Origin of the sequence: Cryobacterium sp. Y11, from assembly GCF_002929535.1 — a bacterium.
In the GTDB taxonomy this organism is placed as follows: domain Bacteria; phylum Actinomycetota; class Actinomycetes; order Actinomycetales; family Microbacteriaceae; genus Cryobacterium.
Window position 1 is genome coordinate 1 of the sequence record NZ_PJJO01000051.1, and the last position, 56,865, is coordinate 56,865.

Annotated in this window: 56 protein-coding genes, 2 tRNA genes and 3 pseudogenes (1 of these 61 only partly in view); 28 read left to right on the plus strand and 33 right to left on the minus strand. The window is 63.4% G+C overall.

Translation table 11 applies throughout. The features are described from left to right. Positions 1-129 precede the first annotated feature (129 nt). Positions 130-300, plus strand: a pseudogene (locus CXY75_RS20715) (GNAT family N-acetyltransferase); the annotation flags it as partial. 6 nt (positions 301-306) lie between these two features. Continuing rightward, entirely contained in the window at positions 307-603 is a 297-nt protein-coding gene (locus CXY75_RS05065; protein ID WP_104081872.1) for a putative quinol monooxygenase, read from the plus strand. Between the two features lie 76 nt (positions 604-679). On the opposite strand, the gene CXY75_RS05070 is transcribed toward CXY75_RS05065, so the two are convergent. After that, positions 680-1,150: an N-acetyltransferase gene (locus tag CXY75_RS05070; RefSeq protein WP_104081755.1), complete on the minus strand. Its 471-nt coding sequence runs from the start codon at positions 1,148-1,150 to the stop codon at positions 680-682. A gap of 537 nt (positions 1,151-1,687) precedes the next feature. Here CXY75_RS05070 and CXY75_RS20965 point away from each other — a divergent pair. Further along, entirely contained in the window at positions 1,688-1,879 is a 192-nt protein-coding gene (locus tag CXY75_RS20965) for a GNAT family N-acetyltransferase (protein WP_369826681.1), read from the plus strand. Positions 1,880-1,918: 39 nt separating this feature from the next. Here the strand turns inward: CXY75_RS20965 and CXY75_RS20970 are convergent. The 5 genes and pseudogenes from CXY75_RS20970 to CXY75_RS20420 all read right to left on the minus strand — a co-directional run. Continuing rightward, a pseudogene (locus CXY75_RS20970) lies at positions 1,919-2,377 on the minus strand (nucleotidyl transferase AbiEii/AbiGii toxin family protein); the annotation flags it as partial. Positions 2,378-2,592: 215 nt separating this feature from the next. Further along, positions 2,593-2,766: a type IV toxin-antitoxin system AbiEi family antitoxin domain-containing protein gene (locus CXY75_RS20975; protein WP_104081756.1), complete on the minus strand. Its 174-nt coding sequence runs from the start codon at positions 2,764-2,766 to the stop codon at positions 2,593-2,595. 261 nt (positions 2,767-3,027) lie between these two features. Next, the gene (locus CXY75_RS05090; RefSeq protein ID WP_104081757.1) at positions 3,028-3,348 is read right to left on the minus strand and encodes a PadR family transcriptional regulator; all 321 of its coding nucleotides are present in this window, start codon (positions 3,346-3,348) and stop codon (positions 3,028-3,030) included. Further along, positions 3,345-3,665 carry a hypothetical protein gene (locus CXY75_RS20415; protein WP_233201740.1) on the minus strand — a complete coding sequence of 107 codons (321 nt, stop codon included), beginning with the start codon at positions 3,663-3,665 and terminating at the stop codon, positions 3,345-3,347. The genes CXY75_RS05090 and CXY75_RS20415 overlap by 4 nt, the downstream gene beginning before the upstream one ends. 72 nt (positions 3,666-3,737) lie before the next feature. Next, the gene (locus CXY75_RS20420; RefSeq protein ID WP_233201741.1) at positions 3,738-4,280 is read right to left on the minus strand and encodes a hypothetical protein; all 543 of its coding nucleotides are present in this window, start codon (positions 4,278-4,280) and stop codon (positions 3,738-3,740) included. Positions 4,281-4,307: 27 nt separating this feature from the next. On the opposite strand from CXY75_RS20420, the gene CXY75_RS05100 reads away from it, so the two are divergent. The 4 genes from CXY75_RS05100 to CXY75_RS05115 all read left to right on the plus strand — a co-directional run bounded on the left by CXY75_RS05100 (position 4,308) and on the right by CXY75_RS05115 (position 8,125). Beyond that, a complete protein-coding gene (locus CXY75_RS05100) occupies positions 4,308-5,216 on the plus strand; it encodes a S66 peptidase family protein (protein WP_369826675.1) in 909 nt (302 codons plus the stop codon). Between the two features lie 457 nt (positions 5,217-5,673). Next, the gene (locus tag CXY75_RS05105; RefSeq protein WP_104081759.1) at positions 5,674-6,711 is read left to right on the plus strand and encodes a hypothetical protein; all 1,038 of its coding nucleotides are present in this window, start codon (positions 5,674-5,676) and stop codon (positions 6,709-6,711) included. Then, on the plus strand, positions 6,708-7,070 hold the full coding sequence (locus CXY75_RS05110; RefSeq protein WP_104081760.1) for a GntR family transcriptional regulator: 363 nt from the start codon (positions 6,708-6,710) through the stop codon (positions 7,068-7,070). Before CXY75_RS05105 ends, CXY75_RS05110 begins: the two co-directional genes overlap by 4 nt. A gap of 413 nt (positions 7,071-7,483) precedes the next feature. After that, complete coding sequence (locus tag CXY75_RS05115) at positions 7,484-8,125, plus strand: DNA-3-methyladenine glycosylase (RefSeq protein WP_104081761.1); 642 nt, start codon at positions 7,484-7,486, stop codon at positions 8,123-8,125. Between the two features lie 311 nt (positions 8,126-8,436). Here CXY75_RS05115 and CXY75_RS05120 read toward each other — a convergent pair. The 9 genes and pseudogenes from CXY75_RS05120 to CXY75_RS05165 form a co-directional block, all read right to left on the minus strand. Further along, positions 8,437-8,694 (minus strand): annotated as a pseudogene (locus CXY75_RS05120) (Txe/YoeB family addiction module toxin). Next, a complete protein-coding gene (locus CXY75_RS05125; RefSeq protein ID WP_104081762.1) occupies positions 8,694-8,951 on the minus strand; it encodes a type II toxin-antitoxin system Phd/YefM family antitoxin in 258 nt (85 codons plus the stop codon). Before CXY75_RS05125 ends, CXY75_RS05120 begins: the two are co-directional and overlap by 1 nt. Positions 8,952-9,102: 151 nt before the next feature. Beyond that, positions 9,103-12,036 carry an FtsX-like permease family protein gene (locus CXY75_RS05130; RefSeq protein ID WP_146069377.1) on the minus strand — a complete coding sequence of 978 codons (2,934 nt, stop codon included), beginning with the start codon at positions 12,034-12,036 and terminating at the stop codon, positions 9,103-9,105. Beyond that, complete coding sequence (locus tag CXY75_RS05135; RefSeq protein WP_104081764.1) at positions 12,033-12,797, minus strand: ABC transporter ATP-binding protein; 765 nt, start codon at positions 12,795-12,797, stop codon at positions 12,033-12,035. Before CXY75_RS05135 ends, CXY75_RS05130 begins: the two co-directional genes overlap by 4 nt. Then, the gene (locus CXY75_RS05140) at positions 12,794-13,423 is read right to left on the minus strand and encodes a PadR family transcriptional regulator (RefSeq protein ID WP_104081765.1); all 630 of its coding nucleotides are present in this window, start codon (positions 13,421-13,423) and stop codon (positions 12,794-12,796) included. The genes CXY75_RS05135 and CXY75_RS05140 overlap by 4 nt, the downstream gene beginning before the upstream one ends. A 251-nt stretch (positions 13,424-13,674) precedes the next feature. Then, positions 13,675-14,220: a hypothetical protein gene (locus CXY75_RS05145; protein WP_104081766.1), complete on the minus strand. Its 546-nt coding sequence runs from the start codon at positions 14,218-14,220 to the stop codon at positions 13,675-13,677. 550 nt (positions 14,221-14,770) lie between these two features. Then, on the minus strand, positions 14,771-14,962 hold the full coding sequence (locus tag CXY75_RS05155) for a hypothetical protein (RefSeq protein ID WP_104081767.1): 192 nt from the start codon (positions 14,960-14,962) through the stop codon (positions 14,771-14,773). Between the two features lie 210 nt (positions 14,963-15,172). Then, positions 15,173-16,216, minus strand: coding sequence for an LLM class flavin-dependent oxidoreductase (locus tag CXY75_RS05160; RefSeq protein ID WP_104081768.1), 1,044 nt, complete (start codon positions 16,214-16,216; stop codon positions 15,173-15,175). 25 nt (positions 16,217-16,241) lie between these two features. Further along, on the minus strand, positions 16,242-16,904 hold the full coding sequence (locus tag CXY75_RS05165; RefSeq protein WP_233201742.1) for an NADPH-dependent F420 reductase: 663 nt from the start codon (positions 16,902-16,904) through the stop codon (positions 16,242-16,244). Positions 16,905-16,994: 90 nt separating this feature from the next. Between CXY75_RS05165 and CXY75_RS05170 the strand changes: the two genes are divergently transcribed. Further along, positions 16,995-17,603 (plus strand): MarR family winged helix-turn-helix transcriptional regulator, encoded by a 609-nt coding sequence (locus CXY75_RS05170; RefSeq protein WP_104081770.1) that lies wholly within the window; start codon positions 16,995-16,997, stop codon positions 17,601-17,603. A gap of 16 nt (positions 17,604-17,619) precedes the next feature. Here CXY75_RS05170 and CXY75_RS05175 read toward each other — a convergent pair whose 3' ends face one another. From CXY75_RS05175 to pepN, 4 genes are all read right to left on the minus strand, one after another. Continuing rightward, a complete protein-coding gene (locus CXY75_RS05175) occupies positions 17,620-18,030 on the minus strand; it encodes a GNAT family acetyltransferase (RefSeq protein WP_104081771.1) in 411 nt (136 codons plus the stop codon). A gap of 2 nt (positions 18,031-18,032) precedes the next feature. Continuing rightward, the gene (locus CXY75_RS05180; RefSeq protein ID WP_369826683.1) at positions 18,033-18,440 is read right to left on the minus strand and encodes a globin; all 408 of its coding nucleotides are present in this window, start codon (positions 18,438-18,440) and stop codon (positions 18,033-18,035) included. 129 nt (positions 18,441-18,569) lie between these two features. Next, positions 18,570-19,670, minus strand: a complete 1,101-nt coding sequence (locus tag CXY75_RS05185; RefSeq protein WP_104081773.1) for a mechanosensitive ion channel family protein — start codon at positions 19,668-19,670, stop codon at positions 18,570-18,572. Between the two features lie 203 nt (positions 19,671-19,873). Further along, the gene (gene pepN / locus CXY75_RS05190) at positions 19,874-22,420 is read right to left on the minus strand and encodes an aminopeptidase N (protein ID WP_104081774.1); all 2,547 of its coding nucleotides are present in this window, start codon (positions 22,418-22,420) and stop codon (positions 19,874-19,876) included. A 91-nt stretch (positions 22,421-22,511) separates the two neighbouring features. On the opposite strand from pepN, the gene CXY75_RS05195 reads away from it, so the two are divergent. Together CXY75_RS05195 and CXY75_RS19750 are read left to right on the plus strand one after the other, a co-directional pair. After that, complete coding sequence (locus tag CXY75_RS05195) at positions 22,512-23,537, plus strand: DUF2332 domain-containing protein (protein WP_104081775.1); 1,026 nt, start codon at positions 22,512-22,514, stop codon at positions 23,535-23,537. Further along, positions 23,534-23,875: a hypothetical protein gene (locus CXY75_RS19750; RefSeq protein WP_158251128.1), complete on the plus strand. Its 342-nt coding sequence runs from the start codon at positions 23,534-23,536 to the stop codon at positions 23,873-23,875. The genes CXY75_RS05195 and CXY75_RS19750 overlap by 4 nt, the downstream gene beginning before the upstream one ends. Positions 23,876-24,307: 432 nt before the next feature. Here the strand turns inward: CXY75_RS19750 and CXY75_RS05200 are convergent, their stop codons facing one another. Continuing rightward, positions 24,308-25,840, minus strand: coding sequence for an SDR family oxidoreductase (locus tag CXY75_RS05200; RefSeq protein ID WP_104081776.1), 1,533 nt, complete (start codon positions 25,838-25,840; stop codon positions 24,308-24,310). Positions 25,841-25,895: 55 nt separating this feature from the next. Then, positions 25,896-27,446 (minus strand): MFS transporter, encoded by a 1,551-nt coding sequence (locus CXY75_RS05205; RefSeq protein ID WP_199182372.1) that lies wholly within the window; start codon positions 27,444-27,446, stop codon positions 25,896-25,898. A gap of 151 nt (positions 27,447-27,597) precedes the next feature. Between CXY75_RS05205 and CXY75_RS05210 the strand changes: the two genes are divergently transcribed. The 13 genes from CXY75_RS05210 to CXY75_RS05270 all read left to right on the plus strand — a co-directional run bounded on the left by CXY75_RS05210 (position 27,598) and on the right by CXY75_RS05270 (position 39,758). Next, positions 27,598-28,230 carry a DsbA family protein gene (locus CXY75_RS05210; protein ID WP_104081778.1) on the plus strand — a complete coding sequence of 211 codons (633 nt, stop codon included), beginning with the start codon at positions 27,598-27,600 and terminating at the stop codon, positions 28,228-28,230. 9 nt (positions 28,231-28,239) lie between these two features. Further along, on the plus strand, positions 28,240-28,737 hold the full coding sequence (locus CXY75_RS05215) for a ribose-5-phosphate isomerase (RefSeq protein ID WP_104081779.1): 498 nt from the start codon (positions 28,240-28,242) through the stop codon (positions 28,735-28,737). Position 28,738: 1 nt separating this feature from the next. Continuing rightward, a complete protein-coding gene (locus CXY75_RS05220) occupies positions 28,739-29,722 on the plus strand; it encodes an Fpg/Nei family DNA glycosylase (RefSeq protein WP_104081780.1) in 984 nt (327 codons plus the stop codon). A 13-nt stretch (positions 29,723-29,735) separates the two neighbouring features. Then, positions 29,736-31,280 carry an amidohydrolase gene (locus CXY75_RS05225; RefSeq protein ID WP_104081781.1) on the plus strand — a complete coding sequence of 515 codons (1,545 nt, stop codon included), beginning with the start codon at positions 29,736-29,738 and terminating at the stop codon, positions 31,278-31,280. A gap of 43 nt (positions 31,281-31,323) precedes the next feature. Next, the gene (locus CXY75_RS05230; protein ID WP_104081782.1) at positions 31,324-32,844 is read left to right on the plus strand and encodes a multicopper oxidase family protein; all 1,521 of its coding nucleotides are present in this window, start codon (positions 31,324-31,326) and stop codon (positions 32,842-32,844) included. A 151-nt stretch (positions 32,845-32,995) separates the two neighbouring features. Then, complete coding sequence (locus tag CXY75_RS05235) at positions 32,996-33,190, plus strand: Flp family type IVb pilin (RefSeq protein ID WP_104081783.1); 195 nt, start codon at positions 32,996-32,998, stop codon at positions 33,188-33,190. A gap of 134 nt (positions 33,191-33,324) precedes the next feature. Beyond that, complete coding sequence (locus CXY75_RS05240; protein ID WP_233201743.1) at positions 33,325-33,723, plus strand: TadE/TadG family type IV pilus assembly protein; 399 nt, start codon at positions 33,325-33,327, stop codon at positions 33,721-33,723. Next, positions 33,711-34,718 (plus strand): TadE/TadG family type IV pilus assembly protein, encoded by a 1,008-nt coding sequence (locus tag CXY75_RS05245; protein WP_104081784.1) that lies wholly within the window; start codon positions 33,711-33,713, stop codon positions 34,716-34,718. The genes CXY75_RS05240 and CXY75_RS05245 overlap by 13 nt, the downstream gene beginning before the upstream one ends. Positions 34,719-34,726: 8 nt before the next feature. Beyond that, the gene (locus CXY75_RS05250; protein WP_104081785.1) at positions 34,727-35,452 is read left to right on the plus strand and encodes a Flp pilus assembly protein CpaB; all 726 of its coding nucleotides are present in this window, start codon (positions 34,727-34,729) and stop codon (positions 35,450-35,452) included. 5 nt (positions 35,453-35,457) lie between these two features. Further along, positions 35,458-36,420 (plus strand): AAA family ATPase, encoded by a 963-nt coding sequence (locus CXY75_RS05255; protein WP_158251129.1) that lies wholly within the window; start codon positions 35,458-35,460, stop codon positions 36,418-36,420. After that, on the plus strand, positions 36,417-37,901 hold the full coding sequence (locus tag CXY75_RS05260; RefSeq protein ID WP_199182373.1) for a CpaF family protein: 1,485 nt from the start codon (positions 36,417-36,419) through the stop codon (positions 37,899-37,901). The genes CXY75_RS05255 and CXY75_RS05260 overlap by 4 nt, the downstream gene beginning before the upstream one ends. Continuing rightward, complete coding sequence (locus tag CXY75_RS05265; protein WP_104081787.1) at positions 37,898-38,854, plus strand: type II secretion system F family protein; 957 nt, start codon at positions 37,898-37,900, stop codon at positions 38,852-38,854. The genes CXY75_RS05260 and CXY75_RS05265 overlap by 4 nt, the downstream gene beginning before the upstream one ends. A 10-nt stretch (positions 38,855-38,864) precedes the next feature. Beyond that, complete coding sequence (locus CXY75_RS05270; protein WP_104081788.1) at positions 38,865-39,758, plus strand: type II secretion system F family protein; 894 nt, start codon at positions 38,865-38,867, stop codon at positions 39,756-39,758. Positions 39,759-39,823: 65 nt separating this feature from the next. Here CXY75_RS05270 and CXY75_RS05275 read toward each other — a convergent pair. Continuing rightward, a tRNA-Gly gene (locus CXY75_RS05275) sits at positions 39,824-39,894 on the minus strand. 185 nt (positions 39,895-40,079) lie between these two features. On the opposite strand from CXY75_RS05275, the gene CXY75_RS05280 reads away from it, so the two are divergent. From CXY75_RS05280 to clpX, 5 genes are all read left to right on the plus strand, one after another. Beyond that, positions 40,080-40,153: transfer RNA gene (locus CXY75_RS05280), tRNA-Pro, on the plus strand. A gap of 43 nt (positions 40,154-40,196) precedes the next feature. Beyond that, positions 40,197-41,609 (plus strand): trigger factor, encoded by a 1,413-nt coding sequence (gene tig, locus CXY75_RS05285; protein ID WP_158251130.1) that lies wholly within the window; start codon positions 40,197-40,199, stop codon positions 41,607-41,609. A gap of 187 nt (positions 41,610-41,796) precedes the next feature. After that, positions 41,797-42,399 carry an ATP-dependent Clp protease proteolytic subunit gene (locus CXY75_RS05290; RefSeq protein ID WP_104081790.1) on the plus strand — a complete coding sequence of 201 codons (603 nt, stop codon included), beginning with the start codon at positions 41,797-41,799 and terminating at the stop codon, positions 42,397-42,399. Between the two features lie 27 nt (positions 42,400-42,426). Then, positions 42,427-43,110: an ATP-dependent Clp protease proteolytic subunit gene (locus CXY75_RS05295; protein ID WP_104081791.1), complete on the plus strand. Its 684-nt coding sequence runs from the start codon at positions 42,427-42,429 to the stop codon at positions 43,108-43,110. Positions 43,111-43,242: 132 nt separating this feature from the next. Then, positions 43,243-44,520: an ATP-dependent Clp protease ATP-binding subunit ClpX gene (gene clpX, locus CXY75_RS05300; protein ID WP_104081875.1), complete on the plus strand. Its 1,278-nt coding sequence runs from the start codon at positions 43,243-43,245 to the stop codon at positions 44,518-44,520. 109 nt (positions 44,521-44,629) lie between these two features. Here clpX and CXY75_RS05305 read toward each other — a convergent pair whose 3' ends face one another. The 11 genes from CXY75_RS05305 to CXY75_RS05355 all read right to left on the minus strand — a co-directional run. Then, positions 44,630-46,693 (minus strand): M3 family metallopeptidase, encoded by a 2,064-nt coding sequence (locus CXY75_RS05305; protein ID WP_104081792.1) that lies wholly within the window; start codon positions 46,691-46,693, stop codon positions 44,630-44,632. Positions 46,694-46,800: 107 nt separating this feature from the next. Then, positions 46,801-47,163 carry a GntR family transcriptional regulator gene (locus tag CXY75_RS05310; RefSeq protein ID WP_104081793.1) on the minus strand — a complete coding sequence of 121 codons (363 nt, stop codon included), beginning with the start codon at positions 47,161-47,163 and terminating at the stop codon, positions 46,801-46,803. Next, positions 47,160-48,116, minus strand: coding sequence for a hypothetical protein (locus CXY75_RS05315; protein WP_104081794.1), 957 nt, complete (start codon positions 48,114-48,116; stop codon positions 47,160-47,162). The genes CXY75_RS05310 and CXY75_RS05315 overlap by 4 nt, the downstream gene beginning before the upstream one ends. Positions 48,117-48,619: 503 nt before the next feature. Continuing rightward, positions 48,620-48,850, minus strand: coding sequence for a ribbon-helix-helix protein, CopG family (locus tag CXY75_RS20980; RefSeq protein ID WP_158251131.1), 231 nt, complete (start codon positions 48,848-48,850; stop codon positions 48,620-48,622). Positions 48,851-49,411: 561 nt separating this feature from the next. Beyond that, positions 49,412-49,681 (minus strand): hypothetical protein, encoded by a 270-nt coding sequence (locus CXY75_RS05325; protein WP_104081796.1) that lies wholly within the window; start codon positions 49,679-49,681, stop codon positions 49,412-49,414. Positions 49,682-49,683: 2 nt separating this feature from the next. After that, positions 49,684-50,130: a GNAT family N-acetyltransferase gene (locus tag CXY75_RS05330; RefSeq protein WP_104081797.1), complete on the minus strand. Its 447-nt coding sequence runs from the start codon at positions 50,128-50,130 to the stop codon at positions 49,684-49,686. 8 nt (positions 50,131-50,138) lie between these two features. Next, a complete protein-coding gene (gene valS / locus CXY75_RS05335) occupies positions 50,139-52,733 on the minus strand; it encodes a valine--tRNA ligase (RefSeq protein WP_104081798.1) in 2,595 nt (864 codons plus the stop codon). 124 nt (positions 52,734-52,857) lie between these two features. After that, positions 52,858-54,546: an ABC transporter ATP-binding protein gene (locus tag CXY75_RS05340; protein ID WP_104081799.1), complete on the minus strand. Its 1,689-nt coding sequence runs from the start codon at positions 54,544-54,546 to the stop codon at positions 52,858-52,860. Further along, positions 54,543-55,403, minus strand: coding sequence for an ABC transporter permease (locus CXY75_RS05345; RefSeq protein WP_369826676.1), 861 nt, complete (start codon positions 55,401-55,403; stop codon positions 54,543-54,545). The genes CXY75_RS05340 and CXY75_RS05345 overlap by 4 nt, the downstream gene beginning before the upstream one ends. Further along, on the minus strand, positions 55,400-56,389 hold the full coding sequence (locus CXY75_RS05350) for an ABC transporter permease (RefSeq protein WP_369826677.1): 990 nt from the start codon (positions 56,387-56,389) through the stop codon (positions 55,400-55,402). Before CXY75_RS05350 ends, CXY75_RS05345 begins: the two co-directional genes overlap by 4 nt. Further along, positions 56,374-56,865: the end of an ABC transporter substrate-binding protein gene (locus CXY75_RS05355; RefSeq protein WP_104081800.1), read on the minus strand. 1,167 nt of this gene lie beyond the right edge of the window; 492 of the gene's 1,659 nt are visible here — the last part of the coding sequence; the start codon falls outside the window, past its right edge — the gene reads right to left on this strand; it ends in the stop codon at positions 56,374-56,376. Before CXY75_RS05355 ends, CXY75_RS05350 begins: the two co-directional genes overlap by 16 nt.

Sequence of the window (56,865 nt, forward strand, 5' to 3'; positions counted from 1 at the left end):
CTGCCGCGCTGGTCGAGGGCCGCTGGCCCCCGACCAGCGCGGCAGCCCGGCATCCCCAGGCAATACCAGCGGCCCCCAAAGGCAACATTGGACGGCCCCCAAACCCTCAAATAGTCACGATACCAGCGACACGGGGTAGCACGACAACTGATCGGCCGAGTGGAGGCCCACGCGCGTAGTGCGCAGCTGACAGAACTGACATCCGACGTCAGCATCACAGCCCGCCCCTTTTTCGAGCGCCACGGATTCACCGTCGAGGCAAAGGAGCACCCCGTGAAGGGCGGTGTGCTGCTGACCAATTACAAGATGAAAAAGAAGCTACTCGGCAGCGTGGTGTGCCTGAGCGGGCATCTTGTTTGCCATACCCGGGACCAGGCGGACACTGTCCGAGATCATCTACCACTGCACCTTGCCCTGACCCGCGCCGAACCGGGATGCTGTTCGTTTAACGTCACCACGACGAGCAATCCACTGATGTGGCAGGTCGAGGAAAGCTTCGAGCACGCAGCCGCCTTTGAAGCTCACCGGGAACGTGTCGCCAGCAGCGAGTGGGGTCAAGCTACCTTGGGGATCGAACGTCGTGACACGCTGATCGTACTCTAGCTGCTCCGCCCGGCTCAGCACCTGCTCTGCAGCGGGACCCCGACTTGTCCCGGTCATGATTGCGCGTTCGGAAGGCTCAGCTGAGCTTCTTGAGCATCTTCAACGAAGTTGTTTCGTAGCCGAGTGATTCGTAGAGACCGCGGGCGCCGGTGTTGAATGCGAAGACGCTCAGGCCGAGGGTATGCGCGCCTTGTACGCGGGCATACTCTTGGCCGAGGAGCATCGCGGCCCTCCCGAAACCCTGGCCGCGTCGGTCGGCATTGATAACAATGTCCCAGACCCACCACGCACCCGGGTCGGCGCTGATATCCTGGCCGATCCAGAGATACCCCACAGGCTCACCCGCCTCACTCATGACGTGAAAGATCTCATTGCCAGGGCTCAGAGCACCGTCCGGAAATGAACGAAGCGTGCTCTCGACCGCCATGAGCCGAGCTTGCTCTGGCGATGCGCCCTGGACAACCAAGTCGCCGATGTACTCGGTGCAGCTGCGATCCAGCCATGATGAGAATTCGCTGGTGAGGATTCGCTGCAGGGTGGCGGTCATTTCATGATTCTTCCAGAAATACGCAGACGAGCGCAGACGAGCCATTCAGTGGCGTTTGTGCACCACGGCGCAATCGGCGCTCGAACCGTTCGAAATAGCATTCATCGTCGCACCGAACAGTGCCGCTGCATCCACCGTCGCGCCTGGAAAGGGTCCGCCTTGCGGGCGCGGATGATTTGAGTCGCGTGTGGGAGCATTCTCTAATGCCTGCTACTACTCGACTTATTTCCGTCAACGATGTGGGGGCGCCTTGCCGACCTGCAGCTGACCGGCCGTCCCCTCTTCGCTCCGTGGGACCCGGTCCGCGCGGACCCCTAGTTCACGGTGGCCGGTCAGCAGTCGGAAGTTGAAAACGCGCTCGCTCGGCACAGCCGAGGCGAGGCCTTGCCACACGTGATTCTCGACGAGGATTCGCAGGTTGTAGGTCGGATTGCGTTCAGTGGGACCACTTACGGAGCTTTTCAGTCGTGCAACATGGCCAATTAGGTCGCTCGAGAGCGCAATGGACGTGGCTTCGCCACCGACGCAGTTCAAGCAATGACCGCGCTGGCATTCAACGAGTTGGGCCTTCACAGGGTTTTGGCTGAGACGCTGATCCTCAACGTTCGTTCCCAACGAGTCCTCGAACGTGTGGGCTGCGTGCGCTATGGAACGGCTCCGGAATACCTGAAAATAGCGGGCCGGTGGCAAGACCACCTCATGTATCAGCTGCTCATCGATTCCCAATAAACGGGCAACTTCGCCCATGCCGTTCCACCGCGTGCTCGTCGTTCCAGGCGTCAGCATCGTGACCGCCTTCTCTGCAAGGACCATCACCAGCGGATAGCCAAGCATTTCAAATTCTCCACCGAGGATGCGCGGAACGGCCACTGAACGTGGGTCTGGCCAGATCGGATCCCCGGTGCTGATATCCAGATGAAACGACAGGGTGCTGGTGTAGACCTGTGCAAATATCTTGACTCGGAGCACCGAGTAATCGTCGCCCTCGCGGATAAGTGTGAAATCCATCCAGGCGAGATCGACGGCCAGAGCATCGTCGACGGATATGGCCGCAATGGCCTCCACGACAGCGATCAGATGGGCGGCGTCCACACGAAAATTGACGGCTTCCATGTCGATGTCGCTCGTCGGGCGCCGAAGCCGATACGCCGCAAGGAGCACGCCGCCCTTCAACACAAAGTCATCCTTGTAAACGGTTTGAGCTAGCCGACTTAAAAACGCCTCCATGGCGTAGAGATGACCGTCTCCGACACGGCCCGACCCGAATCCCGGGCATGCCGGTGGAGCGCGGCGTACAGCTGCGACGCGTGGCTGACGAGAGCAATTCCAGGGCGTGGCGCACCGGACCGCTCGCTCGGGGCAGTTGCCGGGCGATGTTCATCAGTACGGCCGGGTGAGACCCGCTCTTGCGCAGCCAATTCTTCAACGCTTCCAAAGCGATTTCATAGCCTTCCAAACAACGGAGTCGGAAGGTCGGCCCGGCGATACAAGCCCCTGCCGATTCGGTCGATGACGCCGCTCTCGCTGAGCCGGCGCAGCTCCCGTGCCCCGATACCCGCATCGGCTGCCAGAGTGGGACTAAAAGTTGTAACGGGCAGAGCATTGACCTTGTCCATCAACGACCTCCCACTCCCGTGTATCAAAATGTCTACACATAGCTTTGCTTGTAGACACTTCAGCGCGCCAGAGGACTCAAGAACTCAACGCCAGGACAATTGCGCCAGTCGACTATATGTCCCGTCGGGGGTTCGGCTTGGGGGTCCGGACCTCGACCGGTAGCGACGCAAGAAACCCCGTGCAAGGAAGGAGCCTCACTGAGCTCTCAACGCAGGCAAGGCGATCACGTCCGTCCCTAAGAGATTAGGGAATTCCTCGGATCAGTCTGCGCGGCCTACGGCTTCCGCCGCGTCAATGAAGGCGAACCATCGACCGCGCAGCGCTTCCCTCTGCGCATGACCGATCGCCGTGAGGTCATAGACCTTGCGAGCCGGACCGGACTCGCTTTGCTCCCAGCGTGCAACGATCGCTCCCTCGTCCTCGAGTCGGACGAGCGCGGGACACAGTTGCGCGCCTTTGATAGGTTGCAGTCCGGCGGACGCGAGCGACTGGGAGATACCGTATCCGTGCCGCGGTACGACCGAGAGAACGTTGAGAATGAGCATCGGCAGGGAAACTCGTTGCCAGGCGGCGGTACTCATCGCTGCTGCACCCACGGTCGGCGGCTCCAACCTGCAATCGGGGTAACAAGAGAACCGAGCATGAGGACGACCGCGACAAGGATCGTCAGATTTCCCCAGCTCTGCGCAGTGACGACCAGTGCTGCGCCGACGAGCGGCGATCCGGCGCCGGCAAGGATGATCAGCCACCAGAGCCGTGACCGTGACGTTCGATCGGCGTCGGCAATCTCACGGGCCAGCACCAGCGGGTGACCGTATTCCTCATACGCCGACGTGTCGCTGATGACCAGAGCCTGCTGGATTTCCGCGGCATGCCCTCGTGCGAGGGGTGCTGGCACGAGTCGCGCGCGCAGGCCGCCCCGCAGGCGTCGCGGCCAGTCGGAGTCGTTCCAGCTCGTGCGGAGAACCTGCTACTGCATTCGTCTTACCCACACCAGCGTGACGACGCCCGGGGTGATTAGCGCCAGGCCCAAGAGGGGGACGGGCACCGCGCGAGCCGCGATGTGGTCGTTGCCCAAGGCAGCTGCGGAGGCGATGCCAGCCAGGGCAATGGCTCCTGCTGTGATGAGCACACCTATCATTGCAACGGATCGCCCCGCCGAGAAGAGTGCCCGCGCGGCGATCCAGCCCATGAACGGAACTACAACGCTGACGGCAACCAAGAGGTGCGCGATGTTGATGCCAGCAGACCAGCTACTGCGAAGAGCCAGAAGCAGCGCCGAGACGACACCCATGCTGAGCAAAGTACCACCGGCGTCCTTCACGGCGTGGCGCGGACCACCGCCTTTTGAAGTGCGCACCGCTTCAGCCGTTGTGGCAAGTTCTAGAACATCGCCTGCCGCGAGCGTGGGGGCGTCGCCGAAGAGATCGGCCGCGGACAGATCTGCTTCCCGGACGGCGTTGAGCAGCTCGCGCTCTTGGAGGGCAATGGCCGGCACATGCTTGCCTGCCATCGACGCCTCACCGAAGCTACTGGGCTTGTGCCGGTTGAGTATCCAACGACACGGCAGCTCGGCGCGAGTGCCGAGGCGCGCGCTGCCGATATTGAGGCGGCGTTCGCTGACTCGAGTATTCGGGCGGTTCTTGCAACGATTGGAGGCGATGATCAGATCACCGTCATTCCGCACATCGACACCGACATCCTCGCCTCAAACCCCAAACCATTCCTCGGATACAGTGACAATACAAACCTGCACAACCTTCTCTGGAACCTCGGAGTGCCCAGCTATTACGGAGGCTCAACACAAGTGCACCTCGGACCAGGTCCGCATGTCGATGAGGTGCACGCGGCGTCTCTGCGTGCGGCGCTGCTTGATGGAGGCCTTATCAACCTCACCGATCCGGGCGAGTCCGAAGACTTCGGCATCTCCTGGACTGATCATCGCGCTCTCAATGAATTCGGCATTCGAGAACCAACGGAACCGTGGACGAGGGCGGGCGCAAGTACGGTAGCCGAGGGTCCAACGTGGGGCGGATGCATCGAAGTCATTGATCAGATCGCCCTTGCCAACCGGATGCCCGACGTCACCGACCTGGACGGGGCGATTATCCGGCTCGAAACGAGCGAGGAACTCCCCAATGCCGACAGAGTGAAGCGTTGGGTGCGCGCCCTGGGCGAGCGAGGAATTCTCAATGCCGTCGCCGGTGTTCTCGTCGCCCGACCACCCGTCAGCGAACTGCATTCAGCCGTCTCGTTAGCGAACGAGCGCACTCGACTGCGCGCAGTTCAGCGCGACACAATCATCGAACAAGTCTCCCGATATAACTCTGAAGCCGTAATCTGCGTCGGAGTACCATTCGGACACACCAGACCGCAGTGGATCGTCCCGCACGGCAACACGATCCGGCTCGACGGCAAAACCCACACGGTCAGCGCCGACTACAACTGAAATCAACACACTGCGTTTTTACCGTCCGCCGCGCAAGTGATGGTGGCGAGGCCAGACTCACTCCGTTATCGTCACGCGGGTGAAGCGGGGAAAGTTTTCAGATGCCCGCACCGCCCGCATCGGGCGCTCGTCGCCGACTGGCAGCCTGGCATTGGCCGAGCATCCAGCCGGCACCGAATGCGAGCATTGCCAACCCGGCAAGGAACAATACGATCCCGATCTGACCGTGTGGTGAGAGCAGCCCGGCTAGCGGGAAAAGTGTCCTATGACGCAGCGGCTCATAAGCGAGCCAGTCGAAACTTGCTTGGCCGCTCGGCAGTAGAAAGAGCAGAGTCCGATGACGGCAGCCACTCCCTGGTTCTAGCTTGCACTGTTTGGGTAGCACAATCTTGTGCTAGCTTTACAGCACAAGCTCGCGACTCTCGCGAGTGATGCGATCTTCTGGGGGCCTAGCTAGATGAACTATCTTTTTCTCTTCGTGCACGCGGTACAAGATCTTCTGCCGCTGGAGGTGGCTATCACGTTTGGCCTGATCTTGTTTGCGCTGTCGTGGATTAGTCCACGGCGGATTGTTTCGCTTCCGCACACCGGGCAACGCACGGCAACTCTTATCTGGACCGGTGTGGCAGGTTCTCTTTTCGTGGTCGTTATCGCAACCGTGGTCAGCGCCCTGAATGTGGCAATCTATGACACTTCGGGGTTTGATGGCTGGTGGCGACGGCCAGCGCCGCTCGTTGCAGCGACGCTGGTGGTAGCCGTTGCGGCTGTGGTCCTTCAGCGGATGCCGCTTCCCGCTCCGGGTGAACGCACGATCGTTCCGCGCCGCCACTGGTATGCCTTTGCGTCTCGAACCCTGCTCTGGATCTCTGGAATCACGGCCACGTTGCTCGCGCTGACCGCCTGTTGGCAGATTTCGATCGCGACGACGGCACCCGTGGACGGAAAGGTTTTCGGCAGCGTTCCCGAGTACTCCGAGCTCCCGATCTATATGCGCTTCAATAGCGGGTTTGGGTATCTGTCCGGCGCGGGGTGGCCGAACCATCTGGGCACTCTCGTGGCACTCGCACTGGCCTGCGCCGTCTTTGTCACCGTGCTCCGCTCAGACGCCAATCGGCCTCTGTTCGCCCGCTCGACTGCTTCCAGTGTGCGCTCGGAACGAGAGCTGACCGCGCGACTGTTCACATTCATCCTGCTGGGTGGACTCGTGACCACCCTGGGAGCCGTGTGGATGCATACCGGTTCAGCGGGGACAGCTCTGGTCGGGCTAGACGAGCGCTGGGTCTCCGAGAATGCGTCCTTCCCTCGCATTCTCATTGCCGGCGGCTACGACGTGATCGCCCGGCCGATGAACCTGCTGGGCTACGCTCTGCAGGCAGGTGGCGTCGCGTTCCTACTCCGCCTAGCCGTCGACACCGTCCGAGCCGCGCGGGCGACTCGTCGCTCGCGCCTCGAAGCATCCGAATCTGAGTCATTAACTGCCGGGTCAGGCCGATGAACGGGGCCACGCCGAGCTCCGCAGACGAAATAGACGCACTGTTCCGCGGAGCGATTCGGTCTGGGCAACTGGGTGACGGTGAGCGACTGCCGACGGTGCGGCAGACCGCTCACGATTTCGGTGTCGCACAGGCCACAGCGGCCAAGGCCTACAAGTCCCTGGAACGCGACGGGCTCATCGTCACTCGCACCGCAGCAGGCACCCGCGTTGCCCCCGGCGCGTCCCGAGCACCACAGGCCGTTATCGAACATGCCCGAGCCCTCGCGGAAGCAAGCGAGGGCGCACTCATCTCCCTCGAAGACACGATCGCGATCCTCCGCGCCGTCTGGCGCACAGAAGCGACGCGCCTGCCCAGGTGACGTTCGACTTTTGGGGGAGCAGGCAGGGGGCGCGGCGGCAGCGTGAGACTGAATCGCATCGATGGGTAGCAGAACTGGCCAGCGCGACCTGACCCGCGTGATCTGGCCGAATGAGCTGGGTTGGTACGTTCGCCCGCCGGTAATGAAGCACCGCACTTGAGAGCGCCCGAGTCGCAAACAAACGGCAGGGTTTTCGCAGCTAATCGCCCGAACTAAGGGGCAGGATATCTCGCGCGTGCACGATCAACACGGTGTCCAGGCGAACGTCGTTGATCAGGTGACGGTAGACGTCGACATCCGCGGCAATGATCACTCGGTGCGCCCTTGCTCACCGATGACTGCACGTACGCCAGCGCCCAGCCATACTGCCGTCTTCAAAACCTGGCCGTCGGGGTAGTGGATACACTGTTTGAGTGAACGAGCTAGAAGGATTTCATCTCGCGGACCGAGGGTTCTTTGCCCGCGAGGTACTCGATCTCGCACCCGAAGTTCTCGGTTGCATCCTGCAACGCACGGATGACGACGGAACTGTGGCCATTCGAATAACCGAGATCGAGGCGTACGCCGGTGAACGCGACCCCGGCGCGCACACCTATCGGGGCAAGACGAATCGGAATAAGACAATGTTCGGTCCCGCCGGGCACCTCTACTGCTACTTCACCTACGGAATGCACCACGCACTGAACCTCGTCGCTGGTTTACCGGGCCAGCCCTACGGGTGTCTCATCAGGGCAGGAGACGTGCTGCAAGGCAGCGACATTGCCCGCAGTCGGCGAGAAAGCAAACCACGAAAGATTCCCCTTCTCGATCGCAGCCTGGCGCGGGGCCCTGGCTGCGTCGCCCAAAGCTTCGGGGCATCCCTGGCCAACGATGGTGATGATCTTTTCGGCGGACAATGGCGGTTTTTCGCACCGGATGACGGCGTGGTCGCACCGTTTCTGACCGGACCACGCGTGGGCGTCAGCGGGCCTGGCGGCAGCGCGACGAACTTCCCCTGGCGATTTTGGATAGCGAATGCCTCGTCGGTCTCGGCCTACAAACCGGGCCGTCCGTAACGTGGCCCGGCGGGTCAGATGAGCGAAAAGATCAGAGCGATCATGGCGGTGCCTACGCAAACGCGTGAGCTTGCCGGGGCTCGATCCCTGCCGCATTGGCCGCGGCCAGGCCCCTTGGCCAATTTCTATCAAGTTCCACCGCTAGCGTAGGGTCGGACACACGTGCGCCGGTGTCGCTGGCCCGTCGCGGCATCCGTTCTGGACGCAGGCCGTCACGCGGAAACGGGTGGATGGTTGCCCCAACCCTGCTGAAGTAGCCAACAACCCAACCGCGCGAGAAGTCTCCTGTGCCGGGCTGACCGCGCGGCGGGTTAGTAGTGGTACCGACACTGCCACACGATGAGCTGCTCGTTGTCGAAGGAGTAGATCAAGCGGTGTTTCTGGGTGATTCGCCGGGACTACGGTGAGCCATCCAGGTATTTGAGTTGCTCAGGCTTACCTATTCCCGATGCGGGATCGCGAGGTGTTTCCTTGATCAGTATGTCCACTCGCTTCAGGATCGCCCTGTCGGTCGATATCCAGTGCTGGTAATCGTCCCAGCCGTTATCGGTGAAGGCGAGAGTGCGCATTACGCCGAATCTTGATCTGTCTCGACCAGGTCGCGGGGAGGAGCGCGACCTGCACGTACCTGTTGCGCAGACTCGGCGAGGCGAGCTGCATTTGCGGGGGAACGAAGAAAAGAGGCCGTTTCGCGGAGGGCGTTGTATTCCTGAGCAGACACGAGAAAAGCAGAGCCACTCTTGGACGTGATCTCGATCTCATTGTGGTCGAGATTGACCTCTTCGATGAGGCGATACAGGTCTTTGCGTGCAGCTTTTGTGGTAATAGCCCTTTGCCACCCTCTTCACGTACGTAATTGCGCACGTTTAACAGTCGGCGGTGGAGATCCTTGTGGCAACGACGGGCCGCTGAGCGCTCGTCAGTCGGGCCCAGTTCACGAGCACAATATCGCTGGCGGTCCCGATTACGAGTGCCGGTCATTCGATTACGGCTCGGTACACCGCAGCCTTTCGACCGGGGAAGAGCCAGCTTATGCAGGCGATGGCAAAGGGCAACAGGATGGCAATGGTCATGATGAGCAGCCACGGCGCCGCGAAGGAGGTTCCGGACCCCGGAAGCGTCAGCGCAATCGGTGGGATCAGCCCGACGGCGGTACCCAGCACGGCACCGGTTCCGGCAATCATCACGGCTTGCCAGAATCCGAATCCGCGCTGCACGCGCGGGCTGCTGCCGATAGCCGCCAGCGTCGCCTGGTCACGGCGACCGTCGAAGCGTGCCAGCCCGATCGCCACGGCAGCCGCGCCAACGGCAATCAGCGCGCTCAGAGCCAGAAGTCCCCACGATAGGGCGTTTGAGGCCATCGTCGGTCCGCGCTCTACCTCAGCCCAGTATTGACCGGGTTGCTGAATGAGCGTGTCAATTGCCGCGTTGAGCGCATCCGTTTGATCATCTGTCGGCAGGGTGGTGGTGGAGGCGAGAACTATCGAATCGGCATAGTCGAGCCCGAGCGTCTGAGCGGTCTGCTCAGAGATAAAGATGCCGAAGTTAATTGGATGGGCGGCCTCTTGGACCACCGCATTGATGCTCACGCTCTTTTCTGCCTCGCCCATTCCCTCGCCGAAACGACTTGTTCCATAGAAGGAGTCCTGCCAGGATTCGGCCGTCCACCAGGAAACGGTTACCTTATCGTCGGTCAGATACTCCGGGTAGAGCGAGACGGCTCCGCCATTGGCCAGCGCATCCTTGGCCGCTTGGGTCGGTTCAGCATCCAGGATGAGTGCAAGATCGGCGTTATCGCCGACCGTGATGTGGTCTCGGCTGCCATTGACACTGATGCCACTCGTGACGAAAGAGTGCTGACACCGCCAGTCACCTTCCATCTCCTTCATGGCCTGTCGCGCAGCCTGGTTCGTTAGTGGACCATCCCACGCGGATATGGCGGAGCACCGGTTGGCCGGAGGGAGAGCGAGAGCGGGCACGAGTTGAGCCGCCTCTGTGTCGGAGAGCTGAGCGTCCGGCGATGCCGGGCCGCGGGCATCCGCAACGCCCTTGAGTGTGCGCACGGTATCGACGTCGACGGCGGCGCGTACGGCAGCCACGAACTCGTCTGGCTTGGTATACATCGCCTGTAGCCGCGTCTCCTGATCCCAATAGTTGAGCGTGAGCCGCACTTGTCCTGGCATGGTCGAATAGCCATAGTTGGCGCGGCTGGTTGTCTCGGTGCTGGTCATCATGGTCATGGCGAAGACGGCCGCGAAAACCGTCGTCATGATTACCGCCAAAGCAGGAACGCTTCGGCCGGGATTGCGTGAAGCATCGCGAGAGGCCAGCCGGGCAGCTACGCCTCTGTGTGAGAGCAGTCGAGCCAGGAATCGGAGCACGAGGCCACTGCAGAGCAGCAGTCCGAGCTGAGCCACGATCGGCCCCACGAGCAACAGTGCAAATAACGCTCCGTAGAGTATGCCCCGCGAGTCAAGAAAGCCCCGCTCGGCCAGAACGATGTTCAGGATGCCGCCGAGCAGCGTGAGAGAAACGCCGCCGAGCACGGCGATGATGCCGATGATCGGGCGTCGTTTGCTTGGAGTGGAGCGGCGTCTGGCACCGCGCAAAGCAGCTATCACGTCGAGTTTCGACGCGCGGATTGCGGGAACGACGGCGCCGGCCCAGCCGATGATGATGGCGAAGATGGCGACGCCGATCATGGCGGGCCACCAAAGGTGGTACCCGAAATACATGGTCGCGCTGCCGTCGTTGGTGAGCCACATGAACACCGAACCGGCTCCAATGCCGACCCCGACGCCAGCAATGCCGCCGAGCGCGCCGAGGACAACGCCGTTTGCCGCAATGATCGAGAAGATGGTCGACCGGTTGGAGCCGACGCTGGCCACCGTCGCGAGCGAACGCTCCTGGGCTCTGGCACCGACCGCGAATGCGGCGCCCGCCAGGAGCATCACCTCGAGGAGACCAAATCCCACGATCAACCCAGCGACCACGATCCAAGTGCCGCGGGCGCTACCCTCGCTCACGGAGGGATGCGTGCCAGCCGGAGGCGGATTCTCGACGACGTCCCGCGAGAGCGCGACAATGCCGTGCTCGTTCAACTTCTGAACCTGCGCCCAGTCCACAATCGCATCTGGAACATAGGTGTTCGCTTCCGGATTGTTTTCGGCGTTTGTGTCACCGCCGAAGGTTCCGGCAAATCCGAACAGGGTCTGACCGCTGGAGGGCTGGGTTCGATCATCGAGTTCGCCAACCACCGTCACAGTCTTCTGCACGGGCGCCAGCAGCTCGGCCTCATCGCCGAGGCTGAGACCCAACCGGTCGAGCATCGCGGCGGATGCCATCACCTCGTTGGCGTTCTGAGGAGTCTGGCCGGCCGTCACGTCATAGTGGCCCGCCAGTGACGGGTCCCAGGTTTCGCCCTCGACGGCATCGAGCACTGCTACACCGGAACGGGTTTTCGCCGTCACTGATGTGTCGAAAACTGGAATCATTCGGGTGTCGGCTGGAAACAGTGCGCGTAGTTCAACCGGCTCGGTCTCTTCGCCGGTTGGGTCGCTATACATAATCGAGAACGGGTCTTGGTGGAGGCTCCGGCCCGGCATGGAGAGCTGAATCTGAGCTTCTGTGTGCCCGAGGGTGACGGCCAAACGTTCCGCCGTCGTTGCCACGGTGCTCGGGATGATCAGGGTGATCGCAGCCATTCCGGCGACCGGCAGTGCGACCAGGGTGACGATCAGGGCGCTGCGGCCCAAAGACCGGGCGCTTGACCGGCGGGCGATTCGCAGGGCGACCCGCGCTCGGCGGAGGGCGGCGAGAAAGCGAGGCGGAGTGTCTGGCATTCCCGAGGCTCGGCGTTGCGCGGCCGGGGCGGCGTGAGCGGATGTGCGGCGGGGGCCAGCACGCTTCACGCTGTGCACCGTCCGGCGAGGAGTGATTCGGGACGGTCGCGCACGTTCTCGTCCACGATCCGGCCGTCGCGGAGGAACACGATGCGGTCGGCCCAGGCCGCGTGGCGTGCATCGTGGGTGACCAGGATGCCGCCGGCACCGGCATCCACTCGGTCGCGGATCATGCGCAGAACGCCCTCACCGGTAGCGGAATCGAGGGCACCGGTGGGTTCGTCAGCGAGGATCAGACGTCGGGTACCGACGATGGCGCGGGCGATCGCAACCCGCTGCTGCTGACCACCGGACAGGTCATCGGGGAAGCGTTGCGCGCGGTCCTTCAGCCCGACCGCCGCGAGTGCGTCGAGGCCAGCCGGGCGCGTCTTCCGGTGCGGCCATCCGTCCAGTTCGAGCGGCAGGGTGACGTTTTCCAGCGCAGTGAGCGTCGGGATCAGATTGAAGTCCTGAAACACAAAGCCCAGCGTGCGCCGGCGCAGGATGGCAATTTGCGCCGAGGGCAGGTCGGAGAGCCATTGACCCTCGATGACTACTTCGCCGCTGGTCGGCTGGGTCAGCCCACCGGCAATTGTCAGCAGGGTCGATTTACCCGAACCAGAAGCACCCATGATCGCGACGAGCTCGCCGCGGGATACCGTGAGGTCGATGCCCGACAGGGCCGATACGGAGGTCTCGCCCTTACCGTAGTGCATGGCAACCCCGTCGAGGCGCAGAAGTTCACCGGGCGTCGTGGGGCGCGTTGGGCCTGTGGCGAGGTGCGTGCTCATCGCGAACCAGCGACCTGTGCGTCGTTTTTCGCAGCCGCCCTGACCGGCCGGCCGCGCTTGGGCGGTTCCAGCGTGAGCGGCATCGGCGCCATCACACCGGCCGCGGATGCCCGTGCCAGCGTCGCCTCCGAATGGTCGAGCCAGCGCACCTCGGCTTCTGCGGCGAAGATGAGCGAGTCGATGACGAGCTGCCAGGCGAGGTCCCCGGCGGACTCCGGATCGCCGCTCGCGTTCTTGGTCTTCGTTAGATCCTGCAGTGTGCGCAGGCTCCCGCTTCGTTGCACCTGGATCACTGCGGAAATGTCGACACCGGGCAGGGTGACCGCGATGGCCAGCTTGATCGCGAGCTCGTCACGCGCGGCGGCCGAGCGCACAACGGGGGAGCCGAGCCAGCTCGCCACTTCGGTGTGACCGGCATCCGTGATCTGGTAATACACGTGGCCGTGATCGTCGGTGTCGCCCGTGGCGACGAGGCCATCGCGCTCGAGCCGGTCGAGAGTGTTGTAGATCTGACCAACATTCAGCGGCCAGATCGACCCGGTGCGGCGATCGAACTCCGTTCGCAGTTGGTAGCCGTAGCACGGTCCCTGATCGAGGATGGCGAGAAGGCTTTGACGAACGGACATAGTGCTCCCTGAAGTTGCGTGTTGCGGTCGCGGAAGAATCCGGAAGTTCAGGTAATGCAAACCCGGTATCTAGTTACATAGTATTGACATACCGAGAATGCACCTAATTGGGCATGGCACGAGGGAAGGGTCACGTTCACGACCGTATTCGGTGCCACTGTCGATGCACCATTATTTCCGCACCGCACATGTAAGTAGCCAGCGGTGAGTATTGGCGTACGCGGTAGCTACGGGCGTGGGCTGCGTTGTTGCTAAGCGGCTGCGGCTTTCTGCTTGAGGGCGCGGGGCCAGATTGTGTAGGACACAGCCCAGATCACTTCAATGCCGCAGATCGTTATCAGGATTGGGTACCAATGCGCCAGGGCGGCCGTCTGCGCGGCGTTGCCTACCAACCAGATCAGGCCGAACAGGACGAGAGCGGAGATTGCCGCTGCGAGCAGGGTGCGCGCGACGTCCTTCCAGCAGGCCACGGTGTAATCAGTTCCGGAGAGACGTGTTGGTGCGGGGCCGTCGGCGAACCGGTGAGAGAAGCGGATGTCGGCCCAGCGGACCATCCCCGGGCCGTAGGCGATCGAGAAGCCAATGTAAACCGCGGCCAGGCCGTGCGCCCATTCCGCGTCAGCGCCTGCGCGGAGGTGCACCGCGGTCGTGGTCAATAGCACCAGGTCGATGACCGGGGCGAGAGCGATCAGCATAAGGCCGAGACGCTTGGCTTTGAAGATGTAGCGAGCGACCAGGCCCCCCACGATGACGGCCCAGAACCCGATCTCGCAGGCGATGATGATACCCAAGATCACAAGCCGCTCCGCCCTTCGTAGTTGCCGCACGCGCGTCGTAATTGGCATGGCTGCAGGTCATCTTGGCACATTCCGGGCGTCCAGTAGTGTGGCGGTGTGTCTACCCTTCAGATCCCCTCATCGCGACGTCGAATTTGGACTGGGGGAATTATCTACAGCCCGGTTATTTTTGCGATCGGGCTGTGGGTGAGCTTGACCACTGGAGAGTGGATTGCTCTTCTCAGTGCAGGAGGCTTGGTGGTTTTCCCTGTGAGCGGTCCTTATGTCCGCATTCTGGGTTGATTTATCTCCGCCGGTCAGTGGCAAAAACTAGACGGTCACCTTTGCATGAGAAGTACACGCGGTATCCAGGGCCGGAGTTGATGCGCAATTCGACAAACACCAGGGGCGACGTTTTCGCCACGGTCTCTGGAAAACCCCGGACGGGCGGATAGTCCTAACGCCACGGATCAGCGCGTGGCGACGTCGATGCCGAAACGGGCCGAAAAGTCGGCGAGGGGAATATCGGGGGCCTCTTCGGCGGCACGCTCGCGAACGACGGCCGCGATCTTTAGATGCTCAAAAATGGCAGAAGTGACGCGTAAAGCGCGAAGGAGATCACAACAGTTTCCGGCTTGCTATGAGCGCCGAACACAACGGGCTGAGCCGCGAGACCCTCGATGCGGAAGCGCGCGAGAGCAGTGGGGAGCTCGGAGCGGGGTTCACGGCTGGGAGGAATGGAGAAAGAAGCTGCAATCGTCATGCGTTCAGTTCACGCGCGTGACACGCTTGTGTAGATATGTGTGTCACGGTTCCGAGTTGTTCGGCAAACCACGCGCGTAGGCGAGTTGGCCCGGATCGGCAGGATTTTGCGAAAGGGGCGCGGCAATGGCGAGCTTGATCGCGAGGTCATCGCGGGCAGCGCCGGGTAGCGGATCGGCCGACGGCACCCATTACCCTGAATCGTCAGCGACTATTTGGCGGCGAGCAGCCGCTGCACCCGCGGCTTGACCTCGGTGGCGAGCAGGGTGAGTGACTCAAGCAAGTATTCCTGGGGGAGCCCGCCGTGATCACCCTGAAAAAAGTGGCGCATGTGGCCGAGGTGTCGATGCAGCTCGACGATTCTCGTGGCGATGTCATCCGGGTCGCCGACGAAATATGCATTTGGCGCGTTGACCTGGGCCAGAAAGTCGCGCCGTTGCGGGGCCGGCCAGCCGCGAAGCTTGCCCATTTCGAGGTTGAGGTTGACCCATCCGGGGTAGAGCCGATCGATGGCTTCCTGCTTCGTGGGAGCCACCAGCCCGAAGGTCGCCACCGAGACCTTGATGTTGTCTCCGCTGTGCCCGGCTTGGGCGGCGGACTGCCGGTAGAGGTTGGCGAGTGGGGCGAAGCGATGCGGTTGCCCACCGATGATGCCGTAGGAGATGGGCAGACCGAGGCGTCCGGCACGGGCCGACGACGGCGCGCTGCCGCCGGTGGCGATCCAAATCGGAAGCGAGCCGTTGACCGGGCGCGGCACAACGGCCAGGTCTGAAATCGACGGGCGTGTGCGCCCCGTCCAGGTCACGTGCTCGGCCTGGCTGTTATTCAGGGTCAATAATAGGTCGAGCTTCTGGGCATAGAGCTCGTCGTAGTCGTTCAGATCGAACCCGAACAGCGGAAACGTCTCAACCGAGGAGCCGCGACCGGCGGTGATCTCGATGCGGCCGCCGCCGGAGATGGCGTCTGCGGTGGCGAGCTGCTGGAAGACCCGCACTGGGTCATCCGTCGAGATGATACTGGCCGCACTGCCGAGCGTGATCTGCGTCGTCGCGGCTGCGGCGGCCGCGATCAGGGCGCTGGGCGAGGACGCTGGCATCGACACGGTGTGGTGTTCGCCGATACCGAAGTAGTCGAGGCCGACCGTGTCGGCATGCACGATGGCATCGAACAGGTTCTTGATTGCCTCCGCGGTCGAGCGTGAGCTGCCATCGGGGTTGAGCTGGGTGTCGCCGAAGCTGTAGGCGCCGATTTGCAAGGTGGTCTCCGTTAGGTGGGTGGGTTTAGGCAGCGTCCGCGAGCGGACTGGCCTTCTGAATGAGGGCGACAAGCTGGTGTGCCGTGTGGCTGCCCGTGAAGATTTCGGTGGCCGGCTCAAAGGACCGGCCAGCGGCGAGCGGTCCGGCGTCGACGGCGTCATAACCGAGGCGGTCGATGAAGGTGGCGACGAGCGCCTTCGCCTCGGCGTCGTCACCGGCGAGCGCGAGAGCGCGGCGGGTCACGTCACCGGCGGCCTTGTCGTCTTCTTCGAGCTCGTGATAGCCAATATGGTTGAGCGATTTCACCACCCGGGCGTTGAGTAGAAAGCCTTCGACGACCTCGCTCGTCGTGCGGGGATCGCTCTCGAAGTCATCAAAGACCCCGTCGATCGGGGCCCAATAATTCATCGCGTCAATGACAATTCGGCCGGCCAGCTCGTGCGGGTTCAGGGTGCGGTACTTGTGCAGCGGAATGGCCAACACCACCAGATCGGATGCTGCGGCCTGGCTCGATTCCACCGCCACAGCCCCGGGGGTCACAATATCGACCAGTAGGGCGTTTTCGGCTGCGGGTTTGGCGGTCGCTATCCGCACCTGGTAACCGGCTTTCAGCGCCTGACGGGCCAGGGCCGTTCCCACTCGCCCAGATCCCAGAATGCCGATGGTGGTGTCTCGGTGATTGCTCAACTCGCTGCTCCCGTCGAAATATGATGCTGTACAGATCATATGACTGAAAGATTATCTCAGCAACATCATGGTCTGGGATAAGATAACCCCATGACTTCCGAATCGAGCCTGCCTTTAGCGGTGCCCGGAGACCTGGGGTGGAACCTCGCAATGGTTCTGCGCGGTTATCAGCGTCAGTTGGAGACCGCCGTCGACGGTCTGCCAGGGGGAGTGCGGTGTTATCAGGTGTTGTCCACCGTGATTCACCGCGACCTGCCGTCCCAGCAGGCCATCGGCGCGCACCTGGCCATCGATCGCACCGTGTTGACCTACCTGCTCGACGGCATGGTGGAGGCCAAGCTCGTGGAACGTATTCCCGACCCCACCGATCGTCGGGCGCGAAAGATCCGCGCAACGACTGAGGGCTTGAGCGTTCTTGCCCGATACGAGCAACGCGTGGCCGACGTGGAAACCGGCGTCCTCTCGGGAATAGCGGGAGATGACGCCCACCGACTCGCGGCTCTCTTGAGAACGTTGGCCGCGAGCGTGCACCGCGCCGACCCGACGGCCAGTCCCTGCGAGGCCGTCGAGTCGCTCACCGCGCCAGTACTCGAACAGGTGGCCGGTCATCCTGATCCTGCCCAGTCGTCTGCGCATGAGGCTCTCGACGCTGCGCGACGAGAGCGCGCTAGGCAACTTCAGGAGCGGTCCGGCGCCTGATCGTCGTCGCCGCGCACTAAACCAGCCACTTGGAGCGCACTTGCACCTCGGCATCCTCATAGCCGAGATGCTCGTAGAACCCCAGAACGGCGTCATTGCCAGAACGAACCATGAGCTGCACTTTCACGGCGCCGTTCTCGTGCAGCCAGTTTTCTGCGGCAGCCATCATCCGCTTTCCCAACCCGGTTCCGCGTTTACTGTCATCAACGGCGAGGTAGTACACCCACCCGCGGTGTCCATCGTGGCCGACCATGACGGTGCCGACCAACCGGTCATTATCGAAGGCGCCTAGAACCGTGGACGTGTCGCCATCCAGGGCACGCTGCGCGTCAAGCTCGGGTGAATTCCACGGTCGGGTGAGCCCGGCTTGGTGCCAGAGCGTTGCCGCCGCATCAATGTTTGCGGAGGTCAGGTCGCGGATTGTCACCGTTAGTCCTCGAAGCTGTTCACCATTGCGAAGGCGGCGCGTTCCAGATAATCCCAGAGGATGCCCCGCTGCAGCGGCGGCAGATTGGCCGCGTTTACGGCGACTCTCATGTGGCCGAGCCACCGGTCGCGGGCATCCGGATTGACCTTGAACGGGATGTGCCGCTGGCGCAGACGCGGATGCCCGCGCTGCTCGCTGTAGGTTCCGGGGCCTCCCCAGAACTGCTCGAGGAACATGACCAGACGGTGTTCGGCCGGGCCGAGATCCTCTTCGGGATACATCGGCTTGAGCACCGGGTCGGTGGCCACACCGACGTAGAAGTCGTGCACGAGCTTTTCGAAGAATGGGGTACCGCCGACCTCGTCGAAGAACGTGGGTACCACGGCTGGTCCGTTCTCGTTCTCGCGCAGGTGCACGTCGGCGAGGGCTGCAGGCTGATCGGTGGGATGTTGTTCAGTGGTCACTCGGTGCGGCTTTCTACTGTGGGCTGTTCGTGTCGGCGCAAGGTTAGTCAATACCATCGCAGCGGGCTTATCGGGCTACGGATCCGGAGTGTGAATTGGAGCGGGACCGTTCTTGGGCTTCCGAGGCCCGCGGGGCTTGCGCACAGTGACGGGGCCGGTGCGCACCCCGGCAACGACATCGGGCACAGCGGCTGCGGCCTCTTCGGCCGCGTCGATGGCGCCCGGGGTCGGTTCAATGACCGAGCCGTCAATGGTGCCGTCTCCGGTCGTCATCACCACACTGTTGAGCGGGGTCAACGGAACGCCCATGCCGTCGAGGGCCTTCTTCATGTGCAGGCGCAGGTCGCGGGCAAAGTCCCACTTGGCCGACACCCGGGTCTTGACCACGAGCCGGGTGACCAGGGCTTCGGCGCTGATCGACTCCAGGCCCCAGATCTCCGGCTTTTCGAGAATGTATGCTCGCCACTTGCGGCTTGAGGCCAGGGCACTGGCCACGCGCAGAAGCTCGTCTTGTACGGCCTCAACGTCGGAACTGTATGGAATGGCGAGGTCGATGATGACGCGGGCCCAGCCCTGCGACATGTTGCCAACCCGCAGAATTTCACCGTTGCGCACGAACCAGAGCGTGCCGTCGATATCGCGCACCTGCGTGATGCGAATTCCGACGGTCTCCACGACACCGGATGCGAATCCCACGTCGACAATATCGCCAACGCCAATCTGGTCCTCCACGACCATGAACAGGCCGTTGAGAATGTCCTTAACGATGTTTTGCGCGCCGAAACCCAGGCCGGCACCGAGCGCCGCGGTCAGCAACGCGAAAGAGCCGAGAATGTCGCGGTTCAGAGTAGTGACGATGAGCAGCAGCGCGGTGATCAAAATGAACACGTTCACGATGTTCGCCAACACCGCGCCGAGCGTGCGTGAACGCTGCACAACGCGTACCGCGGCCAACGGCGACACGTTCAGCGCCTGAGTGTCGTCGACCTTCTGGGTTTTCTTGACGCCGGAGACGATTTGTTGCACGACGCGCTGAATGACGAATTGCAGGGCCCAGCGCAGGGCGAAAGCGATGGCGATGATCGCCGCAATGGCGACGATCTTTTCTACGTAGACGGTCCACTCAAGTTTGGCGATGGAGGAGCCCAGATCGGCCCAGAAAGTTTCCCAGTTCATATCCAAGCCAGTCTACCGATGGGCCTCAGCGGCACCCGGGAAGGGGTCACGGACGCGGTCAAACGGTGCGTATTCGCGGCATGCGCAACCCAGTGCACGCGCCGCAGGCAGCGGTATCCTCTCGGTTAGCGTGGAGTTTGCTGTGAACCTCACGGCACACGATCACCCCGCGACCTGGTCGGTCGCGGGGTGATCGTCGTGCGCTAGTCGGCGTCGCGAGCCTGAACCTGGAGCGATCGCTCCACTCCGGCCAGGTTCTCGACCACGAGGCGGCGGAGGGCGGCCGGTTCCGGGTTCGCGTCGAGCCAGGCGTGCGTTGCGTCGGCGAGAGCCTGATTGTTTAACGGCGCCGGGTAGAGACCGATCACGAGCTTCTCGCCGATCGAGAAGCTGCGCGCCTCCCACACGCGCTGCAGCATGTCGAAGTAGGTCGCGACGAACGGCTCGAGCAAGCTCGCGTCGTTCACCCGCAAGAACCCGGCGGCCGTCGTGCGCACGATGGTCGTCGCGGCCGTGTCCACGTCGATGAGCGACGACCAGGCGGCGAGCTTGCCCTCGGTAGTGGGGAGTGCGGCCCTGGCCAGGGCGGCCGACTGCGCGCCGGTTGCCGTGTTGTCGGCCGCGAGCGCCGCATCGATCTCGGCGGCCGCTGCGCGGCCACCGGCCACGAGAGCGGTGAGCAGCTCCCAGGCGAGGTCGGTGTCGACGGTGAGGCCATCCAGCACGGTGTTGCCCGAACGCAGGGCTGTCACGCTGTCGAGCTGCGCCGGGGTGGCCGCGACGGAGGCGAAGAACTTCACGAATTGGAACTGGGCATCGCTGCCGGCCGCAGCGCCCCGCGCGAGCGTCCACAGCGCGTCGGCGACCTCGGTCGTGACGGCGTCGCGCTGCGTTTCGGTCACATAGTAGGTCGCGGTCAGCACGACCTGGCCGAGCACGGTGCGCAGCGTGGTCGACTCGGTTTCGGTGGCCACATTGTTCAGCACCAGACGCACAAAGTCACGCGCCGTGGTTTCGGCGTCGCGGGTGGCGTCCCAGACCGAGCCCCACACCAGGGCGCGGGCAAGCGGGCTCTCGATGGCGGAGAGGTGCTCGAGGGCAACGGCCTCCGATGCCGGGTCGAGGCGCACCTTGGCGTAGGTGAGGTCGTCGTCGTTCAGCAGGATCAGGTTGGGGCGTTTCTGGCCGACGAGAGCGGGGACATCCGTTGTGGAACCGTCGACGTCGAGCTCGACCCGGTGCGTGCGCACGAGCTTGTGGGCGTCATTGAACGTGTAGAAGCCGATCGCGAGGCGGTGCGGGCGAATGGTGGGGTAGTCCGCTGCTGCGGTCTGCAGCACGGTGAAGCCGGTGATGATGCCCGCCTCGTCCGTGGCGATCTCGGGACGCAAGGTATTGACGCCCGCGGTCTCGAGCCAGAGCTTCGCCCAGCCGCTCAGGTTTCGACCGCTCGCCAACTCGAGTTCGGCGAGCAGGTCGGACAGTTCGGTGTTGCCCCACTGGTGCTTCTGAAAATAGGAGCCGACGCCGGTGAAGAACGCGTCGATGCCGACCCAGGCGGCGAGCTGCTTGAGTACCGAGCCACCCTTGGCGTAGGTGATGCCGTCGAAGTTCACCAGCACGTCGTCGAGGTCACGGATGGTCGCGACCACCGGGTGGGTCGACGGCAGTTGGTCTTGCTTGTAGGCCCAGCTCTTTTCCATCACGGCGAAGGTGGTCCAGGCTTCGTGCCACTCGGTGGCTTCGGCGGTGGCGATGGTCGACGCCCACTCGGCGAAGCTCTCATTGAGCCAGAGGTCGTTCCACCAGGTCATGGTGACGAGGTCGCCAAACCACATGTGGGCGAGTTCGTGCAAAATCGTGACGACGCGGCGTTCCTTGATGGCGTCGGTGACCTTGGAGCGAAAGATATACGTCTCGGTGAAGGTGACCGCGCCGGCATTCTCCATGGCGCCGGCGTTGAACTCCGGCACGAACAGCTGGTCGTACTTGTCGAAGGGGTAGGCGTAGCCGAACTTACCCTCGTAATAGGCGAAGCCCTGGCGCGTCTTTTCGAGAATATAGTCGGCGTCGAGATACTCACTGAGGCTCTTGCGGCTGAACACGCCGAGCGGAATGGTTCGTCCATCACTCGAAGTGAGTTCGCCGCGCACGACGGCGTACGGGCCGGCGATGAGCGCGGTGATGTAGCTCGAGATGGTGTGGGTCGGTGCGAATGCCCAGGTGCTGGCACCGTTACCGGCATCGGTCGGCTCCGGCGTGGTGGAGTTGGAAACGACCTGCCACTGGCTCGGTGCCGTAACGGTGAAGGCGAACTTCGCCTTCAGGTCGGGCTGCTCGAACACCGCGAAGACACGGCGGGAATCGGGCACCTCGAACTGGCTGTACAGGTAGACCTCGTTGTCGACCGGGTCGACGAAGCGGTGCAGGCCCTCACCGGTGTTGGTATATAACGCGTCGGCGACGACGACGAGCTCGTTTTCGGCCTGCAAACCGTCCAGCTGAATACGGATGCCGTCGCTCACGACGGCCGGGTCCAGCGCGGCACCGTTCAGGGTCACCGAGTAAACCTTGGCGGTGATGGCGTCGATGAAGGTCGAGGCGCCGGGGGTAGCGGTGAAGCGCACGGTGCTGGTGCTGGCAAAGGTGGTTGGCCCGGTAGTGAGGTTGAGCACGACGTCGTAGCTCGCGACGGTTACGAGCGCTGCGCGTTCCGCCGCTTCGATGCGGGTGAGATTTTCTCCAGGCAACTTAGTTCTCCAATTCGATTCACGATTGTGCGGCTGGGGCGCTTCGGGCGCCATCGCACCCGTTAAGCCTAACCATGATTACGATGGAGAAATGAGAGAGAGCACCGATGCTCGGGTCGCCACAGCCCAGCGCTACCGGGCCTTCGCTGAGGTTGAGGCCCGCGGAATGAGCGCCTGCTACGAACGTTGGGCGGCTGGCGTCGCGGCCGATCCTGCGCTCGTGTCGTTGATCGATCAGCTGCCGGCGGTGAAGCGGCAACCGAACCTGGTGTTTAGTGCAGCCCGGTTTCATGGGGCAAAGGTGGGGGAGTACGGCGAGTTCGCGGCGTGGCTGCGGGAACATTGGTCCGAGGTTGCCGCGACCTGCCTGAGCCACGCGACCCAGACCAACGAGTCCGGTCGCTGCGCCGTGCTGCTGCCGGCCCTGGCGGCGCTCGCCGGGCCGCTCGCGCTCATCGAGGTCGGGGCATCCGCTGGGCTCTGCCTGCACCCCGACCGATACAGCTACCGGTATCACCGTGGTGGCGGTGGCGATGTTAGTGGCGGTGATAGTGGTGGCGGCGAGCGGATGCTGCACCCGGCTGACGGGCCGAGCCCGGTAGTGCTGGACTGCATGCTGAGTGGCCCGGTGCCGGTGCCGGAGCAGATGCCCGAGATCGTCTGGCGGGCCGGCATCGACCTGCACCCGCTTGACGTGCACAACGACGCGGATGTGGCGTGGCTGGACGCACTGATCTGGCCCGAGCACGACGACCGGCGCTTGCGGCTGCGGGCCGCCGTTGCCGTGGCCCGTCAGCAACCGGTCGAGATCGTGCGCGGCGACCTCAACGATGAGATCGAGGCACTCGTGGCGCGGGCTCCGGCGGGGGCGACCGTCGTGGTGTTCCACACCGCCGTGCTCGCCTACCTGAACGAGCAGGGCCGCAACCGGTTCGCCGCGCAAATGACCAGGTTGCCGGTGCGCTGGCTATCGAACGAGGGGCAAAGCGTGGCGCCTGGGGTGCTGGAGCGGCTCTTGGAGACGCCGGCGGAGGCATCCGCTTTCGTCTTGGCGCTGGATGGCCAGCCGATTGCCTTGACCCAGCCGCACGGCCGGTCACTGCACTGGCTGGGGTGAGTTTCGAGATCGCCCGGGTGGTGAGGGCGCAGCAGGAGTCGGCGAGTCAGGGATGCTCCCGCCGACAACAGATCGTCGAGTGCGACCTGCAGGTCCCCGTCATCGGCGGTTTCGGCGCGGAGGGCGGCGCGCAACACGGCGCGGCGGATGAGCTCCTTCGCAAAGGATCCGGTGACGCCCTCAGAGCGGAGGGCCGCTGTGTCGAGGGCGTCGAGCACCTCGAACAAGAGCGGCTGCGGGGTGGCGTTGCGCTGCAGTGCAACCAGGTCGATGTCTTCCAGCACGACGATCTGATATGCCGACAAGGGCCTTCGGGTTTGGGTGGCTCAGACTCGTGAGGGCGATGTCGGCGTCGACCAGGCGGTGGTCGGCGAGCGTCTCGGAAACGACCGGCAACGTGGCCGCGTCCGCGCCGAGGTGTGCGGTGACTTTCACTCCAAGTGGTGACAGCCCCGGCCGGCCCTAGTCATCCGCTTTCGAGACGATGCGGTCCATGAACAGTTTGAAGGTGCGAACGACATCGCGTTCGAAGCTGTCCTCGGTCATGTCCTGCTCCTCGCGACGTGGTCCACCGTCATGCTCATGTTAACGGAGGCCAAGGACGAACAAATCAGACGACAATTTCTGCGTTCTTGGCGTGGCAAACATGAGCGTCAGCGGGGCGTCGACGGCGCCGATGCCGTCTTCGCGTCAAAGTCGGCTTTCTGCTTCCCGGCCAGGAAGCGCAACTTAGCGCCGCCATCAGTACCGCGTTCGACCTCGACTGAGGGCTACCAGGCGCCCGGCTTGTAGTCCTTGAGAAAAACCCCGTACAGGTCTTCGCCGGCCTCGCCGCGCACGATCGGGTCGTACACCCGAGCAGCGCCGTCGACCAGGTCGAGCGGAGCGTGAAAGCCCTCCTCAGCCAGGCGCACCTTGGTCGGATGCGGCCGTTCGTCGGTGATCCAACCGGTGTCGACGCTCGTCATGAGAATGCCGTCTTCCAGCATCTCCTTGGCGCTCGTGCGGGTCAGCATGTTGAGCGCCGCCTTGGCCATATTGGTGTGCGGGTGGCCAGGTCCCTTATACCCGCGACCGAACACCCCCTCCATCGCCGACACGTTGACGATATAGGTACGACGCGCAGTGGATGCGCTCAGCGCCGCCCGCAGACGACTCACCAACAAAAATGGTGCCGTCGTGTTACACAGCTGAACTTCGAGCATCTCGAGCGGATCAACGTCTTCGACATTGGCCGTCCAGCTGTTCACCTCGTGCAGGTCGGGTACCAGCCCGCCCGCGTCAATGGCAGTGCCAGCCGCGAGACGTTCGAGCGACGACGACCCGGCGGCGAGGGCTAGGCGAGTGAGGTCATCCGCTGTCAGAGCGCCGGCACCGGAAGCGGCGGCGAGCAACGGATGCCCGGAGACGGACGCCGCCAGGGCGAGCGGATGCGCATCATTGGTGTGCCCGAATGACACGATCTCGGGCAGTGGGCCGTCGGGCAGCGGGGATTCCTCGGCCTCGACCAAGGGGGAGTACGACCCGCGCGAGCGACGCACGGTCTGCGCGGCGTTATTGATGAGAATGTCAAGCGGCCCTTGGGCAGCGACCGAATCGGCCAGCGCAATCACCTGGGCCGGGTCGCGCAGGTCGATGCCGACGATGCGCAGTCGGTGCAGCCAGTCCTTGGCGTCGGGCATGGCGGCGAAGCGGCGAACGGCATCGCGCGGAAACCGGGTGGTGACGGTGGTGTGCGCGCCATCTCGCAACAGGCGGAGGGCGATATACATGCCAATCTTGGCGCGACCGCCGGTGAGCAGCGCGCGCTTGCCCGTGAGGTCGGTGCGGGCGTCGCGTTTGACGTGGCTGACGAGGGCGCAGCTCGGGCAGAGCTGGTGGTAGAACGCATCAACGACGGTGTACTTCTGTTTGCAGATGTAGCAGGCGCGCGGAACGAGTAATTCGCCGGCGCTCGCCGCGCTCGTTCCGAGTGAGAGCTGGGCGCCACGGGTCTCGTCGTCGATGCGGGTGGGGGCGCCGGTAGCGGTTGCGGCAATGACGCTGCGATCGGCATCGGCGATGACCGCGCGTTTCTCCAGGCGCCGCGACATTTTGACCGACTTGAACATCTTGGCGGTGGCGCGCCGCACGGTGACGAAGTCGGCGCTGTCCGGGTCGACGTCACTGAGCGAGGCGAGTACCCGCAGGGTCACCGCGAGGTCGTGCGGGTCGATCCCGACGAAGTCGATGTTGGGCGCATCGGGGGCCAAGACGATCGACTCGGACTCTGCGGGAGCGGTGCTGGGGGGCGCGGTGGTCATCGGGGAATTCTACGCGGGGTGACTGGGAGCATCCGTTTGCGTGACCCCGCGAACTCTAGAGCTTGGCCGGTTCCTGAACGGGAATGGCGTTGGTCGGCGGCTCGTAGGTGTGGTCGAACGGCATCTCGTCGGTGTCGAGCAGCGGGTTGTCGTCTTGGGTTTTGACCAGGCCATGCGCCTCTTCGGTCGTGTTGACGCTCGGCATTGAACCGGGAAGCGGACGGTTCGCCGACTCCTTGAGAAAGTAGATCGCGATCGCCCCGATGAACGAGGTGGCCATCAGATAGAACGCGGGCATCATGTCGTTGCCGGTGCCCACGATGAGCGCAGCGATGATGAACGGTGTTGTGCCGCCGAAGATGGCAACAGCGAAGTTGTATGAGATGCCCATGGCGCCGTAGCGGCTCGCTGTCGGGAACAGGGCAGGCAGTGCCGAGGCGATCGTTGACACGTAGAAGGTGACCGGGAAGGCGATGAGAGCCAGACCGAGCAGCGTCGACCAGATCGAACCCACACCGATGAGCAGGAATGCCGGGTAAGCCAGCACCACCGTACTGATCGCGCCGGTCCACAGCACGGGGCGGCGACCAACCTTGTCGGACAGGCGGCCGGCCAGTGGAATGCACAGGGCCATGACCACGAGAATGGGGATCGTCAGCGCCGTTCCGTGCAACTCGTCGTAGCCCTTGTTCTCGGTGAGGTAGGTGGGCATATAGGAGGTCAGCGCGTAGCCGACCGTGTTCGCGGCGGCGACGAGGATCATCGCGATGATGATGTTGCGCCAGTACGCCTTGAAAATGGCGATCGGGCCCTTGGGAGTATTCTCCGTTGCTCCGGCCGGGTTCTTCTGGGCGGCTTCCTGCGCGTCGAGGGTGGCCTGGAAGGCGGGAGACTCGTCGATCTTCATGCGGAAGTAGATGGCGACCAGACCCAGCGGCCCGGCGATGAGGAACGGGAGGCGCCAACCCCAGTCCTCCATGACCTCTTGGCCCAGGGTGAGTTGCAGTACCGAGACGAGGGATGCGCCGATGGCGAAACCAAGGTAGCTGCCCATGTCGAGAAAGCTCGCGAAGTAACCGCGCTGCGTGTCGGGCGCGTGCTCGCTCACGAAGGTCGTCGCACCGGCGTACTCGCCACCGGTCGAGAAGCCTTGCACGAGCTTGACGAACACCAACAGTGCGGCCGCCCACACGCCAATCTGCGCGTAACCCGGCAGCACCCCGACAGCGAAGGTCGAGGCAGCCATCAGAATCAATGTGGTGGCGAGTACCTTCTGGCGGCCGATGCGGTCACCGAGCCAGCCGAAGAATACCCCGCCGAGCGGGCGGGCGAAGAAGGTAGCGGCGAAGGTTCCGAGCAAAAATAAAGTCTGAACGGATGCGTCCGCCTCCGGCAGAAAGACCGGCCCCATCGTGGTGATGAGGTAGCCGAAGATACCCACGTCGTACCATTCCATGGTGTTTCCCACGATGGTGCCGCCGAGAGCGCGCTTCATGATGGGCTTGTCCACGACATTGACGTCTGACACCGAGATGCGGCGCCTCAGCAGCGGCTTCTTGGCTTTAATCGGGAAATTCGGGGCGGGTGTACTTCGGTCACTGGGCATGTGAATTTCTCCCGGGGAGATATTGTTCGTGGGACGGACAGCCGTACTGAAGGGTGCAGATTCCCTTTTACCCATCGATAATACCCCTTGTTGGGGGACATTGCCCACCTGACAAATCCCAGAGGAGAAGAGTCCCACCTAGGCTGGTCGCATGACTGATTCCGTAGATTTCTGGTTTGATCCCTCGTGCCCCTGGGCTTGGATGGCTTCGCGCTGGGTAGACGAGGTTGCCCGCCTGCGCGACTTCGAAGTGACCTGGCACATCATGAGCCTCGCCGTACTCAACGAAGACCAAGACGTCAGCGACGATCACGCGGCGTTCTTTCCCCGGGCGCTCAAGTACACCCGCCTGGTCGCCGCGGTCAACGAACTGCACGGCCAAAAGATGGTCAAGGCCCTCTACGACGCACTCGGTACCCAGATTCACCCGGGCGGCAATAAAAACCCCGACGAGGTCATCCCGGCCGCGCTCGCCGAGGTCGGCCTGCCAGCCGACTTCGCCGCCTACGCCGACAGTGATGAATATGACCGCGAGATGCGGGCGAGTCACTTCGACGGCATCAGCCGAGTCGGCCAAGACGTGGGCACCCCGGTGATCGCGGTCAACGGCGTCGCCTTCTTTGGACCGGTCATCTCTCCGGCCCCGATGGGTGAGCAAGCCCTCGCTCTCTGGGACGGAGTGGTGGCACTGGCTAATTACGACGGTTTCTTTGAACTCAAACGGAGCCGCACTCGCGAGCCGAGTTTTGAGCTGAATATCGCCGATACGGCAAGCACAAAATAGACTGCTCACATGCGCATCCACATCGCCACGGACCATGCCGGGCTTGACCTTAGCCATCACCTGATCACGCACCTGCGGGCCGCCGGGCACGAAGTCATCGACCACGGGCCCCAGGCTTATGACGCCCTCGATGATTACCCTGCGTTCTGCATCAATGCGGCGCAGGCCACCGTCGACGACCGGGAAAGCGGCATCGAGGCGCTTGGCGTGGTGTTTGGCGGCTCCGGTAACGGCGAGCAGATGGCGGCCAATAAGGTACCCGGTGCCCGCGCCGCCCTGGTCTGGAATCTCAGCACGGCACGGCTGGCCCGCGAACACAACGACGCCAACGTCATCTCCATCGGCGCCCGGGAGCACACCATTGCAGAAGCCACCGGTTTCATCGACGCGTTCATCGCCGAGCCATTCAGCGACGAGGAGCGTCACGCGCGTCGCATCCGTCAGCTTGGCGAGTACGAAACCACCGGAACTATCGCCGGAAAAGACGTCGACGGCGTCGTGAACTGAGGTGCCAGAGGGCCATTCCGTTCACCGCATCACCCGACAATTTCAGCGCAACTTTGTCGGCCACCGGGTAACCGTCTCGTCACCGCAGGGCCGGTTCGTCATCGGCGCAGCTCAGCTTAGCGGGCAGACGGTGACGGATGCCCGCGCCGTCGGCAAACAGATGTTTCTGGAGTTCGACCACGGACTCTGGTTACGCATCCACTTGGGATTGTATGGAGCCTGGGATTTCAGCGGCGAGATTCTAATGGATGCCACCATGGCGTCGGCCAACGGGCGGATGGGACAAACCAACCAGCACGGCACCGACCTGCCGACCTTCGACGCCACCGGTGAGAACTCGATCTTCAGCATCGGAGCACCACGTCGCACTCGGGTGCGCATGTCGGAGCAGGAAAAAGAGATCGACCTCGACGATACCTTTCCGCCGGAGCCGGTCGGCCAGGTGCGCGTGCGGCTGCTCAGTGACACGGTGTGTGCCGACCTGCGTGGCCCGACGGCGTGCGAGGTACTCGATCCGGCCCAGGTCGAGGCCGCCATCGCCAAGCTCGGGCCCGACCCGGAGCTGGACAATACCCCCGAGGCGGAGCAACGCTTCGTCAGCGTCGTGCGCAAAAAGCCCACGCCAATCGGTCGGTTGCTGATGGACCAGAGCGTGGTCAGCGGCATCGGTAACGTCTATCGCGCCGAGATGCTGTTTCGCGCGGGGCTCAACCCGCACGCACCGGGCAAGTCACTTTCGGACGAGACAGCGCGTGACCTCTGGCACGACTGGGCGCACCTGCTGCATATCGGAGTCGCGACCGGTCAAATGATGACCATGGACGACCTCGAAGGTGAGCGCTACCGGCTCGCCATGAAGAATCGCGCCGACCGGCATTGGGTCTATAAGCGTGAGGGGCTGCCCTGCCGAGTCTGCGGCACGCACATTGTGCTTGAGGAGATGGCCGCCCGCAAGCTGTACTGGTGCCCGCGGTGCCAGGCCTAAAAATGAGAACGCGATGACGGATGCCCGCACCGCCCCGCCGGTGATCGGCGATGGCCACACCCGGTTGCTGCGAAATGCCAGGCTGCCCGGAAGCGACGACGTGGTCGACGTTGAGATCGTGGGGGGCAGCATCCGCTCGGTGGGATTTGTGGAGGCAACCGGACGGCCCGATCGGCCCGAAGCTGATCTCGGAGGGCGCTGGCTGATTCCCGGATTGTGGGACAACCACGTGCATTTCACTCAGTGGGCGCAGAACAGCAGGCGGCTCGACCTGTCGGGCGCACACAGCGCAGCAACGGCCGCAGCGCTGGTGGCCGGCCGCGCGGCCGACACTGCGCCAGGCGACACCCTGATCGGTTTCGGCTTTCGCGACGGCCTGTGGCCAGACGCCCCGAGCCGCGACGTACTCGACGCGGTTTCCGGCGCCCTGCCGGTCGTGCTGGTCAGCGGCGACCTGCACAGCTGCTGGCTCAACTCCGCAGCGCTCGCTGCGCACGGATTCGCCGAGCACCCCACCGGTTTGCTGCGCGAAGCGGATGCCTTCCGGGTCGAAGGCGCGCTCAACACCGTCGCAGAGACGGTCACCGATGAGTGGGCGCGCGAAGCCGCTGGCCTGGCCGCCAGCCGCGGCGTTGTCGGAATCGTCGACTTCGAAATGAGCTGGAACCTCGACTCCTGGCATCGACGCATGAGCGCAGGCCAGCGCGCGCTCCGTGTCGAATTCGGTATTTATAGCGAGCACCTGCAGCAGGCAATCGACCTGGGCCTGCGCACCGGCACCGTCATCGACGGCACAAACGGGCTCCTCACGGTCGGCCCGTTCAAGATCATCACCGACGGATCGCTGAACACCCGCACCGCGTTTTGCGTCGACGAATACCCGGGCCTGGCCGGACAGCAGCACTCACACGGCATGCTCAACGTTCCGGTCGACGAGCTGTTCGAACGGATGCAGCGCGCTCACGCCGCCGGCATCCGCCCGGCCGTGCACGCCATCGGCGATGAAGCCAACCGCCTCGTGCTCGATGCCTTTGACCGGCTCGCTGCTCACGAAGAACCGGGGCGGCCGTCGTTTGGCCCGCTCGGCAACATCGAACACGCGCAACTGCTGCGCGTCGACGACGTCGCCAGATTCGCGCGGCTGGGCATCGTGGCTAGTATGCAGCCGGAACACGCCCTGGACGACCGCGACGTCGCCGATCATTACTGGGCTGGTCGCACCGGTCGTGCCTTCATGCTGCGTAGCCTGCTCGAGGCTGGAGTCACGCTCGCCTTCGGCTCCGACGCGCCGGTCGCGCCGCTTGACCCGTGGGTAACCATGGCGGCAGCCGTCGCCCGCACCAAGGGCGATCGCGCGGCGTGGCATCCGGAGCAGTCCGTGTCACGGCAGGCCGCGCTCGCCGCATCGACCCGCGGGCGGCACCGCGTCAGCGTCGGTGATGTGGCCGATCTTGCGGTCTGTGAGATCGACCCGTTCACGGCATCCGTTGCGGATCTGCGCGTCATGCCTGTAGCAGCGACCCTCGTCGGTGGTCGCTTCACCCACAACACCCTGTAGCGCTCTGGTAAGACGACGTCAGGCACACTGCGAAAATAGGATCATGATCCGAATTGCCAGTCCGAGACGACGTGTCGCCACCATCGTCAGTGCTGCGCTGACCGGCGCAGTGGTGCTCGCGGTCGGCCTCACCGCCTGCACGAGCGACAATGGCGCCGGCGTGATCGACACCGTCGGCGCCGTCGACTTCGTCAATCCGTTGGCGATCCCGCCGCTAGCCGCGTCGACCGTTGACGCATCCGGTGAACGGGTCTTCGACCTCACAGCCCAGGCAGGGCAGACAGAGTTCACCGCCGGCGTCGAGACAGACACCTGGGGCTACAACGGCAGCTACCTCGGACCGACGATCGTCGCCCAGCGGGGCGAAAAGGTGCGCATCAACGTCAACAACGACCTCGACGAGGCAACGACGGTGCACTGGCACGGCGCGAATCTGCCCGCCGAAATGGACGGCGGACCACACCAGATGGTCGAGCCGGGGGCAACCTGGAGCCCGAACTTCACCATCGACCAGCCCGCAGCCACGCTCTGGTACCACCCGCACCCCGAGGGCCAGACCGAACACCAGGTAGAGAGGGGCCTGGCCGGAGTATTCATCGTGCAAGACGACGCCGAAGCGGCGCTCAACCTGCCGCGCAACTACGGGGTCGATGACATTCCCGTCATCGTGCAAGACCGTCGCTTCGACGACAACGGCCAGTTTCTCACCGACGTGCGCGGCTACATCGGACCGATCGGTGACGAGCTGCTCGTTAACGGCACCCTCGCGCCGTACCTTGACGTCACGACCGACGTCGTGCGGCTGCGCCTGCTGAACGGATCCACCGCCCGGGTCTATGACTTCGGGTTCAGCGACGGGCGGTCATTCGACCTGATCGCCACCGACGGGGGACTGCTCGGGCAAGCTGCACCGATGGACGGTATCCGGTTGTCGCCGGGGGAGCGAGCCGAGGTGCTCGTGCGCCTGACGCCAGGAGAAACCGTGGAGCTGCGCTCCAGTACGCCAGATCTCGGCACGTCGGCAGCAGCTGCGACCCGCAACGCCGGCGACGACACGCTCGACGTGATGCAGCTGCGCGCCGCCGCCACTCTCAGCACGATCGGGACGACGCCCGCCGAGCTCGCACGTATCATCCCCTTGCAGAAAGCGGATGCCACCACCGAGCGCACCTTCACCCTCAATGGCTTCACCATCAATAGCCGCCTGATGGATATGACGCGCATCGATGAAACCGTCGAGGCCGGTGCCACCGAAATTTGGACCGTCGACAACGCCATGCCGCTGCCGCACAACTTTCACGTGCACGCGGTGCAATTTCAGGTACTGCGGGTCGGCACGCAGCCTCCACCGGTCGAACTCTCGGGCTGGAAAGACACTATTTATCTGGAGCCCGGCGTGCGCTATGAACTCATTATGCAGTTTGCGGAATATACCGATCCTAACTTTCCGTATATGTTCCATTGCCATATGCTCGCGCACGAGGACTCCGGAATGATGGGGCAGTTCGTCGTGGTCAAGCCGGGCGAGCAGGCCGGAACCCCGCCGACCCCGCACGAGCACTGATGTAATGCCACAAGTTTTTTTACCCACAATGGGACATAGTGTTGCGACAAAGAAGCCCCCGTTCGGGACTTGATGAGAAACTGTCGGGTCACATATCTTTCTAGAAGAAATCGGCACCAACGCTGATTTTTCACAGAATGGATTACCCGAAATGAAGTTCTACACAAAGATTGCTGCATTCACCAACAGCCTGCGTTCCGACGAAGAAGGCGCCACCGCGGTGGAGTACGGCCTCATGGTCTCGCTGGTCGCCGTTGCCATCATCGCCGCCGTCACCCTGCTTGGCACCGATCTGGCCAATACCTTCAAAACTATTACCGACAAACTTCCAACCGCTGCTTCTTAACCAGCATTTTCGACGCGGTCGGTCGACCGCACTCTGCTGTGCCTCAATCAACAGACAGCGGTGACATCCAGTGGCGGCGATTTTCTCATGGGAAGTCGCCGCCGCTCAGGCTGAAGGGATCTACATTGTTGTGGTTGCGTCGAAAACTGAGGCGCCTGCACTCCGGCGAAGGCGGCGCTGCAGCAGTAGAGTTCGCGCTCGTCCTGCCAATTCTGATCTTCCTCATCTTCCTCATTATCGAGGTCGGTCGGCTGTACAACATGCAGATCTCACTTACCGGTGCCGCCCGCGAGGGCGCGCGGTGGATGGCGATTTACGACGACGAACCCGGTGCGAAAACCGCCACGATTGCTGCCGCTCCGTCTGTACCCCTCACGGAAGCGGAAGTAACGGTGACCCCGACGGATTGCACGGCCGGTTCGACAGTCACGATAACGGTCACCTACACGGTCGATCTCATCTCGGGCTACATGCCAGCCCCAGACCCGCCGTTGGTTCTCACCGGAACGGGAGTCATGCTGTGCGGTGGATAAATCGCCTGCTGCGCTCCGAGCGCGGCGCCAGCGCCGTCATGGTCGGCATCCTCATGATTCCCCTCTTGGGGTTTCTGGCGATCTCGATCGATGTCGGTGCCCTCTACGCCGAGAAGGCGCAACTGCAAAATGGAGTGGATGCCGCGGCCGTCGCGATTGCCCGAAACTGCGCCATCGACGATCTGTGCGACTCCCCGACCACGGCCGTCGCCCAGGCGCAATCCTTCGCGAACGCCAACTCGAACGACGCCACGTCCAACGTGCTCACCCCCACTTTTCCGACCAGCTCGAGCGTTCAGGTCATCGCGACTACTTTGGAGGAGTCCGGAGCTTTCGGGATCAGCCCGTTCTTCGCCATCGGCGCTGCTCCAACAACAGTGAGCGTGTTAGCGCAGGCGGAGTGGGGTTCGCCCGGAGGCGCCAATGTGCTGCCGCTTGCTATTTCGTACTGCGAATTTCGGCCGGCACTCGACGGCACGCTACAGCTCATTCGCTACGATCGGAATCTGGAGTGCGCTGGCCGCGACGGGCATCCTATACCGGGAGGTTTCGGCTGGATTGAACCGATCGCCGACACCTGCGAAGCTGCCATAGACCTTACCAGCGCGACCGTACCCAGCGACCCGGAAAACGATCCGCCGACGAGCGACTGCGACACGTACTTCAACGCCATGCTGAACACCACGATCTTGGTGCCTATCTTTGATCGCGCCTACGACATCAACGGCACCAACGCCGTGACGGGAGTCGTGGGTAGCTACCACATCTATGCCTTCGCCGCCTTTCGCATCACTGGGTGGAAGTTCAGCGGAAACAACAATCTTCCGATGACCAGCCTCGATCCGGTTGCGCAAGCCTCACCGGCGACGAAATGCACCGGGAATTGTCGAGGCATTCAGGGGTATTTCGACCACTGGGTGTCGGTTGACTCAGCAGAAGTAAAAAAGCTCGGCGGACCGAATCTCGGCGCAGAGTTTGTCAGACTGATCAAATAGGAGATGCCATGAAAACCCGACTTATCGGTGCGATTGTCGCGATTATCTTGGCCCTTGTGGGCACCTTCGCACTCACCGGCTACGTGCGCGGTGCCGATGCTCGAGCCTCCGACGGTGCGGCCCTGGTCTCCGTGTTCGTCGTCGCCACCCAGATTCCTCAGGGCACCAAGGCAGAAGACATCGCGACGTTCATCGTTGAGAAGCAGATTCCAGCGTTGGCGGCCGTTCCCGGCCGGGTGACCACGCTCAACGCTTTGGCCGGCACGGTAGCCGATACCGCGCTCGTGCCCGGTGAACAGTTGATCAGTTCCCGCTGGGTCGAAGCGGCCGATCTCGCCGCCCGCGGCGACGTCGCGATTCCGGACGGCATGCAGGTTCTCACCCTCGCCTTACCCCTGGAGCGAGTCGTTGGCGGAGTTCTCACGCCCGGTGACACCGTCGGAGTGCTGATCGCTACCAGCAACACCACCGACGGCGTAGAAGCCCGGGTGAGCAAGCAGGTCTTCCATAAGGTGCTGGTCACGGCGGTGCAGGCCGGCACCACCACCACGCCAGACGCTGGCGCCGATGCTGCCCCGGTGAGCGTCATTATGGTCACCCTGGCCCGTACCACGCCCGACATCGAGTCCCTGGTCTGGGGCCAGCAATTTGGAACGGTCTGGCTCACGATCGAACCCGACACGGCCACCGAGACCGCCTCCCGGGTTGTCGACGGGGCGGAGTTGTTCCAATGAGGCAGATGCAGAGTTTTGGCCCGTTGCCACACCGCGACCCAGCTGGCCCCGACATAGATGCCAAAGCTCGGACTGGACGTATCGGTGATATCACTGCGCCGACGATCACTGCGCCGACGATCACTGCGCCGACGATCACTGCGCCGACGATGACTGCGCGCCAGGCCGAGGACGCCCCCCTGGCGCCCGGGGGAACCCGACGTCGCATCATCGCGGTCGTCGCCCCCAAGGGTGGGCTCGGAAAGACCACGGTCGCCACCAACCTCGCCGTCGGTCTCGCCCGGCTCGCACCACACTCGGTTGTGCTCATCGACGCTGACGTGCAGTTCGGAGACGTCGCCATGGCTCTGTCCCTCGAGCCGGCCCTAACCCTGCCTGACGTCGTGTCGGGCAGCGCGGTCGACGATCTCATGGTGCTGAAATCGTCACTGACCGCTCACCCGAGCGGGCTCTACACGGTCTGCGGGTCAGATCAGCCGGATATCGGCGATCGCGTCACCGGCGAACAGCTCGCCCACCTCATCAGTCAACTCGCCGATGTGTTTCGCTACATCATCATCGACACCGCGCCGGGGCTCGGCGATCACGCCTTGGCCGCCCTCGAACTGGCCACCGACGCCGTTTTTCTCTGCGATATGACCGTGCCCAGCGCCCGGGGGTTGCGCAAGGAGCTTGCCGTGCTCGATCGCATCGGCATCATGCCGCCCGCACGTCACGTCGTGCTGAACCTCGCCGATGGTCGAAGCGGGCTCACCGTTCGAGACGTGGAGGCGACGACCGGTGTGCCGGTCGACATCGCCATTCCCCGCTCCAACCTAGTGCCGGTGTCGACCAACCGCGGCGTTCCGCTGCTGCAGGAGGGCCAGCGCAATCCCGTCACCCGTGCACTCAACAAGCTGGTCACTCGGTTTGATGCCGGTGCCCCCAAGAAAATTTTCCAGCTGCATAAGAGAGTGGACATTTCATGAAACTCAATGAACGAATGGATGCCGCCCTCCGCGACGGTCCACTGGCGCGCGTCAATCGCGCCGCACCGGCGTATCCGCTGCCAAGCCTGTCAGACGGCGGTGCCGTGCCTGCCGGTCGAGCCACCTCACGGGTTGAGCCGGTACGCCTTGAGTCGGTACCAATCGAGTCGCCACCAGTTGCTGTAGACCCGCTCGTCGATATTAAGGAGCGGGTGGCCCAGGAGCTGTTCGAACGCATCGGATCTCGGCTCAACGACGCCAGCCTCACCGAGGAACAGCTGCAAAGCTACGCCCGCACCGAGCTGGGCAATATCGTTGCCGACGAGCAGGTGCCGCTCAACTTCGCGGAACGATCTCGTCTGATCACCGAGATCGGCGACGACGTGCTCGGCTACGGACCACTCCAATTGCTGCTCGACGATGACACCATCACCGAGATCATGGTGAACGGCCACGACCAGATCTGGGTGGAACGCTTCGGCAAACTCGCCCGCAGCGATACGCAGTTCACCAGTGAGGCCCAGTTGCGCCGGGTAATTGAACGGATTGTCTCCAAGGTCGGTCGGCGCATCGACGAATCATCACCGCTCGTTGATGCCCGGCTCGCCGACGGTTCCCGGGTGAATGCCATCATTCCACCGCTCGCCGTAGACGGCTCGTCCCTGACCATCCGAAAATTCGCGCGGGAACCGTTCACGGTGACCGATCTCATCCGTTTGGGAACGATGAGCATCGAGATGGCCCAGGTGCTCGATGCCTGCGTCAAGGCGCAGCTCAACATCATCGTGTCGGGTGGAACGGGTACCGGTAAAACGACACTGCTCAATGTACTGTCCGGGTTCATCCCTGAGCAGGAGCGCATCGTGACCATTGAAGATGCCGTCGAGCTGCAGCTGCAACAGGGGCACGTGATTCGGTTGGAATCGCGTCCCGCCAATATAGAGGGGAAGGGTGAGGTGACCATTCGTGACCTCGTGCGCAACTCCCTGCGCATGCGCCCCGATCGCATCGTCATCGGCGAGTGCCGCGGCGGAGAGACCCTCGACATGCTGCAGGCCATGAACACGGGGCATGAGGGGTCGATTTCGACCGTTCACTCCAACTCGCCGCGCGACGCGATCGCGCGCCTGGAAACGCTCGTGCTCATGGCGGGCATGGACCTGCCGGTGCGAGCCATTCGGGAGCAGATTTCCTCGGCGATCGACGTGATCATCCAGATTTCGCGCCTGAAGGACGGCTCGCGGCGCATTACCCACGTTACCGAGGTACAGGGCATGGCGGGCGATATCGTCACTCTGCAAGACGTCTTCGTGTTTGACTACCACGCCGGGGTCGACTCGGCTGGAAATCTGCTCGGTCACGCCGTCGGGACCGGGGTTCGACCGCGTTTCGCGGACAACTTCGCTGACCTCGGTATCGGACTGGACCCGAGTGTGTTCCAAGCCGAACTGCTCACGCAGAGCGCGTCGGCCCCGCGATGAGCACCGCGATCTTCGCGATCGGCGTGTTCTGCGTCGTCGGCGCACTGTTCGTCGTCGTCTTTCTCGTCATCGCGCCACCGATGCTCCGCGTACCGCTGGGGCGTCGCCGTGCTCCGGGCGTAGCCCCGCGATCCGGCTTGACCCGGCTGACCGATCGCACCGTTGGCGCCATTGACCGGCTCCTTCGGCAACGCAACGTCGTGCCATTTACCGCCTCAGAATTGGAGCAGGCCGGAATCCGGCTACAGGCATCCGCTTTCGTGCTCATGGTGATTTCTGCGTCTTTGGTTTCGGCCCTGATCGGGCTGCTGCTTGGCGTGGGCACGGGGTGGGCAATGCCGCTCATGATTCTGTTTGCCGCCCTTGCGGTCATTGGAGCAAAGATCTGGCTGCAGCAGCGCACGGCACGGCGCCGCGCAAAATTCGCCGATCAGCTTGACGAATCCCTTGGACTGCTAGCCGGCGGTCTGCGTGCTGGGCACAGCCTGATGCGGGCAGTGGATGCCGTCTCGCACGAAACCGAATCGCCCACCTCCGAAGAATTCGCGCGCATCGTCAATGAAACGCGCATCGGGCGCGACCTGAGTGATGCCCTGGAGAACACGGCCGTGCGCATGCGCAGCGACGACTTTCACTGGGTCGCCCAGGCCATCTCGATCAACCGGGAGGCCGGTGGCAACCTCTCGCAGATACTCGACCAAGTGGGGCACACGATTCGAGAACGCAATGAGATCCGCCGGCAGGTGAAAGCGCTCGCCGCCGAGGGAAAACTCTCTGCGTGGGTGCTCATACTGCTGCCGATCGGGGTATTCGCCTTTTTGCTCATCACTCAGCCGAACTATTTCAGCGGATTCCTCGGAAACACTATCGGCATCATCGCGCTCATTGTGGCCGTCATTCTGCTCGTCGCTGGGTCGCTCTGGATGATGGCCGTCGTCAAAGTGAAATTCTAGGGAGAAGCGGATGCCCACAATCCTTATCTTTTTCGCGGTCCTCGCCGTGGCCGGCGGCCTCGCCGCCCTGGTGGCGATCGTGGTCGGAGCACGTCGCACCGACCCGCTGGCGGAGGCCGTCACTGCGCAGCCCGGAATGCGCGGGCCGGGACTGCTGTCGCCGCGTTCGAGCTTGCTCGCGTCGGGCTTGCTGTCCTCTGGCCGGGAGCTCGCACCCAAGGGATATCTCGGCTTTCTCGACCATCGCCTCGCCCTAGCAGGTCGGCCAGCGGCCTGGACGATGGACAAGATCTTCATTGCCAAGCCGGCCCTAGCCGGTGTCGGTCTTCTGCTAGCCGGTCTGTGGATCAGCGCTGACCCGGCGCCCCTTCGCATTCTGCTCGGCAGCGCGCTCGTCGTGCTCTGCTTCTTCGTGCCCGACCTGTTGCTGCACAGCCGGGGCCAGGAACGCCAGACCCAGATGCAGAACGCTCTCGCCGACACGCTGGACCAGATGACGATTTCGGTCGAAGCCGGTCTCGGATTCGAAGCGGCGATGAGTAAAGCCGGAACCAACGGGTCTGGCCCGTTGGCCGAGGAGCTCATTCGCACCCTGCAAGACATCAGCATCGGGCGCACCCGCAAAGACGCGTACCAGGCGCTCGCCGAACGCACCAACTCCGCTGATCTGCGCCGGTTCACCCGGTCGATCATTCAGGCCGACACCTATGGCATTGCCATTGCCGATGTGCTCCGGGTGCAGGCGGGGGAGATGCGCCTGCGCCGCCGTCAACGCGCCGAGGAGCAAGGCATGAAGGTGCCGGTCAAGGTCATCTTCCCGCTCGTTTTCTGCATTTTGCCGGTGCTATTCATCGTGCTGATGACCCCAGCGGTGATCAATATTTCCAAGGCCTTCTCGCTCTGATTCGGGGCATAGTTGGTATTAAAAAAGGATCGGAGCCGAAAGGCTCCGATCCTAGTTTTAAACTGAGGGGTCGACGGGAATCGAACCCGCGTCATAAGTTTGGAAAACTCAGGCTCTACCATTGAGCTACGACCCCAGGCCCAAGAACTGGGCACTCGAATATCGTAGTACAAGAAACCGGGTGCCTCATGCCAGTGCGCGCGCATCCGCTCGAGCGCCGTGCATTAGACTGACTGAGGTCAATCAGCCTGTCGCAAGCTTTCGCGTGCGCGGTCTGCTTGATTCCCCAGCACCATCAGTACTATCGGGTCGAATGAGATCCGGGGCGTAGCTCAGCTTGGTAGAGCGCTCGTTTTGGGGGCGAGAAGTCGCAGGTTCAATTCCTGTCGCCCCGACACTATCCGCAGCACACCGTTTCAATACACAGGAGAGTCCCGAGTGAAGTCCACGGTCGAAAAACTGAGCCCCACGCGGGCCAAGCTCACCATCACGGTGAGCCCCGACGAGCTGAAGCCAGCCATCACCCACGCCTACGGCCACATTGCTGAAGACATCAACATTCCGGGTTTCCGTAAGGGAAAGGTGCCGCCAGCAATCATCGACCAGCGCGTCGGCAAGGCTGCCGTTCTGGAACACGCCGTCAACGAGGGACTCGATGGTTTCTACCGCGCTGCCGTCGAAGAGAACAAGCTTCGCCCGCTCGGTCGTCCAGAAGCTGACATCGTCGAGTGGCCGAGCAACACCGACTACTCCGGTGACCTGCTCCTTTCCATTGAGGTTGACGTACGCCCCGAGATCGACCTGCCCAGCTACGACGGCCTCAAGCTCACCGTTGACGCCGTTGACGTGTCCGATGAAGAGGTCGCCGAGGAGCTCGACAAGCTGCGCAGCCGTTTCGGCACGCTCATCACGGTCGACCGCCCCGCCAAGACCGGCGACTTCGCCCAGATCGACCTGAACGCCGCGATCGACGGCGAAGAGGTGGACACCGCGAGCGGAATATCCTACGAGGTCGGCTCTGGCGACCTCATCGAGGGCATCGACGAGGCGCTCGATTCGCTCAGCGCCGGCGAGACCACTACTTTCAACTCCGACCTGATGGGTGGAGACCACGAGGGTGAGACGGCCGAGATCACCATCACGGTTATCGCCGTCAAGGAGCGCGAGCTTCCCGAGGCCAACGACGACTTCGCTCAGATCTCGAGCGAGTTCGATACGATCGGCGAGCTCACCGAGAGCCTCAAGCTTCAGGTAGAGAAGTCCAAGGCCTTCGGCCAGGGCAGCCAGGCCCGTGAACGTCTCATCGAGACGCTTCTCGGATCGGTCGAGGTTCCAATCCCCGCGGCGATCATTCTCGACGAGGTCAACCGTCACCTCGAAGGCGAAAGCCGCCTTGAAGATGACACGCACCGCGCGGAGGTCACCGAGGCCAGCGAAAAGACGTTCCGTCAGCAGATTCTGCTCGACACCATTGCCGAAGCCGAAGAGGTCAAGGTCAGCCAGGACGAGCTCACCCAGTACCTCATTCAGGGTGCCAGCCAGTACGGTATGGACCCGAGCGAGTTCGTGCAGACGCTCAACAGCAACGGCCAGATCCCGTCGATGGTGGCCGAGGTTGCCCGCAACAAGGCTCTCGCCATCGCCCTGGGCAAGGCCGAGGTCGTTGACTCCAACGGCAAGCCGGTCGACCTGAGTGAGTTCACCAGCCCGGTCGGCGACGACGCTGCTGTCGACGATGCGGCTGTTGAAGCGGATGCTGCTGACGCCGCCGTTGACGCTGCTCCCGTTGCCGAGGCTGACGCTGACGTCGAAGAGAAGCCCAAGAAGAAGAAGGCTGCTGCCAAGAAGTAGCAGTACCGCCTGACGGCGAACCGGGCCGGCTGGCCAGTATCTTTTCATAGGTGCTGGCCAGCCGGCCTTATGTATGCTGGCGGAGCTGTGTTCGACGGCTCCTAATCTGCCGAGGGCGAACAGAGCCATTTTAGCTCGCCGGCTCCGATAGATTCATAAGGAAGCGACAACTGAAACGGAGCACGACATGGCCGACCCGACACCCACCAATGGTGTATTTGACCGACTGCTGAAGGACCGCATTATCTGGCTCGGCTCGGAGGTCCGTGACGAAAACGCCAACGAGATCTGCGCCAAGATCCTGTTGCTAGCAGCCGAAGATTCCAAACGCGACATTTACCTGTACATCAACTCCCCGGGTGGCTCGATCACTGCAGGAATGGCGATCTACGACACGATGCAGTTTGTTCCGAACGACATCGTTACGGTCGGCATCGGCATGGCGGCGTCGATGGGCCAGTTCCTGCTCACCTCTGGCACCAAGGGTAAGCGCTACATCACCCCGAACGCCCGCGTGCTATTGCACCAGCCGTCCGGCGGATTCGGTGGCACGGCCGCCGACATCCAAACCCAGGCCCGCCTCATTCTCGACATGAAGCAGCGCCTTTCCGAGATCACGGCTGCACAGACCGGCAAGACCCCCGAGCAAATCAACGCTGACGGGGACCGCGACAACTGGTTCAGCGCTCAGGAAGCGCTCGAGTACGGTTTCGTCGACCACCTCCGCGCATCCGCTTCGGACGTCATCGGCGGCGGCGGTACCGACCCCGAGTCCGACGCTACCAAGTAGTCCACCGAAACTGAACAGGAAGAAAACATGACTATCCCCACATTCGGTGGAACGGCATACAGCTCGATGGGCGGTTCGACCAAGAACACGCCTGAATCTCGCTATATCCTCCCCACCTTTGAAGAGCGCACCGCCTACGGCTACAAGCGCCAGGACCCGTACGCCAAGCTGTTCGAAGACCGCATCATCTTTCTCGGTGTGCAGGTTGACGATGCCTCCGCCGACGACGTGATGGCCCAGCTCCTCGTGCTCGAGAGCCAGGACCCGGACCGTGACATCACGATGTACATCAACTCGCCCGGTGGATCCTTCACTGCCATGACGGCGATTTACGACACCATGCAGTACATCCGCCCGCACGTGATGACCGTGTGTCTCGGCCAGGCGGCATCCGCTGCTGCCGTGCTGCTGGCCGGCGGAACTGCTGGTAAACGCCTCGCCCTACCGAACGCGCGCATTCTGATTCACCAGCCGTCGGTTGGTGGCCAGGGTGGCGGGCAGGCCTCGGACATTGAGATTCAGGCGGCCGAGATTCTGCGCATGCGGGTCTGGCTCGAAGAGACCCTCGCGCACCACTCCAACCGGAGCGTTGAGCAGGTCAACAAGGACATCGACCGCGACAAGATCATGAGCGCGGCTGAAGCCCTTGAGTACGGCCTGATCGACCAGGTTCTGACCAGCCGTAAGAACCTACCCATGCTGGTTAAGTAGCCTGAGTCCTAAACACCGCGTACGGCGCGTCGCCTTCGGGCGCCGCGCCGTTTCGGTTTATGGCGTGCTGCACGCAAGTGTCGTACGCACAGGCTAGGCTCGATTGCAGCGAGACCAATGGAGGAGGCTGACATGGCCCGAATCGGTGAAAGTGCCGACCTGCTCAAGTGTTCCTTCTGCGGAAAGAGCCAGAAGCAGGTGCAACAGCTCATCGCCGGCCCCGGCGTGTACATTTGCGACGAATGCGTCGAGTTGTGCAACGAGATCATTGAAGAGCGACTGGCTGAGGCCGGTTCTGAAGCTCCCGGTGGTGAATTCGACCTGCCCAAGCCCAAAGAAATCTTCGGTTTTCTCGAGGAATACGTTATCGGCCAGGAGCCAGCCAAGCGCGCCCTCGCCGTCGCCGTCTACAACCACTACAAGCGCGTGCGGTCTCGTGCAACGCTCACCGCTGCTGAAGCCATCCACGACGATGTCGAGATCGCTAAGTCCAACATTCTGCTGATCGGCCCGACCGGCTGTGGCAAGACCTACCTGGCCCAGACCCTCGCCAAGCGTCTCAACGTACCCTTTGCCGTAGCAGACGCGACGGCCCTCACCGAGGCCGGCTATGTCGGTGAAGACGTTGAGAATATTCTGCTCAAGCTCATTCAGGCCGCGGATTACGACGTCAAACGCGCTGAGACCGGCATCATTTACATTGATGAGATCGACAAGATTGCTCGCAAGGCCGAGAACCCGTCGATCACCCGGGACGTATCCGGCGAGGGCGTGCAGCAGGCGCTGCTCAAGATTCTCGAGGGCACCATCGCGTCCGTTCCCCCGCAGGGTGGGCGCAAGCATCCGCACCAGGAATTCATTCAAATCGATACCACGAACGTGTTGTTCATCGTTGCCGGGGCGTTTGCCGGGCTCGAAGACATCATCTCGTCGCGCGCCGGTAAGAAGGGCATCGGTTTCGGAGCCCCCCTGCACATCAAGGGCGACGATATCAACCTGTTCAGCGAGGTTCTGCCCGAAGACCTGCACAAGTTTGGGTTGATTCCCGAATTCATTGGGCGGCTTCCGGTTGTCACCACGGTCACCCAGCTCGACCAGGTAGCGCTCATGCAGATTCTCACGGTGCCCAAGAACGCGCTCGTGCGGCAGTACCAGCGCATGTTTGAGCTCGACGGTGTTGAGCTCGAGTTTGAACAGCCGGCCCTTGAAGCCATTGCCGATCTCGCTGTGCTCCGCAAGACCGGTGCCCGCGGCTTGCGAGCCATCCTCGAAGAGGTGCTCGGCCCGGTCATGTTTGAGGTGCCATCCAGCACCGACGTGGAGCGAGTCATCATCACCCGCGACACGGTGTTGAACAATGCACCGGCCGAAATGGTGCTGCACAAGACTCGTCAGGTGAAGTCGGCCTAAACCGCTGAGAAAACCGTTCTCGCTCGTCACGCGGGAGCTGAGGCGCTGAGCGGGAGTTGGGCCTCCCGCGCAGCGGCGTTACTCCCGCGCAGCGTGACGTCGGGGCTAACTAGTTGAGCCCACGACGGTCGAGCAGCGGCTGCAGCGCGGCGTCGCGGCCGCGCCAGTTTCGGTAGGCCTCGAGCGGGTCCATCGTGCCGCCGACTCCCAACAGACGGTCGCGAAAACGGTCGCCGTTGGCGCGGGTGAGGCCGCCGTTCTCCTTGAACCATTCGACGGTGTCGGCGTCGAGAATCTCGCTCCAAATATAGGAGTAATAACCGGCGTCGTAGCCGCCCGAGAACGTGTGGGCGAAATAGGTGCTCGCGTAGCGGGTGGGAATGGACGTGTTGTTCAGGCCAACGGAGGCGAGGGCATCCGCTTCGAATTGGGCCACGTCGGTGACGGTCGTGTCGGCATCGATGCGGTGCCAGGCCTGGTCGAGCAGCGCGGCGGCGAGATATTCGCTGGTCAGAAAACCCTCGTTGAAGGCCGAGGAGGCCTGGATACGGTCGACGAGCTGCTGCGGCATCGCCTCACCGGTCTCGTGGTGGCGAGCATAGTTCGCGAGCACCTCGGGCCAGAGCATCCACATTTCGTTCACCTGGCTCGGAAACTCCACGAAGTCGCGATACACATTGGTCCCGGAGAACTTGGGATACGTCGCGCGGGCGAGCAACCCGTGCAGTGCATGGCCGAACTCGTGAAACAGCGTGGTGACCTGGTCGTAGGTGAGCAGCGTCGGCTGGCCGGCTGCTGGCTTGGAGACGTTGAGGTTGTTGCAGACCACGGTGGTGTCGGTGCCAAGCAGCGTGGACTGTGACACGAGAGCGTTCATCCACGCACCACCACGCTTGGAATCGCGGGTGTAGAAGTCGCCGATGTACAGCCCGACGGGCGAGCCGTTCTCGGAGAAGACTTCGAACACCCGGGACTCGGGGTGCCAGCCGACCAGGTCGGGCCGCGCGGTGAAGGTAAGGCCGTACAACTGCTGGGCCGCGAAGAACACACCGTTCGTGAGTACGCTTTCGAGCTCGAAATAGGGCCGCATGGCTGCGGTATCAACGTCATACTTGGCCCGGCGCACTTTCTCGGTGTAGAACGCCCAGTCCCAGGCGGCCAGTTCAAATTCGCCGCCCTCGGCGTCGATCACCGCCTGCAGGTCGGCCTGTTCGACCAGGGCATTGCGGGCAGCGGCCGGTGCGAGGCGGCCGAGCAGATTCCAGACGGCGCCGGGGGTCTTGGCTGTTTCATCGGCGGTCACGTAGGCGGCATGGCTGTCGAACCCGAGCAGGCGGGCGCGCTGGGCGCGCAGGTGTGTGATCTCGATGACCAGGGGCCGATTGTCGTTGGCAGCTCCTGCCGTATCAGAGCGGATGCCCCGCGCGCGGCTCGCCGCCAGCAACCGTTCGCGCACGCCCCGGTTAGTCAGGCTCGCGAGGTACGGGTGCGATGTGGGGAGCACCAGGCTGATCAGGTATTTTCCGATCAAGCCGCGGTCGGCGGCCGCCTCGGCCGCTGCGGAGATCTCACCGTCGGTGAGTCCGTCCAGCTCAGCTACATCGTCGACGACGAGAGCAAGATCATTGGTGTCGGCCAACAGGTTCTTCTCAAATCGTGTGGTCAGGGTCGACAGCCGCGCGTTGAAATTCCGCAGCGCCTGCTTATCATCATCGTTCAGGCCAGCCCCGGCGAGGGTGAACTCGGTGTAGTAGCGTTCGATCAGATACAGCGACTCAGCGTCGAGACCCCGGCTCGTGCGCTCAGCGTGCACGGCGGCGATGCGCGCGTAGAGGGCAGGATCGAGGCGGATGGCGTCGGCGTGGGCAGCCAGCAGCGGTGCGAGTTCTGCCTCGAGGTCGTTGGTGAAGTCGCTGGAGTCGGAGGAGCTCTTGTTGAAGAAAACCTCGGCGACCCGCGCCAGGGTTTGCCCGCTGCGCTCGAGGGCGATGAGCGTGTTCTCGAAGGATGGGGCATCCGCTCTGCCGGTGATGGCACTGACCTCGGACCGTTGCTCGGTCATGCCCTGCAGAAAGGCCGGCCGATAATGGGCCTCGGCAATGTCGGCGAAGGGCGGCAGCTGATAAGGCAGCGTGCTGCGGGCGAAAAAGGGGTTGTTCGCGGTGGAATCCATACCCCAGACTAACCACGGCCAGCCCGCCGTCTCGCCGCAGCCATCGACGGCCTCCCCGAGTGGATGCGGGTCTACCGCGCGGTGCACTGACGGAACGGTGGCGAACCCTATGCGGGAGGATCGCGCGCCCACTCGGCGCGCACCGCACTCAGGGCATCGTCGAGGCTGGCGCCGTCTCGCCGTTGTGCCTGCACGAAGCGCCGAGCGCTGGCCAGGGAACCGGCACCGATTCCCTGGTCCGGTTGCACCCGGGTGCCGCTGCCCCGACTGGTCGTGAGCAAGCCCGCGGTCTCCAGGGCGCTGTACGCGCGGGCGACGGTTCCGGTGGCCACCCGCAGATCGACCGCGAGCTGGCGCACCGAGGGCAGCCGTTGACCGGCGGCGAGCGACCCGGAGCGGATCTGGTCGGCCAGTTGCCCACGAATTTGCTCGAATGGCGGTGTGGGATTGTCGTCGTCGATGGTGATCATGCTGGCCGAGCGGATGCGGCATCCGCTTTCTCACTGCCCGTTCCGGCTCCGCGACCCAGCGGCTGCCTGGTTGCATCAAGCACAGAGAGCACGACCAGGACACCGCCGAGGAGCGCGACCAGCAGCCCGACCACGACCTCGCTGAGGCCAATGAAGGCCGCGGGCTGCACGTTGGAGACGACGCCACCGCCGTCGGGGGCGAAAACGCTCGCGGCGTTCGTCGTGGCCCAGCCGGCGAACAGCAGCACGCCGCCGAAGTAGAGAAACAACGCCCCGGAGCTCAGCTGCATGACCACCCGGGTGGCCAAAACACGCACGATCCGGTCGATTTCGCCGAAACGCTCGGAGCGCGGGGAAGAGGCAATCCGCCCGAGTGCAAACAGGGTGGCAGCGGTGAGCAGCACGGTCAGGCCAATCAATGGCAGCCCATAGAACCAGCCGGGGTAGGGGCCGGACGTGCTCGACCCCACGGTGATCGAGCGATAGCCGCCATCCGGCTGCGGGCTCGACGCGAGACCGGCGACGATGGCGAAGGCGATGACCGCGGCGGCCGCGATCAGGGGCAACAAGAATCCCCAGGCCGGGCCGTAGCTCCACGGTCGTCGGGGCAGTAGATCGGCCGAACGTCGGGATGACCTAGCGCTGACCACCCGGGTCGGCGTCAGGGCGAAGACCAGCAGGCCGGCCGCAGCGGCCAGGCCAGGCGCGAGCATCAACGGCAGGCCATACCAGCCGGGTTGCGCGTCATTGACGAGCTTGAGCAGTCCAAGAACTGCGCCGGCCACCGCGAGGGCGCCGACATTGCGCAGCGTAATCGACCGTGCGAAGCGCCGGGCGGCGGCGACCTCGGTGCCGGTGACCGTAGCGCTGAGCGCCGCGGTGCGCTTGCGGCTGCTGACCCGCACGATCGCCACGATGATGAACGTGAGCAGAATGTAAGCCAAAAAGATCATGCGTGCCACCTCTTGTGTATCGATTGAGCAATACACGCGAGGCTAGCACGTGTATCAAACTCCTGCTACACGCGCGGTCTTAGATCCACTCCTCGTCGTCGTCATCCGTGTTGGTGGACGGCTGCGTGATAGTCGCGCCGTCATCGACCGGATTGACACGGATGACCGTGTGCTGGATGCGCAGAACGACGTGTTCCACCTGTTCCAGCTGCAGGCAGCTGGAACGGAAATGAGGGTGAGTTGCGAAGGATCGCGGCCAGGTGGCGCACCGAAGTGATTGTGCGATTCAGGTAGATTAGCCCGAAACGATTCGAGGCCACGTTTGCACCCGACGGCCGGATCGCCGGGGGCTTCGACGGCAAAACCTGCGCGTTCCTGCTCATCGGAACGCACAAGGTGCTAGCTGCGAACTAGCTTCTGGGAAACGATCAGCGGTCTGGCCGACTGAGCTCGATGTGCATCTGCAGGCCCCGGAATGATGGGGACTGTGGTCGGGCGCAGTCCTACCTTCGCGATCCTCGCTGGGCGATCACGGCATCGAGTCGGCACAACGTCTCTGCAAGCTCGACCCTCACGAGACCCAGGCTCGGGGTATCGTCATCGGCGGGCTGCGTCTCATCGTTTCGCGGATAATGCTCGACCAGCAAGTCGACCGCCTCACGCAGCAGGTCACTTCGATTCTGCCGGGTTGTTCTGGCAATCCACTCAAACCGTTCTAACGTGTCTTGACTCACGCGAGCGCGAAGAACGGGAGAATTTCCCCGGTCGCTCTGTGCCGCACCGATCGGCGGTCGTCCCCGTATCGCCTTTACAAACGCGTCACCGTCGCCCAGAACATTCTCGTCCGATGGCCGCAGCCGCCGACCCGCTCGCGGCCCGCTCGGGCTGGCTCACCAGCGCCTCACCCGACTCGGCTTCGTCGGCCATCCGGGCGTAGCGTTCTTCTTAGCGCTCCTTCATCGTTCGTCCTTCATCTGCCTTCGGTGCTTTGAGCCCAGCGCCATCAGGTGATAAATCACGACATCTCCGTTCGGCCGAGATTCAACCAAGACTTCAATAAGCTCGCGTGCTTGAGAATAAGGGTGTCCGTTAAACAGCCGTCGCGTTCTCGCGCGAGATTCCGTGCTTAGCGCCGCTCCGTGGCCACTTTGTCGCCAGGCTTTTATTTTAGCCGGATGCAAATTATCGTGCTACGAATCTCAGGTCGTCATTAAGCGGATACGAGATGGCGGAAACCCGCAGGCCGGGTGCCCTGATGGAGGTCGACTAGCACAGCCGAGCCGCGAAAGCGCTCCTTAGATCCACTCCTCGTCATCGTCATCCGTGTTGGTGGACGGCTGCGTGATGGTCGCGCTGTCATCAACCGGATTAAAACGGATGACCGTGCCATCGTCGAGTTCGATCACCGGCTTGGACTCCAGCCAGGTCAACGTCCACCGCCAGGTACTGGTATCCACTGCGAGGGCAGTGAGGTCCTCTTCCACGGCCTGCACGGCGATTTCCACGACGTGGGGGAGGCCGGCCGGTAGGGTGCTGCCCAGAGTCCACCGCGTGCCAAGTTGCATGACTAGACGTCGATCTCGTAGGTGACCCAGTCGGTGCGGGTGCCGACCTGGTCGTAGAGCACCTGGGCCGTGGCATTGTCTGCGGCGGTCACCAATTGCACCTGGGCCAACTTGTGCTCACGCGCGTAACCCTTCACGAAGTCCATCAGAAGAGTAGCGATGCCCTGGCCGCGAGAATCTTCGGCTACGAACAGATCGTCGAGAAAGAGCGCGAGGTCACCGCTGAGGGTGCGCGGCACGGTGCGGTAGTGCGCGAAACCGACGAAGTCGCCCTCGTCGGTGACGGCGACGGCTCCGAACAGGCTGTTGTTCACGTCGATGATCCAGCTCCACACCTGCAGGGCCTTCTGATCAGTGAGTTCGCTCTCGTAGAACTCGCTGTAGCCCTCAAACAGGCCAAGCCAGGCAAAGAAATCCTTGTCGCCCAGCGGGCGTACGGTAACTGACATCTGGTTTCCTAACTTTCCAACACGGTGGCGAACACGATGTCGGTCACAGCGAGCTCGCTGCCGTCGACAAAGGTCAATTCTTGAATCCGACCGACCGCTTTGAGATCAGCGGCGGCCAGGGTAAGGAGGGCGATTTCGGCGGGTGCACCGCAGATAACTGCCGAGTCCAGTTCGGACTTTTGCGACGCCTTTGCATCGGTTTTTGCACGACGGATTCCGGTGAGCGCGCGGCTGGCCAGATCGAGCAGGGCGATATTGCCGGTGGCAACCTCGCCGCTGCCGAGCAGATCGGACGCGACGGGCCAGGATGACGTGTGCACCGATCCCTCGTTCGACCAGGACCAGGCCTCTTCGGTGGCGAACGGCACGAACGGCGCGAACAGACGCAGCAGGGTCGCCAGCGCGGTGCGCAGCGCGGCGACAGCGGATGCCTGCTCCGGTCCAGGCTCGCCGTATGCGCGCTCCTTGACCAGTTCGAGGTAGTCGTCGCAGAAGGTCCAGAAGAAGCTTTCCGTGGTCTCGAGGGCCCGGGCGTGATCGTAGTTCTCGAACGCCGTCGTGGCCTGCGCGACGACGGCGGTGAGGCCGACGAGCATGCTCTGGTCGACCGGCTCGGTGATCGGGGCGTCGATGCTGCCCTGCGACATCGAGACGAATTTGCTCGCGTTGAGAATTTTGATGGCGAGGCGGCGGCCGATCTTGATCTGCGTCGGGTTCTGCGGGTCGAAGGCCGCGTCGGTGCCCAGGCGAGAGGATGCCGCCCAGTAGCGCACCGCGTCGGATCCATGCTTCTCGAGCATGTCGGCCGGGGTGACCACGTTACCCTTCGACTTCGACATTTTCTTGCGGTCGGGGTCGACGATGAAACCGCTCAGCGCGGCGTGCTGCCATGGCGACGTGCCGTGCTGCTGCTCGGCCCGCAGCAGGGTCGAGAACAGCCAGGTGCGAATGATGTCCTGGCCCTGCGGGCGCAGTGAGTACGGGAAGACCAGGTTGAACAGTTCGGGATCCCTCTCCCAGCCGCCGGCCAATTGCGGGGTGAGCGAGGAGGTGGCCCAGGTGTCCATCACGTCAACCTCGCCGACGAAGCCGCCTGCCTGCCCGCGCTGGCTCTCGGTAAAGCCGGGCGCGGCATCCGATGACGGGTCAACCGGCAGCAGGTCGCGGGTGGCGACGATGGGCTGGTCGAAGACCGGGTTGGCATCGGCGTCGAGCGGGTACCAGACCGGCAGGGGCACACCGAAGAAGCGCTGGCGCGAGACCAGCCAGTCGCCGGTAAGGCCGTTGACCCAGTTCTCGTAGCGCACCTTCATGAATTCGGGGTGCCAGGCCAGCTCCGTGCCGTGCTCGAGCAGTCGAGCGCGCAGCTTTTCGTCGCGGGCACCATTGCGGATATACCACTGGCGGGTCGAGACTATTTCGAGCGGCTTGTCGCCCTTTTCGAAGAATTTCACCGCGTGCACGATCGGCTTGGGCTCTCCGATCAGGTCGCCGCTGGCTTTAAGCAGCTCAACCACGGCAGCCTTCGCACCGAACACGGTCTTGCCGGCGAGCTGCGCATAGGCATCGCGGCCGGATTCAGAGGTGATCGCCTCGGGAGCTTCGGCAATGATACGACCGTCAAAACCCATGATGGCCCGGTTGGGCAGGTCGAGTTCCCGCCACCAGACGACGTCGGTGAGGTCGCCGAAGGTGCAGATCATGGCGATCCCCGAGCCCTTGTCCTTCTGGGCGAGGTGGTGGGCGAGTACCGGAACCTCGACACCGAACACCGGGGTGGTCACCGTGGTGCCGAACAGGTGCTTGAAACGTTCGTCATCCGGATGCGCCACCAGGGCCACGCAGGCCGGCATCAGCTCAGGGCGGGTCGTTTCGATCTCAATGGTCGTACCGTCAGGCTTTCGGAACGACACCCGGTGGTACGCGGCCGGCATGTCCTTGTCTTCGAGCTCGGCCTGGGCGACGGCGGTACGAAAAGTGACGTCCCACAGGGTGGGTGCCATGGCCTGGTAGGCCTCGCCACGCTCGATGTTGCCGAGAAAGGAAAGCTGCGAGGTGAACAGGGCCTCCTGGCCGATGGTGCGGTAGGTCTGGGTCCAGTCAACGCTCAGGCCGAGGGTACGCCAGAGTGCCTCAAACTGCTTCTCATCTTCTTTGGTGAGGGTTTCGCAGAGATCGATGAAGTTGCGGCGGCTGATCGGCAGCTGGTCGGCTGCCTTTGAACTCTTGCCGTCGCCACCCTCGAACGGCGGAACGAAGTTCTCGGTGTAGCCGAGCGACGGGTCGCAGCGCACGCCGTAGTAGTTCTGCACGCGACGCTCGGTGGGCAGACCGTTGTCGTCCCAGCCCATCGGATAGAACACGTTCTTGCCGCGCATGCGCTGAAAGCGGGCGACGACATCCGTGTGGGTGTATGAAAACACGTGGCCGATATGGAGCGAACCTGAGGCCGTCGGCGGGGGAGTGTCGATCGAGTAGATCGACTCGCGGGTGGCGTTCTCGCGGTTGAAGCGATAGGTGCCGTCGGCGTCCCAGCGGGTCTCCCACTTGGCCTCCAAACCCTCGAGGGCTGGCTTCTCGGGGACTCGGTCAGCGTTGGTCATGTTACTCCGGTTCGTATAGTCGGCACCGTGTGGATGGTGAGGTGCCTGAGTGTGCCTCTCCAATCTACCCGATCGGCTCTTTTTCCCCGAATGGGACCGCCGTGAGGGCATGCAGCGATTCCAATTAGCCCGGCAGGCGCGGCACCGCAGCGAGCAATTGCGCAGAATACGCATGCTCCGGCGCGGTGAATACACGCGCTGCCGACCCGCTCTCGACCACTCGCCCGCTGCGCATCACCACGACCTCGTCACTGACGTGTTGCACAACGCCGAGGTCGTGGGAGATGAAGATCAGGCTGAGCTCGCGCTCCCGCTGCACGTCGTCGAGCAAGTCGAGCACCTGCGCCTGCACGCTCACATCCAGAGACGACACCGGTTCGTCGCAGATGAGAATATCGGGTCGGCCGGCCAGCGCCCTGGCAATACCGACCCGCTGGCGCTGGCCGCCGGAGAGTTCGAGGGGGCGGCGCGGCAGCACGGTGGCGGCCAGTCCCACCTCGTCCAGCAGGGTCGTGAGCCGGGCCAAGTTCTCGGGTGACCGACGCGCGCTCCGCGTTTGTGGGAGCGCGCGGCCGAGGGCATCTGTGAGAATTTCGCCGACGCTCCAGCGCGGATCGAATGATCCGAGGGAATCCTGATAAATCGCTCCAACGGATGCGCGCCGCCGCCGCCGCCTCTTCTCGCTGACCGAGCTCCAGGCCTGGCCGAACAGTTGCACGTCGCCCTGCTCTAACGGCAGCAGTGCGAGCAGCAGGCGCGCCGTCGTGGTCTTGCCCGACCCGGACTCGCCGACGATGCCGAGGGTGTGGCCACGGAGCAGGGAAAACGAGACGTCGTCGACGGCGAGCTGACGGCTGCCGTCTGGGCGTCGAAAACTGTGCGACAAGCCGATCGCCTCCAGCACGACGGTTTCCCGTACGACGGCCGCGTCGGGCTTGCTCGCGGTGGGCCGGGTCGAATCAGCCCGAGCTGAAACGATCGGCGCCGGCGCCAGCGGCATGCTGGCGGCCAACGATAGCCGCGTGCCGCGCGGCTTGTCGGCCGGCACCGCAGCGACCATGCGGCGAGTCTGCTCGTGCTGCGGCGCAACCAACACCCGCTCGGTGCGACCGGTTTCGATCAGTAGGCCGTCGTGCATGACCGCGACCCGGTCGGCGATGCGGCTGACCACAGCCAGGTCATGGCTGACCAGGAGCACGGCCGTTCCGCTGAGCTTGATCTGCTCGAGCAACGCTAAAATTTGCGCCTGCACGGTCACGTCGAGCGCCGTCGTTGGTTCGTCGGCGATGAGCAGCGGCGGATTCAGTGCGATCGCCGCGGCGATGAGTGCACGTTGGCGCTCACCGCCGGAGAGCTGGCCGGAACGCTTCTGCACCTGCAGTTCGGGGTTCGACAGCCCGACGGCGTCCAGCAGTTCGAGCACCCGGCGGGCACGAGCCGCGGCACCCAGCGTCGTGTGCAGCCGCAGCGAGTCCGCGATCTCGCGGCCGATCGGCCGCAGTGGGTCGAGCGAGACGAGAGCGTCCTGCAACACCAGACCGACATCCTTGCCGCGCCGCACCCGCCAGGCTCGGTCGGTCAGCCCCAGCACGCTTTGCCCGCCGAGTTCGAGGCGGTCGGCCTCGACCCTGGCGTTGGCGCCCGCGAGTCCGAGCAGACTGCGCGCGGTGACACTCTTACCCGAGCCAGATTCGCCGACAATGGCAAGGCACTCGCCTGCCGCAAGCTCAAAAGAAACTCCGCGAACGACCGGAGCGGAAGCGCCAAAGCCCACGCGCAGGGCGCGCACGCTCAGAACCGCTGCCGCGCTCATGCGTGCCGCATTCTACGGTCGATGCTGCGGCCGAGCACGGTGGCGGTCACGGCGGTGAGCACGATGAACAGGCCGGGAAAAAAGCTCATCCACCAGGCCGAGGTGATGTAGGTGCGCCCAGCGGAGAGCATGGCTCCCCACTCCGCGGTCGGTGGTTCCGCGCCGAGGCCGAGGTAGCTGAGCGTTGCAGCCCAGACGATGGCTTGTCCAACGCCGAGGGTGGCGAGTACGAACAGCGGAGCGAGCGTGTTCGGCAGAATGTGACGCAGCAAAATCTGCCACCGAGTGCGCCCGAGCACGGTCGCGGCCTCGACGAAGGCGGCCCCGCGCACGGCGATGAGCTGCCCACGAATGATGCGGGCGTAGCCGGGGGCGGTGGAAAGCCCCACGGCGATCGTCGCCGTTGCCACGCCGGGACCGAAGACGAGAATGAACAGCAGAGCCAGGAGCAGCCCGGGAAAGGCGAACAAGACCTCGAGAAACCGGTTCACGGTGAAGTCGACAACGCGGCCGAGCATTCCGGCCAGGGTTCCAAGCACGATACCCAGCCCCAGACCAATGGCCGTTGCTGCGACACCGATCACGAGCGAATACTGGGTGCCGTGCACGACCCGGGTGTAGATGTCGCGGCCCGATTCGTCGGTGCCGAAGCCGTGCGCGAAGCTGGGCGGTGCAAATGCCGCGAGCGGGTCGATGCCGAGCGGATCGCCGGGGGCCAGAAACTGCGGTGCCACCGCCGATATCAGCAGGAATAGGCCGAGCACTCCAGCCATGCCCTCGGCCACACCGAGGCGGAGTGGCTGCCCAGACTGGCCGGAACGGGTCGTGAGCTCGGCCTGCTGCGCGAGGTCGCTCACGAAAGCCTCAGCCGGGGATCGACCAGGCGACTGACGGCATCCGTCAGCAAAGTCATCAGAATGTACGCCACCGCGACGATCATGACGACGCCGATCACCACCGGAACGTCACGCAGGGTGACCGCGTTCAGCAGTGTACGGCCGAGACCAGGGCGGGCAAAAATAGTCTCGACGACGACCGCGCCGCTGATCAGTGAGCCGAAAGCCCAGCCGGAGAGGCTGATCGCTGGCAGCGAGGCGTGGCGCAGCGCGTGCACCCAGCGCACTCCCCGCTCACTCTCGCCGCGCGCCCGCGCCGAGAGCACGAACGGGCTTTCCAGCGCGATCAGCAGCGACTCGCGCATGATTTGGCCGAGAAACCCGGCTAGCGGAACGGCCAGGGTCAGAACCGGCAATACCAGCCCGGCCAGACTATCGGTACTGATCGGAGGCAATACGCCGATCCAGATGCTGAACACGACGATGAGCGAGGTCGCGAGCCAGAAATGCGGCAGCGCCGCCGCCACGATCTCGAGGCTCGACCCCACCCGCGCGGCAACCAAGCCACCGCGCGTCGACCAAGTGGCGAGGGCGAGGGCGATCACCCACGCCAAGCTGAGGGCGAGGACGGCGAGCAGCAAAGTGCCGCCGAGTTGATCGAGGACGAGCGGGCCGACATCCATATTGAGGGAGTACGAACGCCCGAGATCACCGGTGGCGAGCCGGCCGAGCTGAGTCAGGTACTGCGTGAAAACGGGCTGGTCGAAGCCGTACTCGGCACTGACGGCCGCGAGTGCCTCCGGCGAGGCCTGCGACCCAGGACCGCCGAGCACGGCCTGGGCCGGGTCCCCTGGGATCAGGCGCACCGCAAAGAAGGTGATGGATGCCACGGCCCACAGTACAAAGATCGCTCCGGCCAGGCGCGCGCCGAGTCGGCCCAGCGCCCGAAATACGGGGCGGGCCAGGCCATCCCGGCGGCGATTGGCCGGCGTTACCGGTTCAACCACGCGTCGTACAGCGTGGGCACGGCCACGGTCGGGAGTGTGCGCAGCCCCACCACGTCGCTGCGCAGCAGGTAATGGTTCTGCTGGTCGTAGAGCGGCAAAATGTAGAAGCCCGCCAGAATGCGGTTCTGGGCATCGGCGTACAGGCTGGTGCGCTCGGCGACATCCGTGGTGCTGGCCGCCGTTGTGAGCAGCTCGTCGATCTGGGGGTCGTTGACCTGCGCGAGGTTGGCGAAGTAGCCGCTCGGAGCTGGCACGATGCTATCGGAGTGGTACAGAATGCGCAGCACGTCTGGGCCGACCTTGGTGTACGGAGCGCTGACGGCGTCATAGTCGTTGGTGGCGAGGGCTGCGTACCAGCTGGAGAGGTCCAGTGGGGCCAATTTCACTTCGAAGCCGGTCTCCTTGGCCGTGGCCTGAATTTGTTCGAATACACTCTGCTCGGCCGGAATGGACTGGTTGGTGCTCACCGGAAACTG

What these genes read in the sequence shown, in the direction of transcription:
- CXY75_RS05065 (WP_104081872.1), top strand. Translation starts at nt 307, where the DNA reads ATGAAAAAGAAGCTACTCGGCAGCGTGGTGTGCCTGAGCGGGCATCTT.
- CXY75_RS05070 (WP_104081755.1), bottom strand. Translation starts at nt 1,150, where the DNA reads ATGACCGCCACCCTGCAGCGAATCCTCACCAGCGAATTCTCATCATGG.
- CXY75_RS20965 (WP_369826681.1), top strand. Translation starts at nt 1,688, where the DNA reads ATGACCGCGCTGGCATTCAACGAGTTGGGCCTTCACAGGGTTTTGGCT.
- CXY75_RS20975 (WP_104081756.1), bottom strand. Translation starts at nt 2,766, where the DNA reads ATGGACAAGGTCAATGCTCTGCCCGTTACAACTTTTAGTCCCACTCTG.
- CXY75_RS05090 (WP_104081757.1), bottom strand. Translation starts at nt 3,348, where the DNA reads ATGAGTACCGCCGCCTGGCAACGAGTTTCCCTGCCGATGCTCATTCTC.
- CXY75_RS20420 (WP_233201741.1), bottom strand. Translation starts at nt 4,280, where the DNA reads ATGGCAGGCAAGCATGTGCCGGCCATTGCCCTCCAAGAGCGCGAGCTG.
- CXY75_RS05105 (WP_104081759.1), top strand. Translation starts at nt 5,674, where the DNA reads ATGAACTATCTTTTTCTCTTCGTGCACGCGGTACAAGATCTTCTGCCG.
- CXY75_RS05110 (WP_104081760.1), top strand. Translation starts at nt 6,708, where the DNA reads ATGAACGGGGCCACGCCGAGCTCCGCAGACGAAATAGACGCACTGTTC.
- CXY75_RS05135 (WP_104081764.1), bottom strand. Translation starts at nt 12,797, where the DNA reads ATGAGCACGCACCTCGCCACAGGCCCAACGCGCCCCACGACGCCCGGT.
- CXY75_RS05140 (WP_104081765.1), bottom strand. Translation starts at nt 13,423, where the DNA reads ATGTCCGTTCGTCAAAGCCTTCTCGCCATCCTCGATCAGGGACCGTGC.
- CXY75_RS05155 (WP_104081767.1), bottom strand. Translation starts at nt 14,962, where the DNA reads ATGACGATTGCAGCTTCTTTCTCCATTCCTCCCAGCCGTGAACCCCGC.
- CXY75_RS05170 (WP_104081770.1), top strand. Translation starts at nt 16,995, where the DNA reads ATGACTTCCGAATCGAGCCTGCCTTTAGCGGTGCCCGGAGACCTGGGG.
- CXY75_RS05185 (WP_104081773.1), bottom strand. Translation starts at nt 19,670, where the DNA reads ATGAACTGGGAAACTTTCTGGGCCGATCTGGGCTCCTCCATCGCCAAA.
- CXY75_RS05195 (WP_104081775.1), top strand. Translation starts at nt 22,512, where the DNA reads ATGAGAGAGAGCACCGATGCTCGGGTCGCCACAGCCCAGCGCTACCGG.
- CXY75_RS05200 (WP_104081776.1), bottom strand. Translation starts at nt 25,840, where the DNA reads ATGACCACCGCGCCCCCCAGCACCGCTCCCGCAGAGTCCGAGTCGATC.
- CXY75_RS05205 (WP_199182372.1), bottom strand. Translation starts at nt 27,446, where the DNA reads ATGCCCAGTGACCGAAGTACACCCGCCCCGAATTTCCCGATTAAAGCC.
- CXY75_RS05210 (WP_104081778.1), top strand. Translation starts at nt 27,598, where the DNA reads ATGACTGATTCCGTAGATTTCTGGTTTGATCCCTCGTGCCCCTGGGCT.
- CXY75_RS05215 (WP_104081779.1), top strand. Translation starts at nt 28,240, where the DNA reads ATGCGCATCCACATCGCCACGGACCATGCCGGGCTTGACCTTAGCCAT.
- CXY75_RS05225 (WP_104081781.1), top strand. Translation starts at nt 29,736, where the DNA reads ATGACGGATGCCCGCACCGCCCCGCCGGTGATCGGCGATGGCCACACC.
- CXY75_RS05230 (WP_104081782.1), top strand. Translation starts at nt 31,324, where the DNA reads ATGATCCGAATTGCCAGTCCGAGACGACGTGTCGCCACCATCGTCAGT.
- CXY75_RS05235 (WP_104081783.1), top strand. Translation starts at nt 32,996, where the DNA reads ATGAAGTTCTACACAAAGATTGCTGCATTCACCAACAGCCTGCGTTCC.
- CXY75_RS05250 (WP_104081785.1), top strand. Translation starts at nt 34,727, where the DNA reads ATGAAAACCCGACTTATCGGTGCGATTGTCGCGATTATCTTGGCCCTT.
- CXY75_RS05255 (WP_158251129.1), top strand. Translation starts at nt 35,458, where the DNA reads ATGCAGAGTTTTGGCCCGTTGCCACACCGCGACCCAGCTGGCCCCGAC.
- CXY75_RS05260 (WP_199182373.1), top strand. Translation starts at nt 36,417, where the DNA reads ATGAAACTCAATGAACGAATGGATGCCGCCCTCCGCGACGGTCCACTG.
- CXY75_RS05265 (WP_104081787.1), top strand. Translation starts at nt 37,898, where the DNA reads ATGAGCACCGCGATCTTCGCGATCGGCGTGTTCTGCGTCGTCGGCGCA.
- CXY75_RS05270 (WP_104081788.1), top strand. Translation starts at nt 38,865, where the DNA reads ATGCCCACAATCCTTATCTTTTTCGCGGTCCTCGCCGTGGCCGGCGGC.
- CXY75_RS05290 (WP_104081790.1), top strand. Translation starts at nt 41,797, where the DNA reads ATGGCCGACCCGACACCCACCAATGGTGTATTTGACCGACTGCTGAAG.
- CXY75_RS05295 (WP_104081791.1), top strand. Translation starts at nt 42,427, where the DNA reads ATGACTATCCCCACATTCGGTGGAACGGCATACAGCTCGATGGGCGGT.
- clpX (WP_104081875.1), top strand. Translation starts at nt 43,243, where the DNA reads ATGGCCCGAATCGGTGAAAGTGCCGACCTGCTCAAGTGTTCCTTCTGC.
- CXY75_RS05305 (WP_104081792.1), bottom strand. Translation starts at nt 46,693, where the DNA reads ATGGATTCCACCGCGAACAACCCCTTTTTCGCCCGCAGCACGCTGCCT.
- CXY75_RS05310 (WP_104081793.1), bottom strand. Translation starts at nt 47,163, where the DNA reads ATGATCACCATCGACGACGACAATCCCACACCGCCATTCGAGCAAATT.
- CXY75_RS05315 (WP_104081794.1), bottom strand. Translation starts at nt 48,116, where the DNA reads ATGATCTTTTTGGCTTACATTCTGCTCACGTTCATCATCGTGGCGATC.
- CXY75_RS05325 (WP_104081796.1), bottom strand. Translation starts at nt 49,681, where the DNA reads ATGCAACTTGGCACGCGGTGGACTCTGGGCAGCACCCTACCGGCCGGC.
- CXY75_RS05330 (WP_104081797.1), bottom strand. Translation starts at nt 50,130, where the DNA reads ATGTCAGTTACCGTACGCCCGCTGGGCGACAAGGATTTCTTTGCCTGG.
- valS (WP_104081798.1), bottom strand. Translation starts at nt 52,733, where the DNA reads ATGACCAACGCTGACCGAGTCCCCGAGAAGCCAGCCCTCGAGGGTTTG.
- CXY75_RS05340 (WP_104081799.1), bottom strand. Translation starts at nt 54,546, where the DNA reads ATGAGCGCGGCAGCGGTTCTGAGCGTGCGCGCCCTGCGCGTGGGCTTT.